We start from the raw sequence: 52,702 nt of genomic DNA, 5'->3' as shown, positions 1-52,702 counted from the left end.
CATCTGTCCACAACCAGCTAGCTCGACTTTGACCCACGCTGTGTGCATCCCACAGGAACGCGCCAAGGACTCCGACATGAACGGACATCACGAACCCCAGGCGCGCCGCCTCTTGCGTCGGCTCCTCGCACTCGGCCTCTGCGCCCTGGCAGGATCCGCCCTCGCCGGAACAACGCAACCGGCACGCACCTGGCTTGTCAGTGGAGCCGAACTCATCACCCTGCTGCAGGGCAAAGGCGCTGATGGCTTCTGCGACGGCGAGCAGTGCCGGAACCTGTCCAGCGCTCGCGCCAGCGCCTACATCCAGGGCGTTGCCGATGCCAGCCACGGCCAGTGGTGTGGCCAAGGCAGGATTCTTCCGCATGAGCTGGTCGACCGTGTGTCTTCCCATCTCCGGCAGTTGCCCGGCGAGCGATTGCAGCAGGATGCGTCTCCACTGGTTGCCGAAGCGCTGCGGACCGCATTTCCCTGTGGTGGTGGCGCGTCACGGGGTGGCAGTGCCGAGCCCGGCAAAGACGAATAGGACAGGCCGCGCCCAACGCGTGACGACGCGAACGCCCTACACCCTCGCGACACGGTGCATTCACGGCCACCAACACCCGCGCTGTCCACACTGCATGTTCCTTCCACAGCACGAGGTGCCCCATGGCCACCTGTGATGTCTGCGGCAACAACTACGACAAGAGCTTCACCCTCCAGCAGGGCGGGCGCAGCGGCACGTTCGATTCGTTCGAATGCGCGATCCACGCATTCGCACCGCGCTGCGCACACTGCGATTGCGCTGTTATCGGGCATGGTGTTGAAGGAAACGGCCAGATCTTCTGCTGCGCACACTGCGCCGGTCATTCAGGTGTAAAGGGTTTAGCCGACCGGGCCTGAGTCGCCGTCAGCGCCATCCCGCTCCTGCCCAGAGACAAGCGAAGAAACCCGCGCGACCCGCGCTGCGCCCGAACCAGCAAGCAGCGCCAGTGCCCGCCGCTTCTGCGCTGGCATTCCCGCCACGGCCTCCGACGCCAACACCACGTGGAATTCCCTGGCGTTGGCGTCCAACGCTGTAGCCAGGACACACGAGTCGGCCGTCATGCCACACAGCCAAAGGCGGCGCACTCCCAGCTTGGCCAGCAGAATCGGCAAAGGGCTGGCCAGAAAAGCCGAGTGCTTGGGCTTGAGCACGAAGTAGTGACCTGGCAGAGGCGAGAGAAGGCTGGCGATTCGCCCCGCCGGGCCACCGTCGCGCCGGCACTGTTCCACCTGCTGGCGGAAATCGCGCTTCCATTCCGAGAAATTGTCGTTGGCGTAGATGACCGGCCAACCGCGTTCGTCGAAGTGATCCCTCAGGCGCCGGATCTGCCGGGCCGCCCGCTCTGCCGCCGGCGCCAGGGTTTGAGCGCCAGGGAAGTCGAATCGACTGAACATGTCGATGATCAGCAGGGCCGTCGATGGATCATCTCGCATGGCTCAATCACCTGTCTGCGCGTGTGGGGCCTCAACCGGCTTGGATTGCGGCGAGTCTTTCTGGCGCAGGAAAATCGTCAGTACCACCAGGGACAGCACGGCCAGGAATTCGCTCTGCCAGTTCTGCATGGATTCGAACCAGAATGTGCTGCTGGCGAGGTGCTCCACAAAGCCTGGCGGCGGCAATCCCTTCAACTGCTGTTCGGCCTCCTCGGCACGCCAGCTTCCCACTGCATGCAGCGTAAAGCTGAACAGGAACAACAGCCCGAACGCGATCGCAAGCGAATGACCGTAGAGCGTCTTCCATGGACCACCGCGCCTTACCGGCCACGGCGCGGGCCCCGGCTCGACGCGATTCTGTTCCTGCGCAGGGTCCAGCGGCCGCGATTCGGCGGAGCCGCGCTGGCGCAGGCTGACCGTCAGGAGCACATACATCCCCATCTGCAGGAACTCGCTCTCCCAGTTCTCGAACGTGGCGCTGACGAAGTGCCCCGTCGCGAGGTAGTGCCAGAGATCGATCGGCGCGCGTCCGTACTCGACCAGTTCCTGGTTGTGCACGTGATGCCCGGCAACCGCCTGCCCGACGATGAACACAAGCGTGAGCACAAGCAGCACCAGCGAGAGACCGTTGCGTTTCCACATGCAACACCTCGTTCAGTCTGTTCCAGAGGCCGTGCGCGAAGCTTGCGCGGGTAGCAGGCCATGACCCGTGAATCCGGCGCATCCAGAATGTGAGGCGGACTCAACGCTTTCCGGTCGGGTCAGGATCAGGACGTTCGTAGTCTTCCGGTACGGCCTTGGGGCCATCGCCGTCGTCGGGCATGTCGTGCTCCTTCCACTTGGCTCGATCGTTGCGCCGCTTGTCCGGCGTGTGCGCCTTCGACTGATCGTCCACGTCTGTCGTCGGATTGAGGGGCAGCTTGTCGTTCATGGGCAGCTCCTGCGGCTAGAGACCGAAGACTGCACCGGGCCGGGTTAACACCATGACCCCGTAGAATGAACGCCGTGCACACCGGGATGTCACCGAAGCGGGATGGCGGCCTTGCGATGCTGGCGTCCCGAGCTCCTGGAGAAGCACGATGCAGGCATTGACCTATCACGGCCGCAAGGATGTGCGAGTCGAGACCGTACCGGACCCGGTACTGGCGGCCGAGGATGATCTGATCCTGAGGGTAACTGCCACCGCCATCTGTGGATCGGACCTGCACCTGTATCGCGGCAAGATTCCGGATCTGCACGATGGCGATGTGCTCGGCCACGAGTTCATGGGCGTGGTGGAAGAGGTCGGCAGCGGCGTGACCCAGGTGCAGCCGGGCGATCGTGTGGTGATCCCTTTCGTGATCGCCTGTGGAGAGTGCTTCCATTGCCGCCTGGCCGAGTATGCCGCTTGCGAAACCACCAATACCGGCAAGGGCGCCGCACTGAATCAGAAGGGCATGCTGCCTCCGGCCGCATTGTTCGGCTACAGCCATCTGTATGGCGGCGTGGCCGGGGGCCAGGCCGAATTCGTGCGTGTACCGAAGGCGAATGTAGGCCCGCTGCGCATTCCGGAAGGCATTGCGGATGAGCAGGTGCTGTTCCTGTCCGACATTCTCCCCACCGGCTACCAGGCTGCGCTGAACGCAGGGGTGAAGGCGGGCTCGACGGTGGCCATCTTCGGTGCGGGCCCGGTGGGGCTGATGAGCGCGGCCTGCTGCCGCCTGCTGGGCGCAGAGACCATCTTCATGGTCGACCATCTTCGTTACCGTCTGGATTACGCGCGCCGTACCTACGGTGTGACTCCCATCGACTTCAAGGAGATCGAAGACCCGGCGGACTACATCCTTGCCCAGACCAGTGGGCGGGGCGTGGACGCCTGCATCGAGGCGGTAGGCTTCGAGGCCGAGGGCAGCGCGCTGGAGTCAGCATTGACTGCCGTGAAACTGGAGGGCAGCAGCGGCGTGGCGATCCGGCAGTGCATCGCGGCAGCACGCCGCGGCGGCGTGGTCAGCATCCCGGGTGTCTACGCTGGCTTCATCCATGGTTTTCTGCTGGGTGATGCGTTCGACAAGGGGCTGACGTTCAAGATGGGGCAGACGCACGTGCAGGGACTGATGCCGGAACTGCTCGACGCAATCATGGAAGGAAAGCTGCACCCGGGTGACATCATCTCGCACCGGATGCGCCTGGCCGATGCAGCTCAAGGCTATGCAATGTTTGATGCCAAGGACGATGACTGCCGCAAGATCGTACTGACACCCTGAGCGTGCCGCCATGAGCGCGATTGTCATCGCCTGTGTCTACGCCCTGTGGCTGGCTGCCGGATCGCTGGATTTCCATTTTCACCGGCGCACCGATCTTCCGCACACTTCCGCGATGCGCGAAAGCCTGCTGCATGGGGTGCAGCTGCTGCTGATCGGCAGCGGCGTGCTTGCCTGGCTCCTGCTGGAGAACACGTTGTCGCTGGTCGCGCTTCTGGCAGGCCTGGTCATCGCACACGCGGTCGCCGGCTATCTCGATACCGTCAGCGCGGACGGCCGTCGACGCATCAAGCCCGGCGGAACAACATGTGCACAGCGTGCTGGATGCCGCGCCGTGGGTCCTGCTGGCCTGGGTGGGCTGGCAGGCCCACCCGCGGTGGTCGCTCGAAGTGAAGCCTGCAGCACCGGACGTCTGGTGGCTCACCCTGCTGCCGGCGCTGGGCCTGGTGGTGCTGCCATGGCTCTGGGAACTGCGGCAGTGCGTGCGTGCAAGACAGCGCACGCAGACGGGGCCGTGAGGATCATGGTACCGGGCATTCATGTGCCCGCCACGCCATCAAGACAGACATGTGACCGCCTGCCGCCTACGTTCATGGCGTATCTCCATTGCAGGTCTGCCACCCATGCAGGATGTGACGTCATCCTCTTCGCTGTTCAATCGCGCACGCCAGGTGCTGGTGCAGCAACCGGCATTGCCTTTGCCCGGTGGCGGCCAGACCCTGCAGCGTTGGCAGGCGCTGGCAGCCTGGGGGGCAGAGGATCTTTGCCTGGCCAAGGTACTGGAGGCCCACTATGACGCCCAGGCGATTGCTGCCGAGTTGAGGGCGCCCATCCCTGCTGAAGACACGTTGCTGGCGGTGTGGGCTGCAGAGGGTCCGGCCAACACCGTTCGCATCGATGCCGGCGGTGGGTTGTACGGTGACAAACCCTGGTGTTCCGGCAGCGCATGGGTGGATGCGGCACTGGTAACGGTTCGCAACCCGCAGGGCGTGTGGCTATGCCAGGTAGCGGCGGAACACTGGCACACACTTGCGGGCGAGCCATGGCCTGCCGTGGGCATGGCCGCAATCCCTTCCACCACGGTGCGCTTTGACGGCGCACCGATGGTGATCCTGGGGACGCGCGATGACTACCTGCAGCGCCCGGGCTTCTGGCACGGCGGGGCAGGCATCGCGGCGGTCTGGTTTGGTGCAGCGGCCGCTTTGGCCGAGCGCATGCGACCGGCCTGCACCGAGGGAAATCGCGCGCGGCTGCTGGGTGAAGTGGACCTCGCCCTGGGCCCGGCAGCCGCGCTGCTTCGCGAACTGGCGGCGCACATCGACGCCGCGCCCGAACTGGCCCATCGCGAAGATGTAGTGCGCGTGCGCTGTGTCGTTGAGCGCGCGGCAACGCGTGTGCTGGACCTGGCGGGTCGGGCGCTGGGCCCGGGCCCGATGTGCCTGGAGGACGCCCATGCCCGGCGCTGCGCGGACCTGACCGTGTTCCTTCGCCAGAGCCACGCCGACCGCGATTGGGAATGGCTGGGCGAGCAGCGTGCAGCACAGGAGGCAACATGGGCGCTGTAGCCAGGACACCCCTGCAAGGGGAAGGAACCCAGGAGCAGGCCTGGCTGCACTGCGATTGGCTCTGGCAGCAACCGACCACATCGGCAACCGCACTCTGCAGCGGGCATGACCGCATGGTGGTGGTCGCGCCGCATCCGGACGACGAAATCCTCGGCTGTGGCGGACTGCTGCATCACGCTGCGGGGCAGGGTATCGACGTCAGTGTCGTTGCCGTGACCGACGGCGAAGCATGCTACCCGGGCGAGCCGTGGTGGACGCCCGAACGCCTGCGATCAGCGCGCCGAGCGGAGCTTGCCGCGGCATTGGGCGAACTCGGCATTCCGGTTCGCTCCATCTTCCACCTGGGTATCGCCGACGGCGCGGTCAGCGCGCATGAGCAGGGGCTGGAAGGTTGGCTGCAGCAGTATCTGCAACCGCGCGACCTGGTCCTGGCGCCATGGCGGTTTGATGGTCACCCCGATCACGAAGCGGCAGGACGCGCTGCCTGCCGCGCCGCGCGGGCGGTTGGTTGCCACCGGCTGGAGTACCCGGTGTGGGGCTGGCACTGGCTTGACCCTGCCTGCGCACATATGGCGTGGGAGGTTCCGAAGCTGGTCGACATTTCAGCAGTGGCGTCCGCAAAGCGAAACGCAATCGCGCATTTCCGTACGCAGACCGGCGACGTGGCGGGCCTGAACAGCCCGCCGGTGCTGCCCGCACATGTACTCGCCCGATTCTTTCGAAACTACGAGGTATTCCTTGCATGAGCGCGCAACCGTACTTCGATGACCTGCATGAGCAGGAGGACCCGTTCGGCTACCGCAGCCGGTGGTATGAAGAGCGCAAGCGTGCGCTGCTGCTGGCAAGCCTCAGCCAGCGCCAGTTCGCTCGCGGCTGGGAACTGGGGTGTTCCAACGGCGTACTGACCGAGGCGCTGGCCGCACGTTGCGAACGCCTGCTGGCAACCGACATCAGCCCACGTGCGGCGTTCCAGGCGCGCCGCAACCTGGCCCATCTGCCGCACGTGCAGGTTCATTGCGCCAGCCATCCCGAGCAATGGCCGCCAGGACGCTTCGACCTGATCGTCTGCGGCGAAATGGGCTACTACCTGGGGGCAGGCGCACTGCGCGAGCTGCGCGGTGGCATTGATGAAGCACTTCGCGATGACGGCCTGCTGGTCGCCTGCCATTGGTTGCCCTCGTTCCACGGACGCGCGAGCCGGACCGAGGTGGTGCATCGATGCCTGGGGGAAGGCCTGCAGGAGGCCTTCCACTACCGCGATGCGGACTTCGTGCTTCAGGGATGGACACGGGGCCCCTTGTCATTGGCCCGGAACGAGGGCCTGCGGTGATAGGCGTCCTGATACCCGCCCACAACGAGGCGGACAGTATCGCGCGGTGCCTGCAATCCATCCGGGTGGCGGCCCTTCACCCGGGCCTCGGCGGCGAAGCAGTGGAGGTGATGGTCGCGCTGGATGCGTGTACGGATGCAACGGGCACCATCTGCCGCCAACACCAGGTCGGCAGCGTGCAGCTGGATGCACGCTGCGTCGGTGTCGCCCGGGCCGCAGCCGCTGCTGAACTGCTGGGGCGGGGCGCCAGGTGGCTGGCAAGCACGGACGCTGACAGCGAGGTGCCTCCCGAGTGGCTGGCCGCACAGGTTCAGGGCAGTTGTGACGCTTTCTGCGGACTGGTGGACATAGCGACGACCTGCCAGGGTGAACGGCGCCTGCGCAGGGCATTCCAGGCAAGACAGCAGTGGGGCGACCATCATGGGCGCATCCACGGTGCCAACCTCGGCGTCTCTGCCAGTTCCTATCGGGCCGTGGGCGGCTTTGCTCCCCTGCACTGCAGTGAAGACGTGGCGCTTGTCAGAGCGCTGCAACGCTGCGGTGCGGTGGTGCGATGGGCCGGCGCTCCCGTGGTGATGACAAGTGCGCGTCTGCAGGGGCGCGCTACAGGCGGATTCTCCGCTTATCTGGCGGCGCTGGGTGGCGAGCGCTCCGGCGCGGAAGCATCGGCCCTGATCACCTGAGGGTCAGCCACACCGTCACGCAAGCGCCCCGTGTTATCGGAGCGTGCGGTTGAGGAGAGCGTTGGGACAGCGCAGGCCACGAAGGCCCTCATCCCTGCCTACCTCCGCGAAGCGATGATGGACGAGCAGGAAATTTCCTGCGTCAGAAGGAACGAACGTGCCCCTCCGTGCAGTCGCCTACGCAAGTGAGGCGACATCGGGGCTTTCCATGGACCATGTGGATGACCTCGCCAGGGCCGCCGCCCGCTTCAACTTCGAAGCCGGCGTTACGGATGTGCTTCTTTACGACGGGCTCCGTTTCCTCCAGTACATCGAGGGACCGGAAGACAGCATCAACGTGGTGTACGGCCGCATCCTCAGTGCCCGCAGCCATTGCGAGCTGATCGAGCTGGGCCGGGGCAGGGTTTCCGGCCGATTCTTTCCCTACTGGTCAATGCGGCTGCTGTGGGTCGATGACTCCGAGATCCGCAGCGTGGCGCGCAGCAACTGGGATGGGCTCTCCCGTGGCGGCGCGCTGCGCCAGCTGAGCCTGGTGGTGGCCCCGCACCTGGGGTGACCACCCATGGCAATCAATGCGCCGGCGGTTGCACGCAGACATCCCCCATGACGCGCCGAACCGTCTCCTGCAACTCGCCGACGTGGAACGGTTTGGCCACGAAAGCGGCGCGACGGTGACGCTGCGGCACCAACTGGTCATAGACCGCGGATACGAACAGGAACGGAATACCGAGTTCCGTCAGGCGATCAGCCACCGGGAAGACCACGCCGTCGCGAAGCTCGACGTCGAGCACGGCGCCGTCGAATCGCTGGTTGTCCAGCAGCCCCAGCGCATCGAACACGCTGTAGGCATGCGTCACCTGATCGCCTGCGTCCTCCAGCGCCTGTTCCATCAGCGCAGCCAGGTCGAGCTGGTCTTCCACCAGCAGCAGGTTGCATCTGCGCTGGCTCATTCCGGATTGCATACGTGCACGCCTGTGTTGTCCTGGGAACTGCAGTCTGTGCTGTGCTGCATCAACGCTATGCGTGTGCATTGTCAGCCCGGCGCGAAGCCTCCCCCCGAGCGCGCCGCCAACCGGGTGGAGGAGGTGTGGAAGGTGCCCTGGATTTCGTTGACGGCGTCTTGGCACGCGCTGTGGATACTGCCGCCGTCCCCCCCATCGGAGATTCTGTCATGCCGCTGTCCGGAACCGATTCTGTCGCTCCAGGCGTACTGCGTGTCGAGTGCATGCCACTCGACTGCGGCGGTGCCGCCATCGTCGTGGAGCTGGACCGGGCGCCTGAACGGGCCTGGATGAAGTCGCTGAAGCGAGCACTGCTGGCCGACGACGCCATGGAAGGCGCACAGGCCAAGTTCGATGGGCGCTTCGTCTATGTCGTGGGCGTGGATGGTGGCGGGCATCGTGCTCAACATCGGGTAATGCAGGCCGTGATGGCGGCGGGCGGCGCGTGCGCCTCGAACGCCAGGCGCGAGCGACCTGCAGTCGGCGTGGGCGTATCCAGCGCAATGGCGACCTGAGAGCACCTCCTGGGTGAAACACAGGGCTGCGGATGTTATCGCCGCATCACCACTGCGTGCAGCGCCCACCTTCGTCGGCTCACACCGGCCGACAGGGCGGTGATTGCCGGCGCTCCACCATGGTCTCCGGAGGCATGTCGCCCCGCACCGGAGAACGAAATGGCAGACCAGAACAACGCCCGAAGCGAGCGCCTGTTGAAGTGGCTGCAGGACGCCTACGCCATGGAGCAGGAGGCGGAGACCATGATGAAGGCCATGGCTTCGCGGATCCAGAACTATCCCCACCTCGCTGCACGGATCGCCCAGCACGTCCAGGAGACGCAGGGGCAGGCCGCCTCGCTGCGCCAGTGCATTGAAGCGCTTGGAGGAAGCGTGCCGACCGCCAAGGGACTGTTCGCCAGCATGACTGCGGCTCTCCATGCGGCCGGCACAAGCCTGATGGAAGACGAGGTGGTCAAGAGCGTGGGGCTCTCGTTCGGCTTCGAAAACACCGAGATCGCCACCTACCGGGCGCTGGTGATTGCTGCCGAGCGTGCCGCAGCGCCGGACATCGCCGCAGTCTGTGGCCAGATCCTGCAGGAAGAGATCGCCATGGCGCGCTGGCTGGAAGACCACCAGGACGGCCTGGTCGGTGCGTTCCTCAATCGCGACGAAACGCCGGGCGCGCAAGCCAAGCGCTGACCCCGAAGCCAGCACAGCCAGCCATTGGAGAAACCCCATGTTCTTTCATCACAAGAAGCTGATGTACACCGTGCGCGTGCGCGAATCCAACCCGCAGCTCGCCAGCCTCATGCTTGAACAGTTCGGCGGCCCGCAGGGCGAGCTTGCTGCCGCCATGCGCTACTTCACCCAGGGACTCGGCGAATGCGATCCAGGCCGCAAGGACCTGCTGATGGATATCGCCACCGAAGAGATCAGCCATCTGGAGATCATCGGCACCATCATCGCCATGCTCAACCGCGGGCCGGAGGCCATTCAGTCCGAAGGGCTTGCCGAGGCCGAGGATATGCGGCTGCTGGGGCAGAACAGCACCAGCCATACCGAGCAGATCCTGTACGGTGGCGGGCCGGCGCTGGTCAATTCCAGCGGGGTGCCGTGGACAGCGGCCTACATCGACTCGATCGGGGAACCTACCGCCGATCTGCGCTCGAACATCGCTGCGGAAGCGCGCGCCAAGCTGGTGTATGAGCGCCTGATCAACGTCACCGACGACCCCGGTATCAAGGATGCGCTGCGTTTCCTGATGGCGCGCGAGATCGCGCACATGAAGTCATTCGAGAAGGCGCTGCACAGCATCCAGCCCAACTTCCCGCCGGGCAAGCTGCCGGGGGACCCTGCGTTCACCGATCTGTACATGGACATGTCGCAGGGCGACGGCGCCGACGACCTGCAGGGCAGCTGGAACAGCGGCGAGCTATGGGAGCGGGTCAGCGACCGCGAGGCACAGACCGCTGTGGATGGTGGCGACGGCGGCGGCACGGTGGACCTGGACGCGCGCGAACAAGCGGCGGTGCAGGCCATGACCCTGCGTACACTCTCCGACCCGGAAGCGCGGCCGACCACCGGGGCCGAGCTGGGGGCCGGCCCGGGCGCGGGAGCACTGGACCTGCCACCACGCGAGCCATGAAAGGGCTGGGGCGCCCATCTGCGGCGCCCCAGTGGCGAAGCCCTTGATCAGCGTCAAGGCGTACGAAAGTGGGCGGACATCACGTCCGCCCACGAAGTGGTACATCTGGCTTCAGGCGCGATCAGCGCTGCTGGCCACCGCGGTTGTTGCCGCCGCCGCGTTCCTGCTGTTGCTGCCCGCCGCCCTGGTTGCCGCCCTGGTTTCCACCCCCGCGGCTGTTCTGGCCGCCTTCGCGGCCGATGTCCGCCATGTGCTGGCGATCCTGGCTCACCGCTTCGCCACCCTTGCGGCCGGCTTCGCGTGCTTCTTCCGAGCTGAATTCATGGGCGTTGCCTGATTCGTGCGCGGCACGTCCACCCTTGGCGGCGATCTCGCGCTGCTTGTCCTCGTCCATCGAAGCGAAACCGCGGTTGCTGTTGCCCTGGTTCTGGTTCTGGTTGGCCATGGAAAGTCTCCCTGGGTTGAGCCGCCCGACTGGCGGCAGGGACCATCTTCCAGATCCGGCGCTAGACCGCGGTGGCATGACCGCCAACGTGGCGTCATCCGGAAGCCCACGATTCCTCATCCGGTCTCCACGAAACGTGGTGCACGCGCGGGTGCGCCGCAGGCGCGCCCGCCGCGCTCGATCACGTGTCAAAGCAATGCGGCGGGCCCGCGCCTCAACTCGACGCAGCCTCTACGCCGGCCTCACTGCACATACGACCCGCGTCGCTAAGGTAGAGCTGTCTGCGACAACCGGTGGTGCCATGCCTTTTCGTGCGATTGCCTATGTGAGTGAAGCGTCCCCAAGCCTGACCGAAGAGCGGCTGCAACGGCTTGTGGCCGAAGCGGTGCAGTTCAACGAATCCGTCGATGTCACCGGCACGTTGCTTTTCGACGGCTCGCGCTTCCTGCAGTATCTGGAGGGCCCGGAGGCCGGGATCAATGCGGCGTACACGCGCATTCTCGCGGCCGGCAGCCACAGTGGGATCGTCGAGCTGAACCGGGGCAGGGTGGGGCGGCGGCAGTTTCCGCACTGGCGAATGCGCAGCGTGCGGGTGGATGAGCTCGCGCTGGGAAAGATCGCCATCTCTGACTGGACCGGCTTCGTGCGCAGCGCCTTGGCGCTCGACTCCGGAAACAGCGCACTGGATCGTCTGCTGTCGGTCTCGCAGTTGCACACGGATGCAGGTGCGGGAGAGACCCTGGAACCGTACGGGCAGCTGGTACGATGACGGCGGCGGCCGCCCCGCGTGCATCCGCTCCACTGCGTGTCGGCTGTGCGGGCTGGTCGCTGCCGCGCGCGGATCAGGAAGCGTTCGGCGCGGGCGACACCGCGCTGCAGCGCTACGCCACACGCCTGCCGATGGTGGAGATCAACTCATCCTTCTATCGACCGCACCAGGCCAGGACCTATGCGCGATGGGCGGCGAGCGTGCCGGAGGGCTTCCGGTTCGCGGTGAAATTGCCGCGAGAGATCAGCCATGAGCGTCGGCTGCGCGACGCAATGCAACCGCTCGAGCGGTTCCTTGAAGGCGTGCTGGAGCTGGGTGAAAAGCTCGGGCCGTTACTGCTGCAGTTGCCGCCGAGCCTGGTGTACGACACGGCCACGGCCATAGCATTCCTGCGGGGCCTGCGCGCGCGCACCCAGGCCGATGTGGCGTGCGAGCCGCGCCACCCGAGTTGGTTCACGCCGGAAGTGGATGCGCTTCTGAGCGCGCATGGCGTGGCACGGGTTGCCGCGGATCCGGCACGTGTGCCGGCGGCAGCGACGCCCGGCGGTGACCGCGCGTGGAGCTACTGGCGCTGGCACGGCCAGCCGCAGATCTATCGCAGTGCCTACGGCGAACCCACCCTTGCCCACCTTGCGCGGCAACTGCTGGCCGAGGCCGAGGCGAAACGACCCGCCTGGTTCGTACTGGACAACACCGCACTGGGTCACGCCACCGGCAACGCCCTGCACCTGCAGGCGCTGCTGCAGGAGAAGGAACATGCCTGAAGGCCCTTCGATCGTCCTGCTGCGCGAAGCAGCCAGCCACTTCAAGGGGCACGTGGTCCGCGCCGTCTCCGGGAACAGCCGGGTCGACCTGTCGCCGCTGCAGGGCCGAAGGGTCAAGGCGGTCCGCAGCTGGGGCAAGCACTTCCTGCTGGAATTCAGCCGCCACACTCTGCGCATCCATCTGATGATGTTCGGCAGCTGGCGCATCGACGAACGTAAGCCAACCCCGCCGCGTGTATCCCTGCGGTTCGACAATGGCGAGCTGAACTTCTATGCGTGTTCCGTGCGGCTGATCGACGAGCCGTTGGACGAGGTCTACGATTGGCGCGCGGACGTGATGAACGATGCTTGGGATCCGAAGCTGGCCCGGCGCAAGCTGAAGGCAATGCCGGACGTCATGGTCTGTGATGCGCTTCTGGACCAGACGGTCTTTGCCGGCGTGGGCAACATCATCAAGAACGAGGTGCTGTTCCGTACAGGCGTGCACCCCGCCACGCGGCTGGGCGACCTGCCACCGCGCAAGCTCACCGCGCTGATCACGCAGGCCCGCGCCTACAGCTTTGATTTCCTGCAGTGGAAGCGCCGTTTCGAGTTGAAGAAGCACTGGCAGGTACACACGCGCAGGGTCTGCCCGGCATGCGGCGGCCCGATCAGCAAGCTGTACATGGGCACCACCCGGCGGCGCACGTTCTTCTGCCCGAACGACCAGGTGCTGTACGAACCCTGAGGCCGCCGTCCATGGCGGCCGGCTTCGGGGCGCGTCGATCAGGCGGCTTGTGCTGCCTTGGCATTGCCGCCGCCCTTGGCCAGCAGGGTGAGCTTCTCGTCGGTAGCCTTCTCTTCCTCAAGCGTCTCCAGCAGCAGCGGAAGGGCGTCCTTGTAGCCCAGCTGCTTGGCCAGCGCGGCGATGGTGCCGTAGGACGCGATCTCGTAATGCTCGACTTTCTGCGCGCCGCCGATCAGGGCGGCATCGCGCACAGGGCCCTTGTCGATGCTGTCGATCACTTCCTTGCCTTCCTCCACCAGACCTTCCATCGCCGCGCACTTGATGCGCTTCAGCCGGATGCCGAGAACCTCCACCACCTGGTCGATGCGCTCGATCTGGCCCTGGGTTTCTTCCAGGTGCGTTTCAAACGCTGTGGCCAGGTCAGGGTTCTCGGCCGCACGGGCCAGGCGCGGGAGGGCCTTGGTCAGCTGCTTTTCGGCGCTGTAGATATCCGAGAGTTCGTGGATGAACAGGTCTTCCGCTGTCTTGATAGCCATGCTGGGCTCCGCTGTGAGTGGAGCGCTCAGAGTAGGTCCCGCCCGGTTGCGATCAGGCGGGGGCCAGGTGAAGGCGGCATGTGAACGCCAAAGCGAACCCTGCGCGTTGTCTTCACGAGGTGGCGTCTGTCGCCCGCCTGCCGCAGTCCCGATCCCAGCAGGCCTTCGCCATCGCTTCACGGTGGCATCGCCTGGTGCCCATGGGCCGGCCGGTACGGTCACTTCACGCCCGATCACGCGTGGAGACTCCCATGAGCGATGACAAAAAGAACACCGGCAGCCCGGACCGGGATCGTATCAACGTCAACGAAGACTATGAACTGCAGTACTGGACCACCGCACTGGGTGTGTCAGCCGAGGAACTTCGGGCTGCGGTCGCCGAGGTCGGGCCCACCGCCGCTGCTGTACGCAAGCACCTGGGAAAGTAGCGCGGAGCTGCCCATGTCACTGGTCGAGTACCGCCGCAAGCGTCGTTTTGACCAGACCAGGGAGCCCGAACCGGGCAAGGCGCTGCCAAAAGGCCAACGCGCCATTTTCGTGGTGCAGTTGCATCATGCCAGCCGCAGGCACTACGACTTCCGTCTGCAGGTGGGTGACGCGCTGAAGAGCTGGGCCGTTCCCAAGGGCCCCAGCTACGACCCGAAGGTCAAGCGCATGGCGGTGGAGGTGGAGGATCATCCCGTCGACTACGCAGCATTTGAAGGCGAGATTCCCAAAGGCCAGTATGGCGGCGGACATGTCGCCCAGTTCGACCACGGTGTGTGGGCCACGCAGGGTGACCCGGAAGCCCAGCTCGCCAAGGGCCATCTACGCTTCGAGCTGTTCGGCGCCAAGCTCAAGGGTGGATGGCATCTGGTCCGTTCCGGCAAGCCTGCGCGCCAGCCACAGTGGCTGCTGTTCAAGGACGACGATGAATTTGCCAGCGATATCGAGGCAGACGATCTGCTGGCGGATGTCGCTGTAGCGCCCCCGGAGGACCTGAAGCGTGCCGGGGCAGGAAAGACCGCGAAGAAGAAACTCACGGTCGTACCGCCCAAACGCACCCGACGAAAGAACTGGGCGAAGAAGGCCCTGGCGCTCAGCAAGGCGAAAAAGGCGGCAGCGCCGTCCGGACCGTTTGAGCCGCAGTTGGCCAAGCTGGGCGACGCGCCGCCCCAGGGCGGGCAGTGGGTGCATGAGATCAAATGGGATGGGTACCGCATCCTTGCTACGGTGGCTGAGGGCAACGTGCAGCTGTGGTCGCGGAACGCACTGGAATGGACCGGCAAGCTGCCTGAAATACGTGACGCGATCGCGGCACTGGGCCTTACTTCGGCGGCACTGGACGGTGAGCTCATCGCCGGCGCCGGCACCAAGGAAGACTTCAACCTGCTGCAGGCCACGCTCTCCGGCGAGCGGCAGGGCGTCCTGACGTACGCATTGTTCGATCTGCTGCATCTTGATGGCGTGGACATCGCCGATGCGCCCTTGCTGGAACGCAAAGCCCTGCTGCACTCCGTGCTGGAGGGGCAGGGCAGGCCATTGGCGTTCAGTTCGCATGTGCAGGGGGATGGCGACGAGGCCTATCGCCTGGCCGGTGAGCAGCACTTCGAAGGCATCATTTCCAAGCGCGCCGATCGCAGCTACCACAGCGGCCGCAGTGAGGATTGGCGCAAGACCAAACAGCTGGCCAGCGACGAGTTCGCGGTGGTCGGATACACCGCGCCGAAGGGCAGCCGCACCGGGTTCGGCTCGCTGCTGCTGGCGCGGCCAGACCCGAAACATGGCTGGCTCTACGTCGGCCGCGTCGGGTCCGGGTTCTCGGACGAACTGATCGGCGAAGTCAGCAGGCGCATCGAAGGCGGCGGCGGCCGCAAGCCGACGGCGCACGTGCCCACCCAGGACACCGACCTTCGCGCCGCGACCTGGTTCGCACCGCGTTTCGTTGTGGAGGTCTTCTATCGCGGGATTGGCGGGCAGAAGCTGTTGCGCCAGGCATCGCTGAAGGCGGTACGGGCGGACAAGGACATCGCCGATCTCGAAGATTCCGATCGCGCCGGAAAGGCCCCGGCTGCGGGTGGCACGCATGCACCCTCGCGACCCGGGCGCAGGGCGAAAAAATCACCCGCTACCGGCCGCACACCGCCCGCGCTTTCGTCCCCCGGCAAGATCCTGTTTCCTGGCGATGGCTACACCAAGCAGGAGGTATGGGACTACTACGCAGCAGTGATGGAGCACCTCCTGCCCGAGGTGGCTGATCGCCCGCTGTCGATCATCCGATGCCCCAGTGGCACCGCAAAACCCTGCTTCTTCCAGAAACACCACACAGCCGGGCTGGAACTGGTCGATCCGGTAAGGCTGAAGGAAGAAAGCGGTATAAACGCCCATTACCTGGTGGTGCGTGACGCGGCCAGCCTGCTTGAACTGGTGCAGTTCAACGCGTTGGAGTTCCACCCCTGGGGCAGCCACGCCGAAGCGCCCGACAAGGCCGACCGCGTGGTGTTCGACCTGGATCCAGGACCGGACGTACCCTTTGCCGAGGTCAAGAAAGCGGCAACCGACATCCGGAAACTGCTGGCGCAGCTGGAGCTGGAATCGTTCCTGCGTGTATCCGGTGGCAAGGGCCTGCACGTGGTCGTGCCGCTCAATCCGGGATGCGACTGGGACCTGACCAGGCGCTTTGCGAAGGGTTTCGCCGATGCGCTGGCGCAATCCGAGCCCCAGCGATTCCTGGCAACGGCCACCAAAAGCCTCCGCAACAAGCGGATCTTCGTGGACTATCTGCGCAATGGGCGCGGTGCGACGGCGGTTGCGTCCTACTCGCTGCGGGCCAGGCCGGGGGCACCGGTAGCACTGCCGATCGCCTGGGGCGATCTGACGAAACTCAAGCGCGCAGACGCGTTCACGATCAAGGACGTGCCAGCAAAGCTGAAACGGCAGCGCAAAGACCCTTGGGCCGGTATCGGGAAAGTGAAACAGAATCTTGCGCGATGGGCGCAGGCAGACCCGTAGCCCGCGCCTACGCGTCGGATCCCTGGGCGCTGCCGGGCAGGACATGATCGCATTCGACCAGCCGCGCGTTGCTGACCGTCTGGCGCGAAGGACAAGCGCCGCACACCAGCGTCGTTCCACCGGGCACCGCCCCCAACGCGTCCCCCGACAACTGTGTAATCCCGCCGCAGGTGTTGCAGCGCACGCGAATGGACCTGACGCGCTCAATACCCTGCACGCCGGAAACAGCGTCCAGCTCCAGAACATGGAAAAGGCCGGTATTGGGCATGGGGCGCTCCCGAGTCATCTGGCCCAAGCGTAAACGATCCATGGCATGGGGGGTGTAGGCGTCCTGCATGCCGTTTGTCAGCTGGAACCCAACTGATTCACAAAATGCACATGATGGGAACAACTGCGGGGCGCAGGTGGCCTATCCTACGGCCACGGAATCTGGGGGGATTCGCTACAGGAGCAGTTAATGCCGATCAGGGCAGTCGCATACGTCAGCGAAGCGGGCCCAGCCGTTGCTGGTGATCCGTTCGGCCTGGGCAGCGGAAAGCTCGACGATCTGGTCGATGATGCCGCCCGCTTCAACCGCAGTGCCGGCGTCACCGGCGTCCTGCTGTTCGACGGCAGCCGCTTCCTGCAGTACATGGAGGGGCCCGAAGACGGCTTGAGGGTGGCGTATTCGCGGGTGGTGGGCGCCTCCAGCCATACCGGGCTCATCGAGCTGCAGCGCGGCAGGGTGGGCAACCGGCGGCTCCCGTTCTGGCCGATGCGCTGGCTGCCCACCCAACCCGAGCAGTTGAAGCTGCTTGCCCGCGCGGACTGGTCAGGGTTCGCCCAGCACAGCGGTGACGATGTGCCAACCGAGACGGCGATGGATATCCTGGCCAGGTTGGTCGAACCCTACGCGGTCGCGGCGTGATCCACCGGCCTAGCGGCCTCCATAGCGCGCCGCCCATGGAATCTCTCCGCTGCACACGTTGAGGTGCCCGGTGCGCATCACGCAATACAGCCGGGCCTCCGGGTCTGCACTGGCAGCAATGTAGTCCAGTGCCTCGGCAAGCATGCAGACGAACTGCTGCTCGGGGTAGAACGCTGCCCAGGCCGGCAGCAGTTCGTCCAGTTGCGCGATCATCAGATCGATTTCCAGGTGCGTGCTCACTGCCTGATCCTCCTTCCAGCACGTTAGCGACCACGCTGCAAGCAGAGAGTTGCGGTTCGCAGAGGCGACACAGGCATGTAGTCCACGCAACGCTCACCTGGTCTTGACCATGGCCTTGATCGTGGCAGCGCGTGAGCATCATCTGCACGGCCACGCCACCCTCGTTTCACCCGGCAAGGCGTATCAGAGAGGCCTCCCAGCTGAAGCTGCAAGGATCCCTTTCATGTCCGAACCGTTTCCGCGCGCCAGCTTATGGTCAGCTGACACCGAGTCGCATTGCTTCCGCCCCCTTGCCGGCACGACGCGCGCGGACGTGCTGGTGGTGGGCGCCGGCATGACCGGCCTGCTGACAGCGGCCCGCCTGGCGGATAGCGGCCTGGATGTGCTGGTGGTCGATGCAGGGCCCATCGGCGGGCGCAATACGGTGATGTCCACGGGCAATCTTTACGGGCCCGTCTCCCGGCTGGCAGAACTGGTCTCGCGCTGGGGCGGCGACACGGCCAGTCGTATCGTCCAGTGGCGGCAGCAGGCGCTGCGCGCCATCGAAACGCTGGTTCATCGCTACGATCTGCGTTGCGGCTTCGAACGCGTGGCCATGCAGTACGGCATGCAGGAGCGCACGCGCGAGGTGACGACGCGATTCGAGCGTGAACTTCAGGCCTATCAGCGCGTCGGCCTGCAGTGCGAACACCGGCAGTCCGGACTGCCGTTCGCATTGGGCCACGCCTTCCGCGTTCCCGATCAGGCGCAGTTGGATCCTGCGGCGTTCTGCAGGCAACTGGCACGTCATCTGGCAGGTCGCGTGCGCATCCACGACTGGACCCGGATCAACCGCATCGAGGCATCCGCCGGCGTTGCGACAGCCGATGGCGCCCGCATACAGGCCAGGCAGTTCGTGCTGGCTACGCATTCGCCCGCAGGCTTCAACCTGGTGCAGGCCGAGATGGAGGTGTACCGCGAGTACGGGGTGGCGGTGCCGGTTGCCAACCCACCTGCGGCAGGCATTCACTGGATCGCCGACCGGCACCGCTCATTGCGCGGGGTGCACGGCGCTGATGGCCGCGACTGGCTTGTGCTGGTTGGCGAAACACACCGCACCGGCGAAACGCCAGCGGTGGATCCGGCCCAGCATCTGCTAGCCGACGCGCGCCGCAACTTCAACGTGCAGCGCGAGCCGCTGTGCTGGTCGGCGCAGCAATTCCGGCCCGCCGACCAGCTGCCCTACATCGGCAGCAGCGCCCACGATAATGTGTGGGTCGCTACCGGCTATGGGCCGGACGGTTTGACCTGGGCGGGCGTGGCCGCGTGCGCGATCACCGAGGGAATCATGGGCACGACCAGCGAGATCGAGCAGTTGCTCAGCCCCATGCGCTTCACCCCGGTGCGCTCGGCGGCCGGCTGGGCCCGCACCAACGCCACGGTGGCGCGGCACATGGTGGGAGATCGCCTTGCCACGGCGCCGTCGCACTCACCCAGTGAGCTCGCCCGTGGTTGCGGCGCACTGCTGGACGTGGACGGAAAGCGCACTGCGGTCTACCGCGACGAGGGCGGGCGCCTGCACATGATGTCGGCGCTCTGCCCGCACCTGAAGTGCGTTGTCCAATGGAATGGCCATGAGCGCACCTGGGACTGCCCCTGCCACGGCAGCCGCTTTTCCGCCACCGGAGCGCTGCTGGAAGGCCCTGCCAGACAGGGCCTCACACCAGAACAGCTGTAGGCGCAGGCATCCACCTCAGGCTTCGGCGGCTGCATCCGCATCGCAGGGCATGCAGCGCTCCTTCTTGGACTTGATGTCTGCAGCGGTCTTCGCCAGTGCCTCGTAACGCTGGCGTATCTCTTCAAGATGGGCCGGCTCCATCGACTCCAGGTTCAACAACTCCTGGTTGGCGTCCTTGCTCACCCGGATCAGTTCATCCAGCTTGATGTGCAGCGCAGCGGTATCAGCGTTCTGCGTATGCTGGATCAGGAACACCATCAGGAAGGTCACGATGGTGGTTCCTGTATTCACCACCAGCTGCCACGTGTCATTGAAGTGGAAGGCCGGCCCGCTGGCAGCCCAGGTGATGATCACCCCCAGCGCTGCGACGAATGCCCCCAGGCTGCCAGACAATCGCGCCGTCGCCGCCGCGACACGGGCGAAACCGCGCCGGATCACTGGTCACCTCCCGCGGCCTCCTCATCCGTGTGGCGGTCCGGCAGTTTAACCCGCTCCCCGAGGCGCTTGGCCTGCTCGTCCGGCGTGGGCGCAGCGACGAAGGGGGAGATCGGGTCACTGGCGGGGAAGGTTTCCTGCAGCGCTTCGTCATGATTGCGGCGGTTGTGCAGCGTCGCCTGCAGCGGACTGACAGGATCGGGGCGCTGCGCCTCCGTGTCCGGATGGGGAAGGTCTTTCTGGTCGCGTTGCATGGTGCATCTCCAGGTTGATCACCACCTCGCAGGTGGCGGGCCCAGCATAGGAATGCACTGTGAGCGGCCTCATCAAGGGCGGGGCAACGTGGCGTCAATCCTTCAGGCAACGCGCGTTAACAATCAGCAGGGTGGGGGAGCCCGGCGTCGGCCACGGCGGCGCCAGGCCATCACCTGGCCGACCACCGCCGTCAACAGCAGCATCGCATTGGTCACCACGAAGACCGTGCTGCCCAGCATCGCGCTGTAGACAGTAAACAGCGCAGACGCGGTCATCTGGCCCGCGAACAGCCATTTGGATACGGCTTCCGGGTGGGACGACTGCCACTGCTTCACCATCTGCCGGATCAGGGTTGCCATCAGCACCGCCGTGGCGGCCCAGCCAAGTACGTCGGGGTGCATGAGGGCCTCCGATGTGTGGGCACCCCACGCTAGCCCCTGGCTGGGCAACGCCGTACGAAGGGAAGGTGAAGACGGCATCCCACCTCCGGCGCCCTCGCGCCATTCACTCCGCAGCAGCGACAATGCCCCCTCGGGCGCACCATGCGCGAGCCGCCCACCGATTGCAGGAATGCTGAGATGTCCAACACCCCCTTTGGCGAGTCGTCATGTGCTACCGCAGCCAGCGGCTGCATCGAAGTCCGTGGTGCGCGCGAGCACAACCTGAAGAATGTCGATGTCTCCATTCCGCGCAATGCACTGGTGGTGTTCTCCGGCGTGTCGGGATCCGGCAAGTCCTCGTTGGCCTTCGGCACGGTTTTCGCCGAGGCGCAGCGGCGCTACTTCGAATCCGTCGCACCCTATGCGCGCCGCCTGATCGACCAGGCGGGCGTGCCCGATGTGGATGCCATCGACGGGCTGCCCCCGGCGGTCGCCCTGCAGCAGCAGCGCGGCGCCAGCAATGCGCGCTCCTCGGTGGGCAGCGTGACCACGCTGTCCAGCCTGGTGCGCATGATGTTTTCGCGGGCGGGAGCCTACCCGGCCCACCAGCCCATGCTGTACGCCGAAGACTTCTCGCCCAACACCCCACAGGGCGCCTGCAGCACCTGCCATGGCCTGGGGTATGTCTACGAAGTGACTGAAGCACTGATGGTTCCGGACCCGTCGCTGAGCATCCGCGAGCGCGCCATCGCGTCCTGGCCACCGGCATGGCATGGCCAGAACCTGCGCGACATCCTGGTCACGCTGGGCTACGACATCGATGTGCCGTGGAAGAAGCTGCCGAAGAAGGACCGTGAGTGGATCCTGTTCACCGAGGAGACGCCCACCGTGCCGGTCTATGCCGGCTTCACGCCGGCCGAGACCCGTACCGCACTCAAGCGCAAGCAGGAGCCCAGCTACATGGGCACGTACACCGGCGCACGCCGCTACGTGCTGCACACCTTTGCCAACACCCAGAGCGCCCTGATGCGCAAGCGTGTGTCGCGCTACATGGAAGGCAAGCTGTGCCCGGCCTGCCACGGAAAGCGCCTGAAACCGGAGGCGCTTTCGGTCACCTTTGCCGGTGTGGATATCGGCGAGTTCATGCGGCTGCCGTTGGACCAGCTGGCGGCGTTGCTCGAGCCCATCGCGCGGGGCGACTTCAGTGCACACAGCCACGGCGCGCGTTCCAGCAGGCGTGCAACGCCCCGCGATCGCGCCAAGCGGGCAGCAAGTGGCCGCGCGACCCACGAAGGCGCACCCGACGTGCGCCTGACCTCAGCCTTGTCTGAGGAAAAGCGCCTGGCGGCACAACGTCTGGCGGGCGGGGTCATGGCGCGTGTACGGCAACTGCGCGAGCTCGGCCTGGGCTATCTATCACTTGATCGCGCCACGCCCACGCTGTCGGCCGGCGAACTGCAGCGCCTGCGGCTGGCCACGCAGCTCAGCTCGTTGCTGTTTGGCGTGCTGTACGTGCTCGACGAACCCTCGGCCGGCCTGCATCCGGCCGACAGCCAGGCGCTGTACGACGCACTGGAACGGCTGCGCGACGGCGGTAACTCGGTGTTCGTTGTTGAACATGATCTGGAGCTGATGCGCCGCGCGCAGTGGCTGGTCGATGTGGGCCCGCAGGCAGGGGAGCATGGCGGACGCGTTCTCTACAGTGGCGAGCCCGATGGCTTGCGCGACGTTCAGGATTCGCGCACGGCGCAGTACCTGTTCGACCAGGTGCCTGCGCCCGCCAGTCGGCAGCGCAGTGTCATCAGCTGGCTGGAGCTGAAGGGTATCCATCGCCATAACCTGCAGGGCGTGGACGCGCAGGTGCCGCTGGGGCTTCTGACCGCAGTGACCGGTATTTCCGGATCGGGCAAGTCCAGCCTGATGGCACAAGCGCTGCCCGAGCTGATACTGCTGCACCTGGGGCATGAGCCGGTGGACGACAGCGCCGACAGCACGCCCGCGGATGGGCCGACCGTGATCGAAGCCACGCGGGGCCAGCTGGCCGGCGACGTGGACGCCATCCAGCGCGTGGTGCAGGTAGACCAGAAGCCCATCGGCCGCACGCCACGATCCAATCTGGCCACCTACACCGGCCTGTTCGATCACGTGCGCAAGCTCTTCGCCGCGACACCCGACGCGCGCCGCCGCCGATTCGACGCGGGCCGCTTTTCGTTCAACGTGGCCAAGGGCCGATGCGAAACCTGCGAAGGCGAGGGCTTCGTCAGCGTCGAACTTCTGTTCATGCCGAGCGTCTATGCGCCGTGCCCCACCTGCCATGGCGCCCGCTACAACGAGGCCACCCTGAAGGTGCTGTGGAATGGTCGCACCATCGCCGAGGTCCTGCAGATGACGGTGGACCAGGCGCAGGCGTTCTTCGCCGAAGAAGACGCCATTGCCCGCCCGCTGCAGTTGCTGCAGGAAATCGGTCTGGGCTACCTGCGGCTGGGCCAGCCGGCCACCGAGCTTTCAGGCGGTGAGGCACAGCGCATCAAGCTGGCGACCGAGCTGCAGCGCAGCCAGCGCGGACGCACGCTGTATGTGCTGGATGAGCCCACCACCGGCCTTCATGCATCGGACGCGGACAGGTTGCTGGCGCAGCTGCAACGGCTGGTGGAGGCTGGCAACACCGTGGTGATGATCGAGCACGATATGCGTTCTGTCGCACAGGCGGACTGGGTGATTGATGTCGGGCCAGGTGCAGGCGGCGCGGGTGGCACCATCGTGGCGAAGGGCACGCCGCAACAGGTGGCCCGCGCCAAGGGAAGCAGGACTGCGCCGTTCCTTGCGCGCGAGCTGGGGCAGGCCAGCTGACGCCATCTCATCTGGGGCTGGACGCATTCTGTTGTACTGTGGGAGTACTCGCAGCGCCCATCAGCGAGAGGATGGTCAGGTGAACGCTTCCATGCTCCCAAGAATCGTCGGCTTCGATGTCCCGTTGTTGCATGAGCGTGTAGACGCATCCACCGACGAAGCCATCACCGCGCTGCTGGATCTGGCGCCGGGCGCTCGCTGGACAGAGATGTTCCTCATCAAGTGCAGGGCACTGGCGTCCCAGCTCCAGCTGGCGGATGTTCGCATTGAAGGCGCCAGGATCTACTTCTACGGATCCATCAGCGATTCTCGTGGACTTGCCGACGCGGTGATGTCCATTGTCCACGTACTGAATGATGAGTTGATGCGCGAGCGGAATCACGCAGCCAGCCGCGCCTAGGCGCAGCCAAGCAGGGACCAGCACCGATCGGCAATCTCCGCTGCGCCAGGATGGCCGCGCAGGCTCGATCGCTTCGCAAGCCTGCCCTGCAGATCGTCGATCCATGCCGACCGTGTGCCATGCGGATCTCTCACATAGATATCGCAGGCAAGCCGGATAACGGGCGCCACTTCATATCGGAAGCTCATCGCGGGCAGGGCGCCCAGGTTGAACGCGATTTTCCAGTGGGCCAGCTCGCGCTCGACGTCGACAACGTGCTTGCTTCTTCCATGGATCATGGCGTTACCCCTTTTCGAAACTCCACTGTACACGCTTGTTGCTGCGGGCCTGTTCATGACCCTTGTTCATATGGGACGCGTCCCCGTACGTTCCCGTAACGGCGACACGCCCACAGTCAATCGGCAGCAGACTTGCTGCGGCGGAGAATCGAAATGAACAGCGTCCCCGAACAGAACAGGAATGACCGCTCCAACGCGTCCGCTGAAGCAGAACAGCCTGCACAGCAGGGGCAGGGCGAGGGGGGCGAACCCGGCGGAGAGGAGCCCGGCAAGCAAGGACAGCAACAGCAGCAGGACAACAAGGATCGCGAGAGCCCGAAGCCAGCGGATGAAAAGAAGGGCGGTCTCGGCGGCGATACCCGCCGCTGAGGAACAGGAGGAGCCGCGCGCCGCGCGGCTGCTTCCGCAGCAGACAGGGAGCGTGCATGTCCGCACAAAGCCAGGCGATCAGCCTGATGACCAAGATCATGTACCAGTGTCGCCCGGAGAAAACCACAACAATGGCGCAATGCCGTTGCTGCCACGCGCCCAGCCCTGGCGGGATGGAGTGCGCACGGTGCCTGACCGGCAGGCTCGGCGATACGATTCACAATCGTGGTGCAGCGTTCGGCTGGCTGGAATCGTTCCGCAGGGTCCAGCAGGACGAAGCACACGTATTCGAATGCGCAAAGCGCGCCGATGTGGCATCTCCCTAGGCGTCGCATCCGGACCTGACATCGCGCAGGCGTATGCTCGAGTCATTCAGGAGCAACGCGATGACTTTTCCGATCTGCATCTACGATAGAACGGGCACAGGGCTCCGGCTGCCTGCGGGATGGTGGATCGACCTTCAGTCCGATCTGCCTGCACTGGTGAAGGGTGCCGCGCGCATTGACCTTCCGCGATCTTCAAAAGACGAGCATCCACGATTGGATCCTGAGGTTCTCACGGATCTCTTCCGGCGCATTGGAGGCTCTCAGTGGCTAGGTTGAATCCAGCCCATTCCCTGGGAGTGCGCTGGCTGTTCTTTCGCCTTCGCAACGGGCAGTCCATCAGTCCGGCCAGGCTGATGTCTGTCTGGTCCGAGGCGGCGGAATCCAACGACTGCGCCGTGCGCCGTGAAATCATCGACGGCGCCGGCTATGTCTACGCCTTGTATGCGCCCAACAGCCTGCTTTCACCCAGGCGCGTGGAGCTGCGCATGAGAGCGCTGCTGGAGGAGGCCGGCTACGCCTTCACGATGGGCAGCCTGGCGGGGCGGCACCCGGGCGACGGCTGAGGCGCGGCGCTGAGGCGCCGGCCGAAGAGTCCATGACAGCCGCTCTCATTCGGGGACACCAGGCTCCAGTGGTTCGTGAGGCGCGGGATCGAAGAGCGCCAGCATCCGCTCACGCCGGCACTGTTCGAGCCAGTGGTGCCATATCTCCACCTCGTCCATCAGCCCCGTGGCACCGCACGCTGGGCACGTGAGCGTCGTACCCGATGGACTCGTCTTGATGCCCTCGTCCTGAGTCATTGATGAGCGCAAGCCGCAGCTCTTGCAGGTGGATCGCAACTGATCGAGGCGAACGATGGCGCCATTGCGCGCAAGAAGGGGCTGGATCGCATGGATCCGGAAGGCATTGGGAGGGTGCATGGCCGTGTCGTCTTGGGCTGGACACGGGAGCAAAGGATTCTGCGCCGGAGAAGAGCCGTGAGGGCGCAGTGTCCTCCGTTGGAGGTTAACCCTTCATCAAAGTGCGGAACACGCTCCATCGTTGGCCTGAAATCCTACGCCCGCAATCGTGCACTGACGCGGCACCCGGCGCTTCTCCGGTGCCAGCCCTGCTTCTGGGAAGGAAGGGCTCTGCCATCACAACAGAGCCCCGGTCACTCACTTTTCCTGCAGGAACGCCAGCAGATCCTGGTTGACCTTGTCCTTGTGGGTGTCGGTCAGGCCGTGCGGCGCACCCGGGTAGACAATCAGCCTGGCGCCCTTGATGAGCCTTGCCGATTGGCGGCCTGAGATATCGATCGGCACGATCTGGTCGTCGTCGCCGTGGATGACCAGGGTGGGCACATCAAACTTCTTCAGGTCCGCGCGGAAATCGGTGGCGGAGAACGCAGCGATCGAATCGTAGGTGTTCTTGTGGCCGCCCTGCATGCCCTGCGCCCACCACGCATCGATCAGCCCCTGCGAGACCTTCGCGCCCGGACGGTTGAAGCCGTAGAACGGGCCCGACGGAATGTCCTTGTACAGCTGCGCGCGGTTATCCATCTGCGCCTTGCGGATGCCATCGAACACTTCAATCGGCAGGCCGTTCGGGTTGTCGGCGGTCTTCAGCATGAACGGCGGTACCGAGCTGATCAGCACGGCCTTCTTCACCCGCCCCGTGCCATGCCGGCCAATGTAGCGCGCCACTTCGCCGCCACCGGTGGAGAAGCCCACCAGGGTGACATCGTGCAGGTCCAGCGTATTGATCACCGTGGCCAGGTCATCGGCGTAATGATCCATGTCATTGCCGTCCCACGGCTGGCTGGAGCGACCGTGGCCACGACGGTCATGCGCGATGACACGGTAGCCATGATCGGCCAGGAAGATCATCTGGGATTCCCAGCTGTCCGAGTTCAACGGCCAGCCGTGGCTGAAGGTCACGACCGGGCCGTCCTTCGGGCCCCAGTCCTTGTAGTACAGCTGCACGCCATCGGCGGTGGTGATGTAGCTGGCGGTGCGCGCGATGCTGGTGACTGCCGCCGGCGTGGCCGGTTCGGCGGCCTGCGCGGACAGGCCGGCCTGGACCGAGAGAGCGAGGGCGGCAACGGCCAGGGCACGGGTGAAGGTGTTCATGCGGGGAACTCTCATGGGTGGGTGGTGAGACGTACTTTGCGCCCGCGATCAGGCGCCAGGGATATGACAAGTCCGAATTTCTTGATAGATCGTCCTGAGTGCACGGATCCACAGTGGGGTCGACTGGATGATCATCCGAAGCTGCCCGACCTGGGCCTGCGCGCTACCGAACGAGCCAGAGGTGCTTGCAATGGTGGCATTGCAGCCGGTTCCGCATTGCTTCCCGGAACGCAACATGACGTACCCCTTCACGGCGCTACCGCACCTGCGGCGTACTGCCTAGGCTGATCCCACACGGCACCTGCCGTGTTCCGGGCCCATTGCCCGCGCAGTGGCCCGTCTTCCCATGAACTCCGCAGCGCTGGCCTGCCAGGCAACCGTGCCCTGGCAATGTCACTGCCTGCGCCATGGGCAAGCGCCCGGATTCGTTCGCGCCAGCCTTGCATTGCTGCCCGCCAAATGGCTCTTCGTGGAGATCCCTCATGTTCAGTATGGAAAACACCGCCGCGCCCATTGCCCCCGCCCTCGATGAACTGGTGCCCTCGCGCTACGCCCTGAAAGTGGGCGACGTCGAAGTGCTGGTGATCAGCGATGGCGTCCTGCCGTTGCCCACCCAGATGCTCGGCCACAACGTACCGGCGGCCGCCCGTGCCGAATGGTTCGAAGAGATGTACCTGCCGCAGGATGCCTTCGACTGGGCATTGAACGTGATGGTGGTGCACAGCGGGGATCGCACCATTCTCATCGATGCCGGCCTGGGCATGGACCCGGACCTGCAGCTGCCGCGCGCCGGCCAGCTGATCCGTCGCCTTGGTGCTGCCGGTATCAACCTGGGCGAAATCACCGATGTGGTGATCACCCACATGCACATGGACCACGTCGGCGGGCTGCTGGTTGAAGGTGTGAAGGAACAGCTGCGCCCGGACCTGAAGATCCACGTGGCCGCAGCGGAGGTGGAGTTCTGGAAGTCGCCGGACTTCAGCCGCACCAACATGCCGCAGGGTTTCCCCGATGCGCTACGCGCCACGGCCAAGCACTTCTGGGCCGAGTACAGCAGCTATGTGCATACCTTCCAGGACGAACAGCAGATCGCGCCGGGCGTAACGGCCCGCCGTACCGGTGGGCATACCCCGGGCCACTGCGTAGTGCGCGTAGCGTCCGCGGGGCAGGCCCTGACCTTTGCCGGTGACGCGGTGTTTGCGGTCGGCTTCGACCAACCGAACTGGCACAACGGTTTTGAGCACGACCCGGAGGAATCCGCACGCGTACGCATCGCTCTGCTGAAGGAACTGGCCGGCACCGGCGAAATGCTGGTGGCCACGCATCTTCCGTTCCCGTCAGTGGGCCGGGTGTCGCTGGAGGGCGAGACGTTCCGCTGGGTGCCGGTGTTCTGGGACTTCTGATCGGATCCTGCGGATACAGCGCAAGCAGGGGTTTTCGACGGGGCGCATCGGCGCCCCGCTCGAATCCCGCAAGGACGAGGCCGACAACGGACGCCATCCACACCTGGCGTGAAACTACTGGATGGCGGTAGGGCGAGCCAACCGCTGCAGCTTGTGCGGGTTGCGCTGCACCAGGATCTGCGTGATCCGTTCGCCATCGGTCTCGAAGGCCATCGCCGCCTCCAGCACGCCATCGAAATAGCGCAGCAGTCCCAACCGTCCGTTGAGCATGGCCGGTACCATCCGCAATTGCGCGCTGCGCCGCAGGTGCGGGGCATACAGCAGCTGGGCAATGCGTGTGCCGCCGAGCAAAGGCCCGGGAAAGCTGGTGACGATACCGCCGCCGTCACCCACCAGCTCGGCCGATTCGGCCATCAACGCCTTCATCGTGCGGAAATCTCCACTGGATGCAGCCTCGGCGAAGCGGCGCAGCAGTTTCTGGTGCACGTCCTGCGGGACGTTGTAGCGCGGGCGCTCCTGCCTGAGCTGCTGGCGTGCGCGATGCACGATCTGCCGGCAAGCGGCTTCCGTCTTGTCCAGTGTGCGCGCGACCACCGCATAATCCTGATCGAACACATCGTGCAGCAGGAAAGCCGCACGCGCATCCGGGGCCAACCGTTCCAGCACACTGAGGAAGGCGACCGACAGATCGCTGGCGGTTTCCAGCACGTACTCGGGCGTGGCGGCGTCATCGGTCAGCAGCGGCTCGGGCAACCACATGCCCACATAGTGTTCGCGCGCATGCCGGGCCAGGCGCAGGCCATCAATGGCGCGACGGGTGGTGGCCGCCACCAGCCAGGCTTCCGGATTCTCGATCTGTGACTGGTCGGCGCCATGCCAGCGAAGCCAGACATCCTGCACCACGTCTTCGGCTTCGTGCGAAGACCCAAGCATGCGGTAGGCCACGCCGAACAGGCGTGGGCGGAGGCGTGAGAACAGCGCAGTGGAATCGTCCATGCCAGCGTAGACGGGACAGGTCCCCGGATTGTGACACCCGGGAACCTGTCGTTGGTGCCAGCGCCGGACGTGCGATCAGTGCGGCGGCAGCACCGCCGGTTTGCCGATGTCCTTGATCAGGAACACCACGAACTTCGCCGGCTCGGTAGCGCTGGCGTTGCGGCCTACGGTGTGCAGATCGGACGGGCCTTCATGGAAGGCCTCGCCCGGGCCAAGGGTGACCTCCTTGCCGCCGGCCACACCCATCACGATCCGTCCTTCCAGGACGTAGACGAAGCCATGGGCATCGTGGCGGTGGACAGGATCGGCGCCACCCGGCGGGTACTCCACGGTAAGGATCAGCGCTTCCTTGCCGGGCTGCTCCGGCAGGGCGCGGGTCATCACCTCGCGCACCAAGGGCTGGGGCGCAGGAGAGGGCGGGGTGGCGGCAGCGCCGCACAGTGGCAGCAGCGCAAACAGGACCAGAACAGAGCGACGCATGGCAGGTCTCCAAAGCGGTGGAGGAGGGCCGCTGCATGGGGCAGCGGCGGAAGGGTCAGGCCAGGCCGGCCTTGTCCAGGCCAAAGGCCGTATCCAGGGTGCCGGGCGTGGTACGGAAGGCGACATTGGCACGGTTCCAGGCGTTGATCGCCATCACCGCGTGGGTGAGGTCGACCATTTCCTGATCGGACAGCGGGCCGCGCACGCGCGCGTACAGCTCGTCGGGCACCCCCTGCGCCGGCAGCTGGGTCAGTACTTCGGTCCAGGCCAGGCAGGCGCGCTCGCGCGGGCTGAACAGCGTTGATTCACGCCATGCCGCCAGGTGATGCAGGCGCAGCGGGCGCTCACCACGCAGGGTGGCCTCCTTCACGTGCATGTCCAGGCAGAAGCCACAGCCGTTGAGCTGCGATGCACGGATGTTGACCAGATCGATGATGGCCCCTTCGATCGAGGCGGTGTGGGCGGCATGCGAGTACACGCCGAGCTTCTTGAACAGTTCGGGGGATTGCGCGGCGTAATCCAGGCGTGCGGTCATGGTGTGTTCCTGTAGCGTGTGAAGGGCACAGCGAGGCTAGGCCTGCATTCGCAACGCCGGTAGGCGGGGGCCGGGCCGCACGCTGTTGCATGAAAAACACCAATGTCCTGTCACAGCGGCCGATGCTCGGCCGTCTGCCGGGCATGGACACCTCATCGCACCTGCGCACCGCATCGCGCCCTGCCAGCGAACAGGTCTGGCAGGCCTTCCTCGCCGCATTGCGCGAACTGCCGCCCGACGCACGCGCGATCCTGCTGTTGCACGACGTGCTGGGCGCCGGATTCGAGGACATCGTGCCCCTGCTGGGGCTCGACCCTTCCACGTGCAGGCAACGGTTGGCGGCGGCGCGGAGCCACCTGCACGCACAACGTGCCCGCCTGGAGCCAGGCCACCCATGAATGCCGCAACGCCCCGCGCGGCCAGTGACGGCCACGATGCGCTCAATGCGTCCTTCTCCACCAGCTACGCCGGTGTGCTGGCCTTCATTGCAGTGGCGTCCGAGGGCAGTTTCGCGCGCGCGGCCGACCGCCTCGGCATCGGCCGCTCGGCCGTCAGCCGCAGCGTGCAGAAGCTGGAAAGCCAGCTGGGCGTGCGGTTGTTCCTGCGCACCACGCGCTCGACCACGCTCACCCGGGAAGGCGAGCTGTTCCTGGAGGGCTGCAACCCGGGCGTGACCTGCATCCTGCAGGCGCTGGAGGAAATGCGCGACCTGCGCGAGGGTCCGCCGCGCGGGCACCTGCGCATCAGTGCCAGCCACGGCTTCGGCCGGCGGGTGATCGCCCCCTTGCTGGCCGCATTCCGCGCCGAGTACCCGCAGGTCTCTGTAGAACTGCTGCTGGACGAGCAGGCCCCCGACCTGGCAGGTGACCGCATCGACGTGGCATTTCGCGACGGCCTGCTGGAAGACAGCCAGGTGATCGCCAAGCAGCTGGTGCCGATGCAGCTGGTCGTATGTGTTTCACCAGCGTACGTGCAGGCGTACGGTCTACCGGTATCGGTGGATGCGCTGTCCACACATGCCTGCATCGGGCGGCGCCTGCCGGGCGGACGCATGCAGCCCTGGGAATTCCGTGTCGACGGTGCCGAAGTGCACCTGCAGCCGCCGGCCGCACTGGTGTTCAATGATGCCGACCTGGTCCTGCAGGCCGTCATCGACGGGCTCGGAATCGCCCAGCTGCCCAGCTATCAGGTGCGTGAAGCGCTGTGGGCGGGCAGGGTGGTGACCTGCCTGGATCGGCATGCGCCGCTCGATCGCGGCCACTACCTGTGCTACCTCAGCCGCCGCCAGCTGCCCAAGCGCGTGCGGGCCTTCATCGACTTCAGCACGCAGCGGGTGCGCGCGCTCGAGCTGGATGTGATCTCGCACTGGGAAGCGCGCCAGCAGGCCACCCCTCTGAACCCAGGCGCACGGCCTGGCTGGGCCTGAGCGTATTGGTGCGTGCCGGGCAACAGTGCGCGGCCCGCCATGGACCTACTGCCTCGCGCCCGCGCTACCTACGATGCCTGCGCCCGGCCACATCCGGTAGCCCTTCTACATTCCAGGAGACATGCAATGAAGTTCCTCGTCATCGGTGGTACCGGCCGCATCGGCAGCAAGGTGGTGGAACGCCTGCGCGTAGCCGGGCATGAGATCGTGGTGGCAGCACCCTCGACCGGGGTGGATGTGCTGACCGGTGAAGGTCTGGATGCCGCCATGGACGGCGTCGACGTGGTGGTGGACCTGGCCAACTCGCCCTCGTTCGAAGATGCGGCAGTGCTTTCGTTCTTCGTGACCGCTGGCCACAACATACTTGCGGCCGCTATCCGTGCCGGCGTACATCACCACGTTGCGCTTTCCGTCGTAGGCACCGACATGCTGGCAGCCAGTGGCTATTTCCGCGGCAAGATCGCCCAGGAGCGCCTGATCCGCGACTCGGGCCTGCCGTACACCATCATCCATTCCACGCAGTTCTTCGAGTTCCTGCCGGGCATCATCCAGTCCGCCGGCGATGGGGAGACCCTGCGGCTGCCGGCCGCCGACGTGCAGCCGATTGCCGCCGAGGATGTTGCCGAAGCGGTGGCACGCATCGCGCAGCAGCCGCCGGCCAATGGCGTGCTGGAAATCGCCGGGCCGCAGCGTAGCGCGATGGCGGATCTGGCCAGGCAGTATCTGCAACTGACGGGTGATTCCCGGCAGGTCGTTGCGGATGCCCAGGCGCTGTACTTCGGCGCGCCGCTGCAGATCGACACGCTGGTGCCGGTCGGACACGCGTGGCTGGGGCAGGTCGATTTCGACGCCTGGCTGCAGCAGTCCGGCCTGTTGCAGCGGCAGCCTGCCTGAGCGGCGAATCGATCGCCTGCCGCAGCTGCGCTTGATGGAGCCGCGCAATGACCGAGCTGAAGCCTCCTTCGCCCGCCATGCTGGACCGTTACCAGGGCGACGACGTGAAGCCGCTGTATACCGGCCGCGTGCGGGTGAGCGGTGGCCAGGCCCAGCACGGGCGGGCGTCCGGCGTCGTGCGGTCGGACGACGGTGCACTGGCGGTGGACCTGCGCCTGCCGCCGGAACTCGGCGGGCCTGGCGGCGGCGCCAATCCCGAGCAGCTGCTGGCCGCAAGCTACGCTGGCTGCTTCCACGGTGCCATGGTGCTGGTGGCCGCGCGTGCCGGCCTGCTGCTGCACAACCCCAGCATCGAAGTGGCGGTCACCTTCGCCCGTGATCCGGCAGATGGGCTGTACCTGCTGTCGGCCGAGATCGTGGTACATCTTCCCGGCATGGATGAGAACCTGGCCTGCGAACTCGTTCGCAACACCGAACGCGTCTGCCCATACGCCAAGATGTTCCATCGCGGCGTCAGCCATGTGGTGCATGTTCGGGTCGGCCCGCAGGCTCCGCCTCTGTAGAATCGAGCCATGCTCGACTCCGGGAAGGTCCTGGCCCTGACGATTACACGGCTAGGCCGTATTCCGCCACGACCCAGCTCGGCTACGATGGTGACGCCGGCAACCTGACCGGTGGGGCAGGGGATGCAATGGACATGCAGGCAGGGGGCGGATTCGATCCGCCGGCAAAGACCGATTCGCAGGAACTGACATTCCACTGGCTCTACCAGCGGGTGCAGGGACTGGTTGAGCACAGCATCTACCCCAAGGCGGGCAGGGTGGAGACGTGGGCGTTTCGCATCGGCGTGGGTGCGGCGATCATCGGCATTCTCATGGGGCAGCTTCCGGATCGATGGCTGCCTCTTGGTGTAGTGCTCCAGGTGGTTGTTGCCTGCCTGGCAATCGAAATCGGAGGGTTCATTGTCGGTGGCGTACTGGCCGCCCGCAGGGGCATTCGCCAGTTCAGCCAGCCGCGGCTCTCGCACGCCCGGGAGATGGATGAAGACTTCGCTCACTGGCAAGCGGTGGTGACCGAGCTTCGCGGATTCCCGCGCGTCCAGCGCGAGCGGCGACTCAAGTTCGTCAGCACCTTGCGCACAAACATGATTGAGCGCATGGGCATGATGTATGGCGGCCTGCAGCGGCTGGGACCATTCCCGCTGTTGATTGCCCTCTACCTGCAGTTCCGCGGATGGAAATGGGGCGACTGGGCGGGCGCTTTCGATGTTGGCCCGCTGGGTGCACTACTGATCTTCGCCATGGTGCTGCTGTACCTGCTGGGCTGGATGCTGATCGGCCTTCGCACCAGGCTTGATACCTACGTTGCCTTGTTGGAGGGCTCCATCCACGAACCCGAGCCCTCCCAGCGAACGCCTTTGTAGCGTCGGGCCATCATGTTCCTCATGCTGAGGGACAAACAGGACTGTGAGTCATCCAGTGAGGCATACGCATGGCTCAAGAGTGCCGCGCTGTGGCTGGATGCAGCCGATTTCTTCGGGCTTGCTGCATCATGTTCGCACATTTCGCCGACTTCACAGGTCTGTACCCCGCAGAGGGGCATAGTAGCCCTTCGGTAGTGTGAGCGCGTCCATCCAGCCACGGGGTTTCCCCGAACGCCAGGAGGTCACTGTGCCAAGTTGTGATGAAGGAATGAAGTTGACGCGTCGCCAGGTGATCGCCGGCGGCGTCACGACCGTGGCGATGTCCGCCGCACCGGGGGCGTCATCGCTCGCCGCCGAACTGGCGGCGCCCCCGCCGCCCAGGCCGCCGGTCATCAGCACGGTGGCATTGACCGTCAACGGCAAGCGGCGGGAACTTGAACTGGACACCCGGACCACGCTGCTCGATGCCCTGCGCGAACATCTGAAGCTGACCGGAACGAAAAAAGGCTGCGACCACGGTCAATGCGGTGCCTGTACCGTGCTGGTCAACGGTGAGCGCCTCAATGCCTGCCTCAGCCTGGCGGTGCAGCACCAGGGCGACGCCATCACCACCATCGAAGGCCTCGGAACCCCCGATGACCTGCATCCGATGCAGGCCGCCTTCATCAAGCATGATGGCTACCAGTGCGGGTATTGCACGCCGGGGCAGATCTGTTCGGCGGTGGCGGTCCTGGACGAAATCAAGCGGGGTGTCCCCAGCCATGTGCAGGCGGATGTCAGCGCACGGCCCCGGGCCACCAACATGGAAATGCGCGAACGCATGAGCGGCAACCTCTGCCGCTGCGGCGCGTATTCCAATATTGCCGAGGCGATGGCAGAGGTCGCTGGCGTAACCTCCGCAGGGAGGCGCTCATGAGGGCCTTCAGTTACGAACGCGCCAAATCCCCGGCCGAGGCCGCCAGGGCCGTCGCCGGTACCGAGGGCGCGAAGTTCCTGGCCGGAGGGACCAACCTGCTCGACCTGATGAAGCTGGAGGTCGAGACGCCAGCGCACCTGGTCGATGTGCAGGACATCGGCCTGGACAGGATCGAACCCACCGACGAGGGCGGCCTGCGCATCGGCACGCTGGTCACCAATACCGCACTGGCCTCGCATGAGCGCGTGCGCCGCGACTACGCGGTGCTGACCCGCGCGATCGTGGCAGGTGCCTCCGGGCAGTTGCGCAACAAAGCCACCACCGGCGGCAACCTGCTGCAGCGCACGCGCTGCCCGTATTTCTACGACCCCAATCTGCCCTGCAACAAGCGCCTGCCCGGATCCGGCTGCGGCGCACTCGAGGGGTTCTCCCGGCAGATGGGCGTGATCGGCACCTCGGACAGCTGCATCGCGACCTATCCGGGCGACATGGCGGTGGCCCTGCGGGTGCTGGACGCCTCGATCCAGACCGTCAGGGGCGACGGCAGTACGCGCAGCATCCCGATTGCCGATTTCCATCGTTCCCCCGGCGACAGGCCGCAGCAGGACAACGTGCTGCAGCGCGGTGAGCTGATCACCCACGTCACGCTGCCGGAACCCCTGGGCGGTCGGCACGTGTACCACAAGGTACGGGACCGCGCCTCCTATGCGTTCGCACTGGTGTCGGTCGCCGCGGTCGTGCAGCGTGACGGCTCGGCGCGGTTCGCCTTCGGTGGGGTCGCGCCGAAGCCGTGGCGCGTCGAGGCAGCCGAACCCCTGCTGCGCGACGGCGTGAAGGCCGCGACCCGGCAGGTGTTCGCCGGTGCCCGTCCGACGCCGGAGAACGCGTTCAAGATCGCGCTCGCCGAGCGCACCCTCGCAGCGGTGTTGGTGGAAGGAGAGCGCTGATGCCCCTTGAATTCAACGCCCCCGCCGGCGACAACCTGTTCGACAAGGCCAAGGTCGTCGGCAAGTCGACGCCGCGCATCGACGGTCCACGCAAGACCACCGGTACCGCCCCCTATGCCTACGAGCGCCATGACGTGGCGCCGAACCAGGCCTACGGCTACATCGTCGGTGCGGGCATCGGCAAGGGGCGCATCATTTCGATGGATGCCTCCCGCGCACGTGCCGCGCCTGGCGTACTGGCGGTCATCACCGCACCGGAAACCAAGCCGGTCGGCACATCGAACTGGAACAATGCACCGTTGTTCGGCGGAGCCGAGGTGGCCCACTACCACCAGGCCATCGCCTGCGTGGTGGCAGAGACCTTCGAGCAGGCCCGCGCCGCCGCGGCGCTGATCCGCACCCGCTACGAGCGCGGCAAGGGCCGCTTCGATTTCCCGGCCCTGGCACCGTCCGCGCCGCTGGCAAAGGGGCGCGGCGGCAAGCCCGACCGGCAGACGCTCGGCGATTTCGACACCGCTTACGCGAGCGCGGCGGTCAAGCTCGACGAGACTTACCACACCTCCGACGAAAGTCATTCGATGATGGAGCCGCACGCCACCATCGCCGCCTGGGAGGGTGACACGCTCACGTTGTGGACGGCGAACCAGATGATCGACTGGGCCAAGCAGGGCATGGCGGCGATCCTCGGCATCGATCCTGCCAAGGTGCGTGTGGACTCGCCCTATATCGGCGGCGGCTTCGGCGGCAAGCTGTTCATCCGTGCCGACGCGGTGCTGGCCGCGTTGGCGGCCAAGCAGGTCGGGCGACCGGTGAAGATCGCGCTGCAGCGCCCGTTGATGCCCAACAACACCACGCACCGGCACGCCACCCTCCAGCGCGTGCGGATCGGCTGCGGAAAGGATGGCCGGATCTCCGCCATCGCCCATGAGAACTGGTCGGGCAACATCAACGGCGAGGACGGCGAAAACGGCACCCTGCAGACGCCCAAGCTCTATGCGGGCGCCAACCGCCTGGTGGCCAACTACATCGCCACGCTCGACATGCCCGAAGGCAATGCGATGCGCGCACCGGGCGAAGCACCGGGCCACATGGCGCTGGAGGTGGCGATGGATGAAATGGCCGAGAAGCTGGGCCTCGACCCGATCGCGTTCCGCATCCTCAACGAGCCCGAGGTGGTACCCGGCGATCCGTCCAAGAAGTTCTCCGACCGCAACCTGGTGCGCTGCCTGCGCGAAGGCGCGGAGCGCTTCAACTGGAACAAGCGCAACCCCAGGCCGGCGCAGGTCAGGGAAGGGGACTGGCTGGTCGGCATGGGCGTGTCCGCGGGCTATCGCGGCGCACCGACGATGAAGTCGGCGGCGCGGGTCCGGCTTGACGGCCAGGGCGGGGTGATTGTCGAGACCGACATGACCGACATCGGCACCGGCTCCTACACGATCATCGCGCAGACGGCAGCCGAGACCATGGGCGTGCCGCTGGACCGGGTCCAGGTGACCCTCGGCGACTCCCGTCATCCCGCCTCCGCCGGTTCCGGCGGCCAGTGGGGCGCGGCAAGCTCCACCGCAGGCGTGTACGCGGCGTGCGTCAGCCTGCGCCGCAAGGTGGGCGAGAAACTGGGCTTCGACGGCGACACCGCAGACTTCGCCAATGGCCGCATCCAGGCGGGCGGGCGGACGATCAAGCTGGCGGAGGCGGGCACACTGTCGGCGGAGGACGGCATTGCCTTCGGCGACTTCAAGCAAGGCTACGACGTCGGCACCTATGCAGGGCATTTCTGCGAGGTTGCCGTGCATGCCTACACGGGAGAGACGCGCATCCGCCGCATGCTTGCCGTATGCGATGGCGGCCGGATCCTCAATCCGCTCTCCGCACGCAGCCAGGTCATCGGCGGAATGGTGATGGGTGCGGGCGCGACCCTCATGGAGGAGCTGGTGGTCGACAAACGGCTTGGCTTGTTCATCAACCACGACCTGGCCGGCTACGAGGTTCCCGTGCATGCCGACATCCCGTACCAGGAAGTGGTCTTCCTCGACACGCTGGATCCGGTGATCTCGCCGATGAAGGCCAAGGGTGTGGGTGAACTGGGCATCTGCGGGGTCGGCGCCGCGATCGCCAATGCGGTCTACAACGCAACCGGCGTGCGCGTGCGCAACTATCCCATTACCCTGGACAAGCTGCTGCCCGGCTTGCCCGACGTAGGCTGACGTTGCGCATGGACCGACCCGTAGCCTCACCCGCGCTGGAAGCTTCAGCGGCAGGCGGAGGGGAGCCCGGCGATCTTGCCGAGGACATGTCTGCAGCGCCGGGCTTCCTCGCCGAAGGCAGCCCGCGCGGCGTCCTCGAGACGGCCTTGACGCGCGTGCGCGCAGGTGAGTACGCCGTGCTCGCGCTGGTGCTGGAAACCGATGGCTCCACGTACGCCGGTGCCGGCGACATGGTGCTGTTCTGCAACGGCGGCCAAGTCGGCTGGCTCAGCGGCGGATGCCTGGAGCCCGAGCTCGCGCGACGCGCGGAGCAGGTGAGCGCGGCAGGGCGGGTCGACTGGATCGAGATCGACACCCGCAGTGACGACGACCTGTTGAGTGGGTCCGCGCTCGGGTGCCGCGGCCGGCTGCGAATTGCGCTTCTGCCGTTGCGTGCCATGTCCGGCATCGACGACGTCATCGAGGCCTGGTTGCGCGAGGGTGTGTCACTCCAGCGCGACCTTCGCACGTCGGGGCAGGTCGTTTTCCGCGCCGGCCATCTCGAGCAGGCATGGCAGCTGCATCCGATGGACGGGGCGCAGTCCTTTGGCGAGGGCGCATGGCATTTGCCGTTGCTCCGGCTTCCGCGGGTCCTGGTGTTGGGGGGCGGTCCCGAAACGCCCTTCCTGGTTCCGTTGCTGCGGGGCCTGGGGTGGCGGGTCAGCGTGGCCGAACGGCGAGCGCGCTGGGCCTCTGCCGGGCAGTGCGCGGATGCGCATCTTCAGGCCAGCCCGGCCGAGGCCCTTCATGGCGAACCGTGCGACGCGGCACTGGTGATGCATCACGACTTCGAACTGGACCGGGAGGCGCTGGTGGCCCTGGCTGATACCAAAGTCGCGTTCATTGGACTGCTGGGTCCGCGTCGAAGGCGCGAGGACCTGTTCAAGCTGCTGACACCGGATCAGCGCCACTGCCTTTCCCCGAGACTTCGATCACCGGTCGGCCTGGACATCGGCGGCCGAGGGCCCGAGGCAATTTCGCTCAGCATCGCCGCGCAGCTGCAGCAATGGCGAAGCGCGCACGGCAGGTGACTGACGCGCATGCGGTCGTCGTGCTGGCTGCCGGCGGGAGCACCCGACTTGGCCAGCCCAAGCAGCTTCTGACCCGGCAGGGCGAAACCCTGGTACATCGCGTGGCGCGGTTGGCGCGGGAGCTCGCGCCAGCGCAGGTCCTAGTCGTAGTGGGCGCGAAGGCACAGGCCGTGACATCCAGCATTGCCGGGCTGGAGGCCACCCCGGTAACCAACCACCACTGGGAACGCGGCCTGGCGAGCAGCCTGCAGGTTGCCGGCGCGCACCTGCTGCCCACGGTGACTGCGGTGATGGTCGTGGCATGCGACCAGCCCGCAATCGAGCGCTCCCATCTGCAGGCGCTGCTTTCGGGTGCCCGCGCCTCGGCGTCAGGGTGCGCTGGCACCCGTCATGGAGACGCGCTTGGCATTCCTGCAGTAGTGCCGCGTGCATGGTTTGCCCACGTCGGTGCAGCCGGTGACCGCGGCTTCGGAACGCGCTTGAGGCAGCTTCCCAGCAATGCCGTGCATGCCTTTCAAGCGCCGGAGCTGGGCCTGGATATCGATACCCCAGAAGATCTTGCGCGTGCGCGCGATGCGGGCTGGATCGATGCCGGGAGGTGACTCGCATGATCACTGAGCGCAGGTGACGAGCGGCAGGGCTGGAGCCCGAACCCTCGCTGCCCCCAGCCCTGTAGAGTCGGGCCATGCTCGGCTACGGCACGCCACATCGCGCCCCATCAGGCGCATCACCAGCAAGAATCTGCAGCACCCGATCGAACAGAACAGGCTCCGGCACGCCAGCCAGTACCTGCTCCAGGTAGTCCAACGGCTCCAACTGCCATTGGAGGAGCGCCCGCAACTGCACAACGGCGGGCGCCCGCTGCTTCGCGTCCAATGAGACCTGCAACAGCAGATGGTGGGAGCGCCTCTCCAGCAAGAGCACCGGAACGCCGTTGCAGCGAATCTGGAAAGCGACATCCCGTTGCCGTTCAACGAACTGGAAGCCCTGCCGAGGCCGAGCCTCCACGAACTGCACCGCTTGGCGGCGCAGCTGTGAAAAGCGATTGTCGGTGATGCTGTGGAAAGCGAGCTGCTCGGGCACCGGCGGTGCCGGCCACTGCGTCTGTGCCGCAACCACCACCGCAAGACAGAGCGCGGTGGCCGCCCAGCGCCACCAGGCCACTCAGCCCTCCGGATGCAGTCGGGTACTGGCGTGTGCGGCAAGGCCGATTCCGGCCATGATCAGCCCCTCCATCACGCGCGGGCCAACGTACTGCTCCAGCTCGCCGTTCTCGCGGGCACGCTGTGCGGCCAGCAGGATCTCCAGCACCACCCGAAGACCCGCCAGCGAGCAGTCGGTGTCCGCCAGGGCGATGCGTCGGCCTGGCATCTGATGGCGCTCTGGCCACGGCTGACCATCGGAGGCGGCGCCGGAGCCGATGCTGTGCAGCAGGGCGATGAGGGTGTTCGGGTCCAGCGCAGGGCTATTGGCAGGCGCGTCGTGGATGGGGTGCGGGGCAGGGGAGTGGGGCTGGGTCATGGCGGAGCTCCTTGCGTGCATGCAGAAGCCGCCACCGATAAAGGTGGCGGACGATGCGTGGTTCGAAACCCCGTGTGTGGATGACCGGGCAGGCGCAAGGCCTCCACGCACCGCCCGCCATAGCCGACTGACGGATTGCCAGCCGGCACCGCGCGAAGCAGTGCCGGCTGGCAAGTGCGAGCAACATCCACACAACCGGGGTTTCGAATCCCGACCACCGATGCACGGTGGCAGGGCAAGGAATACGCGGACCTATGCGTGATGCCAATGCAGTAGGGCTGATGACGTCACTACTTTCAACATTTTCAGAATCGTTGCATACGACGCAACCAAGCTGGAGCCTTGCGCTGCAATGCTATCGGCGATGTCGGTGGTGCAAGTCTGCCGACTGTCGGCATCCGCCCGGCGAGGCTGTGAGCGAGGCGGATGCGACATGTTTGCCAAGGGCCGTCGGGCGTCAGTAGCCCTTCAACGCGGCCTTAGTCCGCTCCAGCCATGTGGCATTGTGGCTCCGTGCGTGGCGCGACCAATGCTGGGCATCGTCGATGATGCTGGCGAACAGGCTGCGGGCTTGCTCGCGATCGCCGGGTTGCGGCTGCGCCATCAGCCATTCGGCGTACAGGCAGCGGGCGGCCGCATCGTTTCCGCATTCGACGGCGCGCTCGAATGCAGCGCGGGCTCCGGGCGCTTGGGCGGCAGCCAATGCCTGCGCGTAAAGCAGGGTCTGTTCCGGCTTGCGGCGCACGTCCGGATGGCGGGCGAACAGGCCGTCCAGCGTCTCCACCGCAAGCGCAGCGTGCCCGGACTCGAGGCGGGCACGGGCGAGGCCGGTCAGGATGTAGGGATCGTCGCCCAGCGGCGAGCTGGCTGCCTGCTCGAGCAGGGCCCTGGCTTCCTCGGCCTGGCCGGCATCCAGCAGCGTCATGCCCAGGCGAACCCGGTTCTGCACGGTGGGCGTGCGCGCCAGTTCGGCACGGGCGTTGCGCAGGTCCTCGTCTGGGTCCATCAACTGCTTGGCGGAGCGGATGGCCTGACGGGCGCCCCGCGAAGTACGGGCTTCCGGGAAGTAGATCGCCAGGAAGTAGACGACACTGCCGAGCAGCGGGAATGAAAAGAGCAGGATGAGCCAGTAAAGGCTCTGGCCAGAGCGGATGGCGTGCACCGCGAAGTAGATGGCCGCCAGTACATGGAGTCCGATTCCGATATAGGGCATGTGTGCCGTCTCGTCCTTGTGAGGGGTGGAACTATAGTGGGGGTGGGGTGGGGCGCCAATGGGGTGGGGCGATAGGGTGTGACGCGTCACGTTAATAGGGTGAGTTCTGCAGGACGGAGCGCTGCATGCCACTATGTGGCGGGACTGCACTGATGAAAGGTGATGCATGGGGCGTCCCTAACTTCCGCCCATTGGGGTCAGAAAAATCAAGTAGATCATGGTGATTTGTGGGAACGATCAAGATTGAGCGCTCAGAAGAGACCTATGTGGCTGAGTATTTTGTAGATCAAGGCCTCATCACTGTTTACGGAGAACGCGGCCAAGAATCCACTCAAATCGGAGGGCTTAGCGAGCGGCAAGTAGCAATATTGCTGCTCAATAGCCTTATTCGTAAGGGTCAAATCGACCCTGTGAATCCGAGTACGGACCAACAATAGATTCAAGCGAAGGCAATCGGTGACGGTCTCCGCTGTGGTCACCCACTGAAGATTCGATCGATATTCAAGTCTCGTCAACGGCAGGGGGACGGGCACAGCCCTGACGCAGTGGCTGAGAGGCGAAAGCCCTAGTCTCACTAGCGAAATCACTCTCTCGAGTGGGGCAAGATGAGTCTTCAGATCACCTTGACCAGGCCGGATACTCGGTTCGCACCTGGAATTAACCCTAGATGACAATTCTAAAAGAACAACACGAAACCTTTGCCCGGTTCTTTACAGCGCCAACCCGTGAGGCGCTGCGTGACCTGCTTCGTCGCAACATCGGCGAAACTGATTATCTGGACTTCAAGGCTGATTGGCCTGCGCTGCCAAAGCTCGCCCGCCACATTTTAGCCTTGGCGAATTCTGGCGGTGGTGCGCTCGTCGTGGGCGTATCGCAACAAGCCGACGGCAATCTGATCCCGAGCGGCTTGCCGATCCTCAAGGACAAGGCGCAGCTGATCCCGCCGCTCAGCAGCTATCTACCCAAGTCGCTTGAGTATGAGATTCTTGATTTTTCCTTCGGCGCGGCAGAGTACGAAACCTTGGTGGGTAAGTCGTTCCAAGTGCTGCTGGTGGAAGAAGAGCCCAAACTCCTGCCGTTCCTAGCCTTGAGGGACGGGGAGGGCCTACGGACTAGCGCGGTATACGTGCGCAATGGCACGACGTCCACAGAAGCCGGCCACTTTCAGCTGCAGACTGTGCTCAACCGACGCATAGAGTCGGGTTATTCCAGCCAGCCTAGCCTAGACCTCGACAAGCACTTGGCTCAGCTGCGCGTCCTGGATGAGCATCGGGAAACGAACGATAGCTGGGTGAGGCAACTCAATCGCGATGAGCTAAGCCGCTTCGACGATACAGAGTCGGACGACTACAAAGAGTTCATCGAAGACGCATACCAAGCGAAGAAGCAGGCGATTTGGCGATTGCTGGGTCTATGAGGCGCGGTCAACAAAGATAAATAGGAGCTTAGCTAAGCACTGGTGCGATGGCTAGGCTAGTGCCAAGACGTCGATTCGCATCTCTATCGCCTAGACGACGCCAGCACGGGCGCGGTCCTTCCGACCGCAGGGAGAGTGAGACCGGCGCCGGCGCCGGCGTCCGCGTCAGTGGCGAGCAGGGCACGTCTAACGCGAACGGAAGCGCGCTGGTGCATGTCGGTGATCGCCCGATGGGACGTTCCCAGAATCCAAACATTGCCCGCCAAGTTTCTCGCTCTAACGCCAGTAGATGGCGGAAGTCCTAGCGAGAGGGGTAAAATCCGGCGACCTTGGGGGGACCGTGCGGGGGATCATGCCAATTGCCATTGATCCGCGCCTAACGGCGCGACTTGTTGATCGCTTGACTACGGAGCTGGACCAAGCAACGGTCTTTGGTAACGTCGCCGTCATGACTTCATCAATGCCAGGCCTCGGCAGCATTGACCGAAGCCTGCCAAGCAAAGGTGCTTTGGCGGAAGAGTTGCGCCTATACATCGGCGACCAGCCATTTTCCACATTCATTTCTGGCGAAATCCAACGGCTTTTCAGAGGGACCACCTTTGACGTCAATGCACGTGAGATGCCGCTTTCTGCCTTTGAGGGAACCGAAGACACGAGGCAAGTAGCAACGGAGCTTGTTAGGCAGTTTTGCTCACTGCCTTGGAGCTATGAGGTTTGCCTTCGCCTGCCCGATGGCCTTTACCAAATCTTAGTGGCCCATCGCGGGGGGCTCGCGCTTTCCGATCGCCATCGACTGGTCCTTGGGGCGGATCTCGAAGATCCGTACCCCAAACCAACCAACCAACTTTCCCTCTCAGCGCTGACAAGCTCAACACTGTTAGGCGCGTTCTCCGGGACACGTCAAACATCGCTCTGGGATAAAGACGCCGCATACCTTGTCGTTAAGGTCGAAGGCTATTTCAGGATATCCGCGACTGAGCCCATTCTTTCCGCACGCGATGACATGTTCGCTTTTCTTGGCCTAGGCATTGCCCTTGGGCTCTTCTCGGCCGGTGCCGGGGGCACCCTTGGTGAGGCGCCCCAATCTACTCAGTTGATCGTGTATCGACAGTCTCGCGAAGATGTACCAGGATCAGGCTTCTTCGCTCTGGAAGATCATCAACAGAAGGGCATCCAATGCCTCGGCCTAGCATGGGATCTTGGTCGAGAGTCCAGCGCCGTCCTTGAAAAATTGGATCGCGTCAGCCTGATTCTTCGATCAAAGGAGAGCAAGAACATCAAGCTTTCTGCGCGCTGGCTTTTCGACAGCTACTGCGGCCGTGACAAGCTGCTCAGCTACGTGCAGGCGACGGTGGCCTTGGAAATTCTGCTCGGAGATGAGGATGCTGATGCAAATGTCAGCTTGGGCACCCTTATCGCCAATCGATGTGCCTACCTTATCGCGACCTCGCCAGAGGGACGATCAAACATAGTTAGTGCTTTTCGCGACATATATCGTATCCGGTCAAAGATTGTTCATCGCGGAAAGAGTCGCCTGAACTCAGACGAGAGTGGTCTTTTCCGCTACCTTCAGGAATTGGTGAAACTTGTAATTGATAAGGAGCAGCGACTCATGGAGCGGGGCGGCAAGAAGGAATGAAGATGTGGATCTCAGCAGGCATTCTGGTGCTGGCATACAGCGCGTCTTGACAGACTCAACAACTGAGCAAATGCGACACTAAGACTGGCGTTAGGTATCGATCCGGCCCAGCCCCTACGGAAGCGCTTCACGCGCGCTGGCGAGGCCTCGGCCCACGGATCATGTAGACCACATGGAGGTTTAGATCACCGACGCCCAATCGCCGTTCTCGGCGAATTCTGAGGACTTCGGCAAGGTAGATCACGCCGGATTTCGCCGAGGCGGATCCCGTAGAGGCCGGAGCCGATCGTGCCGCCAAGCCTGTGCGAGCCTCGGCCATCATCAGCCGCCATTCCCGCGCAATGTTGCAGGTCAGAGACCACCAGGCCATATCGCAGGGCTCCAGCTGGTGACCTTAAGGGGTGAACATGTGCCCAGCTTGGAAGACGAGACCGGCCAAGGGTCGGTTAGGTCAGTTCGGTGATGCGGATCGATCTCGATCATGCTGCAAGCTCATCCTTGTCGGGGGAGCCAGGAGGGAGGCAAGTGCCAAGCGGAGCCCATAAAGGCCCACATTCGGGTAATTCATAATTTCGCATAATGTATATTATGTTCAAAGCCTCTCCGAGGACGCTCGCGTACCGCTCGCCTCAATCACCGGCCTTGCTATGCCAAGCCAAGAAGCCAGCCTCCCCAGCCTGCCCCTCGCGGCCTGGCAGCTACGGCTTCCTCCATCGTCCGAAATGATCTCTTCCTCTTCAAAGGCGGCTCCATTCAGTCCTTGATAGGCAACGAAAGCCAACGCTCTCAATGACAGCAAGGCAGACAAATCTGTAGGCGCCCAAAGCAGGACCTTCATCGTTCTCCCGCCTCCAATTGCATCGGCCGGTCACTTGCCATGACGGGAACGTGATTTCCGTCCGGCGTGACGCGTCACGTTAATGGTCTATGGCAGTCCGCTGCCGCAGGCCCTCCATCTCAACCTGGCGCCCCTTTCTGCACTAGCTCGAAAGCAGCCCCTTCGCCAGAAGCGTGATCCGGGTTGCCGCATTGAGGTCGTACGCACCCAGATCCTTCGGTTCCACCCAGGCATGGGCATCAAACTCTTCGTTGATCGTAACGTCACGGTTCCGTGCCTCGCAGTCGAAGATCAGGTAGATCATGTGAATCTGCTCGCTGGAACCGTCCGGATAGAGCTTGGTGCGGATGTCGTCGCGGAAGGTCCATGGTTGAACGGCACCGATCTGCAGCGCGTGCCCCAGCTCTTCGCGGATCTCCCGGCGCAGGCCTTCCTCGATGCGTTCGTCGGGCTCCAGCCCACCGCCGGACAGTGCCCATTGGCCCGGGAATGCACCACGGTAACGGCATGCGGCACAGCAGATAGGCGCCCTGGTTCTGGATCAGCGGGCATACGATGACACGTTGTCTCACAGGGTCTTCCTTGATGCTGGACAGGTGCTGGAAGGATTGTATGAAACCCGGCGGCATCCCGATGGGTTGCAATTGATTTAGTGTGGCAGGCCACAACGAATCTGAGCGGCGCGCCGGCTTCACATGCTGCCGCCGGTCACTTCGCAATAGTGCGGGGGTCCTCGTTGTTCGAGTGGTTCATGTCCCCTCCTCCTGCGCCCGTACATCACCTGCCCCGGCGACGGCGCATTGCCATCTACATCCTGCTGGGCTTGTATGTTGCCTACCTCCTGGCCGGCAACATCTTCCTCAACACGCCACTGTTCGACCAGGTCACCAACCGCAAGCCGCACAAGTTCGTGATGACCACGGGCCCGGCCATCACCCTGCTGCCCGGCCACGTGATCGCCTGGAACGTGCACATGCGCGGCCACGTGAACCACACCGTCTACGTGTTGCATGCAGACCGCGCCAGCGCCCGATTGGCGGTGCTGCCCCTGTTCCAGCGCGAGGTGCGGGTGCCAAGGCTGCAGGCCACCGGAGTTTCCGCCGAGATCAGCCGCGTCGAAGAAGCCATCCCTTCACCGCCGCGCAGCGACCAGGGCTGGACCTTGCGTTTCGACGCCATCCACAGCGACAGCATCCGCAGCGCACGCTTCGGCAAGCTGCTGATCATCGGCAAGGGCCAAGGTACTGTGGGGTTCCTGAAGCAGCTGCGTGGCGGCCCATCCGAACTGTTCGATTCCGAAGTCTCGTTCAGCAAGGCAGACACCAGCTATGACGGCGTGCAGCTGTTGGGCGACATGGATCTCACCGCGCGCTTCAGCTATCCGCGCCATTATCGGGACCAGGCGCCCGGCCTGGCCAAGTTGAAGCTGCTGCATGCCCAGCTCGAGGTGGAGGCCCGCAGCCAGGGCCTGCGCATGGACACCGATGCCACAACGCCGAAGATCTCCAGCGCGCCCGTGCCCGGGCGCCTGCAGCTGGCGCTCCACCTGATCGATAGCCAGCTGCAGCCCGGCGACCACGCGCTGTGGCAGGTGCCGCTCCATCTGGGCGATGGCGCCCCCGATCGCGGCATGCTGGCACTGCAGCTCAATGTGGCCAAGGACCTGCGCCTGCAGGCGCGCCTGCCGCCAAAGCCCGGTTCTGGCAGCGAGGTGGATGCCGATCTGCATATCAGTGGCCGGCACATTCCCTTCCAGCAGCCCGCACAGCTGCTGGAACGCAGCTCTGGCACTGTGCGCGGCGAATGGACGTTCACCTCGCTCAACTGGATCCCTGCCCTGTTCGTCCGCAAGCCGTGGCTGCAACTGGACGGCGGCGGCACGCTGAAAGCCGATCTGCGCCTGCGCAATGGCGAACTGATCGAAGGCAGCACCGTGGACATCCCGGCTGCCGAGGCCGTGGCCGAAGTCGCCGGCGTACGCCTGGCGGGCACGGCCAGCGCCCATGGCGAGTTGAAGGCCGGCAGCCCCAGCCAGGCCCAGCTGGCCGTCCGGCTGCCGCGATTCACTGCGCGGCCAACCGATGCCAGGGACGTGCGCCTGTTCGACGGCCGGGATCTGGCCCTGGACCTGACCGGCGATGGCCGCCTGCAGGAACTGCGCAAAGGCGTTCGCGCGCAACTGCGCTTCAGTGAAGCCACCATTCCTGATCTGACCGCCTACAACCGCTACCTCGGCTCACCGCAGGTGCGGCTGCTGCGTGGCACCGGCACCGTGAGCGGTGATGCGACCCTCGACACCGACGGGCGCGTCGGCCATGGCACGGCCCGGCTGTTGGGGCGCAACGCCAGCGCAAAGGTGGCAGGGTTGGACATGGGCGGCGATATCGACGTGAACGCAACGCTGCGCCGCGGTGACTTCAACCAGCGTCATTTCGATCTGTCCGGTACCACGGTCGAGCTGCGCAACGTGCAGGTGGCGGACACGCAGGGCTCGACGGCATGGAAAGGCCGCGTCGCCTTCAAGCGTGGCCGTATCGATGCGCAGTCTCCGTTCCAGGTGGATGCCACCACGGACCTGGATCTCAGCGATGCGCGACCGTTGCTGGCGCTGTTCGCAGAGCGCACCGACTACCCGCGCTGGACCTTGTCGCTGCTGGATTCCGGACAGGTACAGGCACAGGCGACGCTGCGCTGGCGCCCTGGCCATCTGGTCATCGATCGCCTGCAGGCCGAGAACGATCGGCTGTCGGTACGCGCGCGGCTGGATCTGCTGGAACAGCGCAAACGCGGTGATCTCTATCTCCGGTGGGGGCTGCTGGGTGCGGGCATCGAGCTGGACGGCGATCAGCGCCAATGGCATCTGGCCAAGGCGCGCGAGTGGTTTGATCAACGGCCTTCGCTGCTGCCAGCAAGCCAGGGATCGTCTGCCGCCGGATCTTCAGACTGAAGGCCCGCGACCTGCATCCATTCGCGGCCTCTGCGCGTATACCGGATCATGCGCATCATGGAGCTGTACGGTATGAAGCGGAGTTCGCAGGTTTTCGGGCTGCTGGGATGGGTGGCGATCACCTTCGTCGCGGCCGCCTTGGGCGCGTGGGCGTCCACATCCGCGGCCAGCTTCTACGCCACCCTCGATCTTCCCCCGTGGGCACCACCGGCCAGTGTCTTTGGTCCGGTGTGGACCCTGCTCTACGCCATGATGGCGATTGCCGCGTGGCTGGTGTGGCGCGAACGCGGCTGGCGCGGGGCACGACCGGCGCTGATGCTCTACCTGGTGCAGCTTGCCGTCAATGCGCTGTGGAGTTGGCTGTTCTTCGGCTCGAAGCTGGGCGCCCTGGCCTTCGTTGACATTCTTGTATTGATTGCGCTGGTTTGCGCAGCGATCGTCGCGTTTGCGCGCATCCGTCCGACTGCGGCGGCGCTGCTGCTTCCCTATCTGGCCTGGATCTCGTTCGCCTCGGCGCTCAACTTCGCGGTATGGCGAGCCAATCCCGGGCTGCTGTGATCTCCGCCGCTTACGCCTGGGCAACGGCCTGCGGGCGCCAGGTCCGCAGCAGGGCCGGCTTGAACGCCTGCTGCCCGCAGCCGGTAGGGCATCGCACCACCCGCGCCGCAGTATGGCTGACCAGGCCCTGCCCTTCTTCGGCCTTGAAGATCGTCTCGCAGGACAGGCAGCGGGCAACCAGCGAATACAGGTGCAGCAGCCGGCCACTGGCCGGGTCCTGCAGTGCGTCCACATCCAGCAGTTCAAACTGGCAGCTGTCAGCCAGCATGCGGTACGGGGACAGGGGCGCGGGCTGCAGGTTCACGGGGCGGTCGCTCAGGGAAGTGGATCCACTCTAGGCAATGATCTGTCGAGCTGATGTGCAGCGTAGATGTATTCTTCGCGAAAACCTCAAGTGCTCGACCTCGTCCCTACATGAAGAATTCAGCTTGGACAGAAGCACGCTTCATACGCATACACTGGTAGGCGAATGTACGATTTTGCTTCACCATTGATGGGTACCGGATGTACCACTGGGCCTTCCAGCCATCCACGAATGATGAGTCCCGCCCTTGATGCCTTCTGCTGAGTCCGCGCACGACACTGCCTTGTCCAGTTGCGCGCGCGAACCGATCCACACCCCCGGCGCGATCCAGCCCTATGGTGTGCTTCTGGTCGTTGAACCGCAGTCCCTGCAGGTGCGCGAACGCGCCATCAGCCAGCCCGGGCTGCTGCAGCAGTTCGGCGAACCGTTGATGCGGCACGTCAGTGAGGTGTTCGGCGGCGTGCTGGCGCCGTTCCAGGGCTTGTTCCAGCAGGCCGTGATCGGCAGCAGTGCCCATGTCGGTGCCGTGCATCTGGACGGCCACGGCCGGCATCAGCTGCTGGTGCACCGTTCCGCCACCGATCTGCTGGTCGAGCTGGAAGCACCGGTTCCGGGCCAGCCCGGCTCGCTGGAAGAGCTGTATCCGGCCATCCGCGAGCTGATGGCCGGCATCGAGTCGGCCAGCACCGTGGAAGACCTCTGCCAGCTGGCTGCCGCGCACATGCGCCGGCTCACCGGCTTCGACCGCACCCTGGTCTACCAGTTCGATGCTGGCTGGAACGGCATCGTGGTGGCCGAGGATGGCAACGGCCTGTTGCCGTCCTACCTGGACCTGCGCTTCCCCGAATCGGACATTCCAGCACAGGCCCGCGAACTCTACCGCCGCAACCGGGTACGCCTGATCGCGGACAACAGCTACACCCCGGCCCCGCTGATGCGGGCCGAGGATCAACGCGACGCGCCGCCCACCGACCTGAGCATGGCGGTGCTGCGCAGCGTCTCGCCGGTGCACCTGCACTACATGCGCAACATGGGTACCGGCGCGTCGATGTCGGTATCGCTGGTGCATGAAGGCCGCTTGTGGGGCCTGGTGTCCTGCCACACCGTGCAGCCACGCCGCCTGCCCTACCACGTGCGCACTGCCTGCGAGTTCATGGGCCAGATCCTGTCGCTGCAGATTGCGTTGAAGGAGCGTGCGCGTGCGATCGAAGAGCGCGTTGCCCGTCGTTCCATACTGGTCAAGCTACTGGGTCGCATGGCCGGCGACGAGGACTTCATGGCGGCCCTGCGCCAGGACGAGGCCAGCCTGCTGTCGCTGACAGGCGCGGCCGGCGCGGCGATCGTGCACAAGGGCGATTGCCTGCGTGTTGGCCAGTGCCCTTCTTCCAGCGACGTGCTGGCCCTGGCGAACTGGCTGGCCACGCAGCAGGCCGGCCAGGAAACCTACTGCACCGATCACCTGGCAGCCGACTGGTCGCCTGCCGCGCACCTGGCCGACGTCGCCAGCGGCCTGCTGGCGGTGTCCATTTCGCAGCTGCATGACAGTTACCTGATGTGGTTCCGCCCGGAAGTGGTGCGCACCGTGCGCTGGGGCGGCGATCCCCGCAAGGAAGCAGCACCGGGCGTGGCGCTGTCCCCGCGCAACTCGTTCGAGGCCTGGAAGGAGACCGTGCAGCAGCGCAGCCTGCCGTGGAGCGACGCTGACTGCGACGCGGCACACGAGATGCGCACGGCCATCGTCGATATCGTGTTGCGCAAGGCCGAGGAAATGGCCGAACTGAACGAGCAGCTGCTCCGCAGCAACAAGGAACTGGAAGCCTTCTCCTATTCGGTCAGCCACGACCTGCGCGCTCCGTTCCGTCACATTGTCGGCTATTCCGAGCTGCTGGGCAGCTCGGCGGGCGAGCGCCTGAACGATACCGAGCGCCGATTCCTGGACACGATCGTGGAATCGGCCAAGTCCGCCGGAACACTGGTGGATGACCTGCTCAGCTTCTCGCAGATGGGGCGCTCCACGCTTGGGCGTGTGCGGCTGGACATGAGCGCGCTGGCCGAAGATGTGCGCCGGAGCCTGGCCCTGGACTACACCGGCCGCGACGTGCAGTGGACGCTCGCACCGCTGCCGGAGGTCGAGGCCGATCCCACAATGCTGCGCCTGGTATGGCAGAACCTGCTGGCCAACGCGATCAAGTTCACCCGCGAGCGCGAACACGCGGTGATCGAGGTTGGTCACGAGCGAAACGACGACGAAGACCACTTCTTCGTGCGCGACAACGGCTGCGGCTTCGACATGCGCTACGTGGACAAGCTGTTCGGCGTGTTCCAGCGCCTGCACCACGTCGAAGAGTTCGAAGGCACCGGCATCGGCCTGGCCAATGTCCGCCGCATCATCGGCCGCCATGGCGGCCGTACCTGGGCCGAGGGCGAGCCCGGCAAGGGCGCCACGATCCATTTCACCCTACCCCGCTTCACAGGAGAACACCCATGAGGGACCTGCGGCCGATCCTCCTGGTAGAGGACAGCCCCAAGGATGCAGAGCTGACGATGGCCGCGCTTGCGCGCTGCCAGCTGTTGAACGATGTCATCCATGTACGTGACGGCGCCGAAGCGCTGGATTACCTGCGCTGCGAAGGCAAGTTCGCCGGCGCCATGCACGGCGGCCCGGTGGTGGTGCTGCTGGACCTGAAGCTGCCCAAGGTCAATGGCCTGGAGGTGCTGGAACAGGTGCGTGGCGACCCGCAGCTGAGCAGCACGCCGGTGGTGATGTTGACCTCCTCGCGCGAAGAACAGGATCTCGTGCGCAGTTACGAACTGGGCGTGAATGCCTTCGTGGTCAAGCCGGTCGACTTCAAGGAATTCTTCGACGCCATCCAGGGGCTGGGCATGTTCTGGGGCATCACCAACCAGCCACCACCGCATCGGCCCAATGGCTCGGGGCAGCACAACAATGCGTGATGGATCGCGCCGCAGCGAGCGCCTGCGCATCCTCATGCTGGAGGACAGCGCGCTTGATGCGGAGCTGATCACCGCACAGCTGCGGCGTGCCGGCCTGGAA

62 protein-coding genes and 1 pseudogene (1 of these 63 cut by a window edge) are annotated in these 52,702 nt (G+C 65.1%); 42 read left to right on the top strand and 21 right to left on the bottom strand.

Annotated features, from left to right (window positions below):
• The first annotated feature begins 76 nt into the window (after nt 1-76).
• Entirely contained in the window at nt 77-523 is a 447-nt protein-coding gene (locus tag Q9Q79_RS10590) for a Rap1a/Tai family immunity protein (protein WP_076740004.1), read from the top strand.
• Between the two features lie 122 nt (nt 524-645).
• Nucleotides 646-879 carry a hypothetical protein gene (locus tag Q9Q79_RS10585; RefSeq protein ID WP_076738418.1) on the top strand — a complete coding sequence of 78 codons (234 nt, stop codon included), beginning with the start codon at nt 646-648 and terminating at the stop codon, nt 877-879.
• On the opposite strand, the gene Q9Q79_RS10580 is transcribed toward Q9Q79_RS10585, so the two are convergent.
• The 3 genes from Q9Q79_RS10580 to Q9Q79_RS10570 all read right to left on the bottom strand — a co-directional run bounded on the left by Q9Q79_RS10580 (nt 862) and on the right by Q9Q79_RS10570 (nt 2,386).
• Nucleotides 862-1,455, bottom strand: a complete 594-nt coding sequence (locus Q9Q79_RS10580) for a cysteine hydrolase (protein ID WP_076740003.1) — start codon at nt 1,453-1,455, stop codon at nt 862-864. The two genes, Q9Q79_RS10585 and Q9Q79_RS10580, sit on opposite strands and share 18 nt — an antisense overlap.
• A gap of 3 nt (nt 1,456-1,458) precedes the next feature.
• Nucleotides 1,459-2,097, bottom strand: a complete 639-nt coding sequence (locus Q9Q79_RS10575) for a DUF6766 family protein (protein ID WP_076740002.1) — start codon at nt 2,095-2,097, stop codon at nt 1,459-1,461.
• 100 nt (nt 2,098-2,197) lie between these two features.
• Nucleotides 2,198-2,386: a hypothetical protein gene (locus Q9Q79_RS10570; RefSeq protein ID WP_076740001.1), complete on the bottom strand. Its 189-nt coding sequence runs from the start codon at nt 2,384-2,386 to the stop codon at nt 2,198-2,200.
• Nucleotides 2,387-2,534: 148 nt separating this feature from the next.
• Between Q9Q79_RS10570 and Q9Q79_RS10565 the strand changes: the two genes are divergently transcribed.
• From Q9Q79_RS10565 to Q9Q79_RS10535, 7 genes and pseudogenes are all read left to right on the top strand, one after another.
• The gene (locus Q9Q79_RS10565; RefSeq protein ID WP_005409706.1) at nt 2,535-3,698 is read left to right on the top strand and encodes a zinc-dependent alcohol dehydrogenase; all 1,164 of its coding nucleotides are present in this window, start codon (nt 2,535-2,537) and stop codon (nt 3,696-3,698) included.
• Nucleotides 3,699-3,708: 10 nt separating this feature from the next.
• Nucleotides 3,709-4,213, top strand: a pseudogene (locus Q9Q79_RS10560) (hypothetical protein).
• A gap of 105 nt (nt 4,214-4,318) precedes the next feature.
• Nucleotides 4,319-5,260, top strand: a complete 942-nt coding sequence (locus Q9Q79_RS10555) for a hypothetical protein (RefSeq protein ID WP_005413479.1) — start codon at nt 4,319-4,321, stop codon at nt 5,258-5,260.
• On the top strand, nt 5,248-6,006 hold the full coding sequence (locus Q9Q79_RS10550; RefSeq protein WP_032966809.1) for a PIG-L family deacetylase: 759 nt from the start codon (nt 5,248-5,250) through the stop codon (nt 6,004-6,006). The genes Q9Q79_RS10555 and Q9Q79_RS10550 overlap by 13 nt, the downstream gene beginning before the upstream one ends.
• Nucleotides 6,003-6,590: an SAM-dependent methyltransferase gene (locus tag Q9Q79_RS10545; protein WP_049459500.1), complete on the top strand. Its 588-nt coding sequence runs from the start codon at nt 6,003-6,005 to the stop codon at nt 6,588-6,590. The genes Q9Q79_RS10550 and Q9Q79_RS10545 overlap by 4 nt, the downstream gene beginning before the upstream one ends.
• On the top strand, nt 6,587-7,273 hold the full coding sequence (locus Q9Q79_RS10540; RefSeq protein ID WP_201862030.1) for a glycosyltransferase: 687 nt from the start codon (nt 6,587-6,589) through the stop codon (nt 7,271-7,273). The genes Q9Q79_RS10545 and Q9Q79_RS10540 overlap by 4 nt, the downstream gene beginning before the upstream one ends.
• Nucleotides 7,274-7,430: 157 nt before the next feature.
• The gene (locus tag Q9Q79_RS10535; protein ID WP_201862032.1) at nt 7,431-7,829 is read left to right on the top strand and encodes a BLUF domain-containing protein; all 399 of its coding nucleotides are present in this window, start codon (nt 7,431-7,433) and stop codon (nt 7,827-7,829) included.
• Between the two features lie 13 nt (nt 7,830-7,842).
• On the opposite strand, the gene Q9Q79_RS10530 is transcribed toward Q9Q79_RS10535, so the two are convergent.
• Complete coding sequence (locus Q9Q79_RS10530; protein ID WP_005409699.1) at nt 7,843-8,235, bottom strand: response regulator; 393 nt, start codon at nt 8,233-8,235, stop codon at nt 7,843-7,845.
• A gap of 209 nt (nt 8,236-8,444) precedes the next feature.
• Here Q9Q79_RS10530 and Q9Q79_RS10525 point away from each other — a divergent pair, with 209 nt between their 5' ends.
• From Q9Q79_RS10525 to Q9Q79_RS10515, 3 genes are all read left to right on the top strand, one after another.
• Nucleotides 8,445-8,789, top strand: a complete 345-nt coding sequence (locus Q9Q79_RS10525; protein WP_099561584.1) for a hypothetical protein — start codon at nt 8,445-8,447, stop codon at nt 8,787-8,789.
• Between the two features lie 159 nt (nt 8,790-8,948).
• A complete protein-coding gene (locus Q9Q79_RS10520; RefSeq protein WP_005409697.1) occupies nt 8,949-9,470 on the top strand; it encodes a ferritin-like domain-containing protein in 522 nt (173 codons plus the stop codon).
• Nucleotides 9,471-9,507: 37 nt separating this feature from the next.
• Nucleotides 9,508-10,416: a manganese catalase family protein gene (locus tag Q9Q79_RS10515; RefSeq protein WP_201862034.1), complete on the top strand. Its 909-nt coding sequence runs from the start codon at nt 9,508-9,510 to the stop codon at nt 10,414-10,416.
• A gap of 121 nt (nt 10,417-10,537) precedes the next feature.
• On the opposite strand, the gene Q9Q79_RS10510 is transcribed toward Q9Q79_RS10515, so the two are convergent.
• Entirely contained in the window at nt 10,538-10,861 is a 324-nt protein-coding gene (locus tag Q9Q79_RS10510) for a KGG domain-containing protein (protein ID WP_005409695.1), read from the bottom strand.
• Nucleotides 10,862-11,162: 301 nt separating this feature from the next.
• Between Q9Q79_RS10510 and Q9Q79_RS10505 the strand changes: the two genes are divergently transcribed.
• The 3 genes from Q9Q79_RS10505 to Q9Q79_RS10495 are packed head-to-tail and all read left to right on the top strand — an operon-like array spanning nt 11,163 to nt 13,121.
• Nucleotides 11,163-11,630: a BLUF domain-containing protein gene (locus tag Q9Q79_RS10505; protein ID WP_005409694.1), complete on the top strand. Its 468-nt coding sequence runs from the start codon at nt 11,163-11,165 to the stop codon at nt 11,628-11,630.
• Entirely contained in the window at nt 11,627-12,394 is a 768-nt protein-coding gene (locus Q9Q79_RS10500) for a DUF72 domain-containing protein (protein ID WP_005409693.1), read from the top strand. The genes Q9Q79_RS10505 and Q9Q79_RS10500 overlap by 4 nt, the downstream gene beginning before the upstream one ends.
• A complete protein-coding gene (locus tag Q9Q79_RS10495) occupies nt 12,387-13,121 on the top strand; it encodes a DNA-formamidopyrimidine glycosylase family protein (protein ID WP_005409692.1) in 735 nt (244 codons plus the stop codon). Before Q9Q79_RS10500 ends, Q9Q79_RS10495 begins: the two co-directional genes overlap by 8 nt.
• Nucleotides 13,122-13,159: 38 nt before the next feature.
• Here the strand turns inward: Q9Q79_RS10495 and Q9Q79_RS10490 are convergent, their stop codons facing one another.
• The gene (locus Q9Q79_RS10490) at nt 13,160-13,657 is read right to left on the bottom strand and encodes a DUF892 family protein (RefSeq protein ID WP_005409691.1); all 498 of its coding nucleotides are present in this window, start codon (nt 13,655-13,657) and stop codon (nt 13,160-13,162) included.
• 251 nt (nt 13,658-13,908) lie between these two features.
• Here Q9Q79_RS10490 and Q9Q79_RS10485 point away from each other — a divergent pair, with 251 nt between their 5' ends.
• On the top strand, nt 13,909-14,085 hold the full coding sequence (locus tag Q9Q79_RS10485) for a DUF3606 domain-containing protein (RefSeq protein ID WP_076739996.1): 177 nt from the start codon (nt 13,909-13,911) through the stop codon (nt 14,083-14,085).
• A gap of 13 nt (nt 14,086-14,098) precedes the next feature.
• Nucleotides 14,099-16,648 carry a DNA ligase D gene (gene ligD, locus Q9Q79_RS10480; RefSeq protein WP_076739995.1) on the top strand — a complete coding sequence of 850 codons (2,550 nt, stop codon included), beginning with the start codon at nt 14,099-14,101 and terminating at the stop codon, nt 16,646-16,648.
• 7 nt (nt 16,649-16,655) lie between these two features.
• Here ligD and Q9Q79_RS10475 read toward each other — a convergent pair whose 3' ends face one another.
• The gene (locus Q9Q79_RS10475; protein WP_224482002.1) at nt 16,656-16,916 is read right to left on the bottom strand and encodes a hypothetical protein; all 261 of its coding nucleotides are present in this window, start codon (nt 16,914-16,916) and stop codon (nt 16,656-16,658) included.
• 189 nt (nt 16,917-17,105) lie between these two features.
• On the opposite strand from Q9Q79_RS10475, the gene Q9Q79_RS10470 reads away from it, so the two are divergent.
• A complete protein-coding gene (locus Q9Q79_RS10470) occupies nt 17,106-17,555 on the top strand; it encodes a BLUF domain-containing protein (RefSeq protein ID WP_049396014.1) in 450 nt (149 codons plus the stop codon).
• Between the two features lie 9 nt (nt 17,556-17,564).
• Here the strand turns inward: Q9Q79_RS10470 and Q9Q79_RS10465 are convergent, their stop codons facing one another.
• Nucleotides 17,565-17,795: a hypothetical protein gene (locus Q9Q79_RS10465; protein ID WP_049396015.1), complete on the bottom strand. Its 231-nt coding sequence runs from the start codon at nt 17,793-17,795 to the stop codon at nt 17,565-17,567.
• A gap of 223 nt (nt 17,796-18,018) precedes the next feature.
• Here Q9Q79_RS10465 and Q9Q79_RS10460 point away from each other — a divergent pair, with 223 nt between their 5' ends.
• Nucleotides 18,019-19,512 carry an FAD-dependent oxidoreductase gene (locus tag Q9Q79_RS10460; RefSeq protein WP_065183584.1) on the top strand — a complete coding sequence of 498 codons (1,494 nt, stop codon included), beginning with the start codon at nt 18,019-18,021 and terminating at the stop codon, nt 19,510-19,512.
• Nucleotides 19,513-19,527: 15 nt separating this feature from the next.
• Here Q9Q79_RS10460 and Q9Q79_RS10455 read toward each other — a convergent pair whose 3' ends face one another.
• The 3 genes from Q9Q79_RS10455 to Q9Q79_RS10445 form a co-directional block, all read right to left on the bottom strand.
• Complete coding sequence (locus Q9Q79_RS10455; protein WP_019336571.1) at nt 19,528-19,950, bottom strand: low affinity iron permease family protein; 423 nt, start codon at nt 19,948-19,950, stop codon at nt 19,528-19,530.
• Complete coding sequence (locus Q9Q79_RS10450; protein WP_043395782.1) at nt 19,947-20,201, bottom strand: hypothetical protein; 255 nt, start codon at nt 20,199-20,201, stop codon at nt 19,947-19,949. The genes Q9Q79_RS10455 and Q9Q79_RS10450 overlap by 4 nt, the downstream gene beginning before the upstream one ends.
• 123 nt (nt 20,202-20,324) lie before the next feature.
• Nucleotides 20,325-20,603: a hypothetical protein gene (locus Q9Q79_RS10445; protein ID WP_049396017.1), complete on the bottom strand. Its 279-nt coding sequence runs from the start codon at nt 20,601-20,603 to the stop codon at nt 20,325-20,327.
• Between the two features lie 177 nt (nt 20,604-20,780).
• Here Q9Q79_RS10445 and Q9Q79_RS10440 point away from each other — a divergent pair, with 177 nt between their 5' ends.
• Nucleotides 20,781-23,432 (top strand): excinuclease ABC subunit UvrA, encoded by a 2,652-nt coding sequence (locus tag Q9Q79_RS10440; protein ID WP_076739993.1) that lies wholly within the window; start codon nt 20,781-20,783, stop codon nt 23,430-23,432.
• A 79-nt stretch (nt 23,433-23,511) separates the two neighbouring features.
• Nucleotides 23,512-23,832, top strand: a complete 321-nt coding sequence (locus Q9Q79_RS10435) for a hypothetical protein (protein WP_019336574.1) — start codon at nt 23,512-23,514, stop codon at nt 23,830-23,832.
• Here Q9Q79_RS10435 and Q9Q79_RS10430 read toward each other — a convergent pair.
• Nucleotides 23,829-24,167: a hypothetical protein gene (locus Q9Q79_RS10430; protein WP_236672534.1), complete on the bottom strand. Its 339-nt coding sequence runs from the start codon at nt 24,165-24,167 to the stop codon at nt 23,829-23,831. The two genes, Q9Q79_RS10435 and Q9Q79_RS10430, sit on opposite strands and share 4 nt — an antisense overlap.
• A gap of 96 nt (nt 24,168-24,263) precedes the next feature.
• On the opposite strand from Q9Q79_RS10430, the gene Q9Q79_RS10425 reads away from it, so the two are divergent.
• The 3 genes from Q9Q79_RS10425 (at nt 24,264) to Q9Q79_RS10415 (ending at nt 25,368) form a co-directional block, all read left to right on the top strand.
• Entirely contained in the window at nt 24,264-24,479 is a 216-nt protein-coding gene (locus Q9Q79_RS10425) for a hypothetical protein (protein ID WP_044570206.1), read from the top strand.
• A gap of 56 nt (nt 24,480-24,535) precedes the next feature.
• Nucleotides 24,536-24,805: a hypothetical protein gene (locus Q9Q79_RS10420; protein ID WP_012480276.1), complete on the top strand. Its 270-nt coding sequence runs from the start codon at nt 24,536-24,538 to the stop codon at nt 24,803-24,805.
• A 263-nt stretch (nt 24,806-25,068) separates the two neighbouring features.
• On the top strand, nt 25,069-25,368 hold the full coding sequence (locus Q9Q79_RS10415; protein ID WP_012480275.1) for a hypothetical protein: 300 nt from the start codon (nt 25,069-25,071) through the stop codon (nt 25,366-25,368).
• Between the two features lie 594 nt (nt 25,369-25,962).
• Here Q9Q79_RS10415 and Q9Q79_RS10410 read toward each other — a convergent pair.
• A complete protein-coding gene (locus Q9Q79_RS10410) occupies nt 25,963-26,916 on the bottom strand; it encodes an alpha/beta hydrolase (RefSeq protein ID WP_012480274.1) in 954 nt (317 codons plus the stop codon).
• A gap of 482 nt (nt 26,917-27,398) precedes the next feature.
• On the opposite strand from Q9Q79_RS10410, the gene Q9Q79_RS10405 reads away from it, so the two are divergent.
• Nucleotides 27,399-28,319, top strand: coding sequence for an MBL fold metallo-hydrolase (locus tag Q9Q79_RS10405; RefSeq protein ID WP_012480273.1), 921 nt, complete (start codon nt 27,399-27,401; stop codon nt 28,317-28,319).
• A gap of 114 nt (nt 28,320-28,433) precedes the next feature.
• On the opposite strand, the gene Q9Q79_RS10400 is transcribed toward Q9Q79_RS10405, so the two are convergent.
• The 3 genes from Q9Q79_RS10400 to Q9Q79_RS10390 all read right to left on the bottom strand — a co-directional run bounded on the left by Q9Q79_RS10400 (nt 28,434) and on the right by Q9Q79_RS10390 (nt 30,330).
• The gene (locus Q9Q79_RS10400; RefSeq protein ID WP_012480272.1) at nt 28,434-29,315 is read right to left on the bottom strand and encodes an RNA polymerase sigma-70 factor; all 882 of its coding nucleotides are present in this window, start codon (nt 29,313-29,315) and stop codon (nt 28,434-28,436) included.
• A 75-nt stretch (nt 29,316-29,390) separates the two neighbouring features.
• Nucleotides 29,391-29,795, bottom strand: coding sequence for a cupin domain-containing protein (locus Q9Q79_RS10395; RefSeq protein WP_012480271.1), 405 nt, complete (start codon nt 29,793-29,795; stop codon nt 29,391-29,393).
• A 55-nt stretch (nt 29,796-29,850) separates the two neighbouring features.
• Nucleotides 29,851-30,330 carry a carboxymuconolactone decarboxylase family protein gene (locus Q9Q79_RS10390; RefSeq protein WP_012480270.1) on the bottom strand — a complete coding sequence of 160 codons (480 nt, stop codon included), beginning with the start codon at nt 30,328-30,330 and terminating at the stop codon, nt 29,851-29,853.
• An 89-nt stretch (nt 30,331-30,419) separates the two neighbouring features.
• On the opposite strand from Q9Q79_RS10390, the gene Q9Q79_RS10385 reads away from it, so the two are divergent.
• From Q9Q79_RS10385 to Q9Q79_RS10340, 10 genes are all read left to right on the top strand, one after another.
• Nucleotides 30,420-30,728: a sigma factor-like helix-turn-helix DNA-binding protein gene (locus Q9Q79_RS10385; RefSeq protein WP_012480269.1), complete on the top strand. Its 309-nt coding sequence runs from the start codon at nt 30,420-30,422 to the stop codon at nt 30,726-30,728.
• Nucleotides 30,725-31,756, top strand: coding sequence for a LysR family transcriptional regulator (locus tag Q9Q79_RS10380; protein ID WP_012480268.1), 1,032 nt, complete (start codon nt 30,725-30,727; stop codon nt 31,754-31,756). The genes Q9Q79_RS10385 and Q9Q79_RS10380 overlap by 4 nt, the downstream gene beginning before the upstream one ends.
• A 126-nt stretch (nt 31,757-31,882) precedes the next feature.
• A complete protein-coding gene (locus Q9Q79_RS10375) occupies nt 31,883-32,650 on the top strand; it encodes an SDR family oxidoreductase (protein ID WP_012480267.1) in 768 nt (255 codons plus the stop codon).
• 47 nt (nt 32,651-32,697) lie between these two features.
• Nucleotides 32,698-33,213, top strand: coding sequence for an Ohr family peroxiredoxin (locus tag Q9Q79_RS10370; protein WP_012480266.1), 516 nt, complete (start codon nt 32,698-32,700; stop codon nt 33,211-33,213).
• A gap of 128 nt (nt 33,214-33,341) precedes the next feature.
• Nucleotides 33,342-34,073 (top strand): hypothetical protein, encoded by a 732-nt coding sequence (locus Q9Q79_RS10365; RefSeq protein ID WP_201862036.1) that lies wholly within the window; start codon nt 33,342-33,344, stop codon nt 34,071-34,073.
• 268 nt (nt 34,074-34,341) lie between these two features.
• Nucleotides 34,342-34,989 (top strand): aldehyde dehydrogenase iron-sulfur subunit PaoA, encoded by a 648-nt coding sequence (gene paoA / locus Q9Q79_RS10360; protein ID WP_201862066.1) that lies wholly within the window; start codon nt 34,342-34,344, stop codon nt 34,987-34,989.
• Complete coding sequence (locus Q9Q79_RS10355) at nt 34,986-35,936, top strand: xanthine dehydrogenase family protein subunit M (RefSeq protein ID WP_021202434.1); 951 nt, start codon at nt 34,986-34,988, stop codon at nt 35,934-35,936. The genes paoA and Q9Q79_RS10355 overlap by 4 nt, the downstream gene beginning before the upstream one ends.
• The gene (gene paoC / locus Q9Q79_RS10350; protein WP_201862038.1) at nt 35,936-38,140 is read left to right on the top strand and encodes an aldehyde oxidoreductase molybdenum-binding subunit PaoC; all 2,205 of its coding nucleotides are present in this window, start codon (nt 35,936-35,938) and stop codon (nt 38,138-38,140) included. Before Q9Q79_RS10355 ends, paoC begins: the two co-directional genes overlap by 1 nt.
• An 8-nt stretch (nt 38,141-38,148) precedes the next feature.
• Nucleotides 38,149-39,210 carry an XdhC/CoxI family protein gene (locus Q9Q79_RS10345; RefSeq protein WP_197613609.1) on the top strand — a complete coding sequence of 354 codons (1,062 nt, stop codon included), beginning with the start codon at nt 38,149-38,151 and terminating at the stop codon, nt 39,208-39,210.
• Entirely contained in the window at nt 39,186-39,812 is a 627-nt protein-coding gene (locus tag Q9Q79_RS10340; RefSeq protein WP_201862040.1) for a nucleotidyltransferase family protein, read from the top strand. Before Q9Q79_RS10345 ends, Q9Q79_RS10340 begins: the two co-directional genes overlap by 25 nt.
• A 91-nt stretch (nt 39,813-39,903) precedes the next feature.
• Here Q9Q79_RS10340 and Q9Q79_RS10335 read toward each other — a convergent pair whose 3' ends face one another.
• The 3 genes from Q9Q79_RS10335 to Q9Q79_RS10325 form a co-directional block, all read right to left on the bottom strand.
• Nucleotides 39,904-40,374, bottom strand: a complete 471-nt coding sequence (locus tag Q9Q79_RS10335) for a hypothetical protein (RefSeq protein WP_201862042.1) — start codon at nt 40,372-40,374, stop codon at nt 39,904-39,906.
• Nucleotides 40,375-40,731 (bottom strand): hypothetical protein, encoded by a 357-nt coding sequence (locus Q9Q79_RS10330; protein WP_053505975.1) that lies wholly within the window; start codon nt 40,729-40,731, stop codon nt 40,375-40,377. It lies immediately after the preceding gene.
• A 457-nt stretch (nt 40,732-41,188) separates the two neighbouring features.
• The gene (locus Q9Q79_RS10325; protein WP_201862067.1) at nt 41,189-41,944 is read right to left on the bottom strand and encodes a tetratricopeptide repeat protein; all 756 of its coding nucleotides are present in this window, start codon (nt 41,942-41,944) and stop codon (nt 41,189-41,191) included.
• A gap of 667 nt (nt 41,945-42,611) precedes the next feature.
• Here Q9Q79_RS10325 and Q9Q79_RS10320 point away from each other — a divergent pair.
• Together Q9Q79_RS10320 and Q9Q79_RS10315 are read left to right on the top strand one after the other, a co-directional pair.
• Nucleotides 42,612-43,361 (top strand): ATP-binding protein, encoded by a 750-nt coding sequence (locus Q9Q79_RS10320; RefSeq protein WP_201862043.1) that lies wholly within the window; start codon nt 42,612-42,614, stop codon nt 43,359-43,361.
• 352 nt (nt 43,362-43,713) lie between these two features.
• The gene (locus Q9Q79_RS10315; protein WP_159054962.1) at nt 43,714-45,000 is read left to right on the top strand and encodes a HEPN domain-containing protein; all 1,287 of its coding nucleotides are present in this window, start codon (nt 43,714-43,716) and stop codon (nt 44,998-45,000) included.
• A 980-nt stretch (nt 45,001-45,980) separates the two neighbouring features.
• Here Q9Q79_RS10315 and nudI read toward each other — a convergent pair.
• Nucleotides 45,981-46,310, bottom strand: a complete 330-nt coding sequence (nudI, locus tag Q9Q79_RS10310) for a nucleoside triphosphatase NudI (RefSeq protein WP_236672539.1) — start codon at nt 46,308-46,310, stop codon at nt 45,981-45,983.
• A gap of 279 nt (nt 46,311-46,589) precedes the next feature.
• On the opposite strand from nudI, the gene Q9Q79_RS10305 reads away from it, so the two are divergent.
• Both Q9Q79_RS10305 and Q9Q79_RS10300 read left to right on the top strand, forming a co-directional pair.
• The gene (locus Q9Q79_RS10305; protein ID WP_201862044.1) at nt 46,590-48,785 is read left to right on the top strand and encodes a hypothetical protein; all 2,196 of its coding nucleotides are present in this window, start codon (nt 46,590-46,592) and stop codon (nt 48,783-48,785) included.
• 72 nt (nt 48,786-48,857) lie between these two features.
• A complete protein-coding gene (locus Q9Q79_RS10300; protein WP_201862070.1) occupies nt 48,858-49,343 on the top strand; it encodes a TspO/MBR family protein in 486 nt (161 codons plus the stop codon).
• A gap of 10 nt (nt 49,344-49,353) precedes the next feature.
• Here Q9Q79_RS10300 and Q9Q79_RS10295 read toward each other — a convergent pair whose 3' ends face one another.
• Nucleotides 49,354-49,647 carry a hypothetical protein gene (locus Q9Q79_RS10295; protein ID WP_033835164.1) on the bottom strand — a complete coding sequence of 98 codons (294 nt, stop codon included), beginning with the start codon at nt 49,645-49,647 and terminating at the stop codon, nt 49,354-49,356.
• Between the two features lie 250 nt (nt 49,648-49,897).
• On the opposite strand from Q9Q79_RS10295, the gene Q9Q79_RS10290 reads away from it, so the two are divergent.
• The 3 genes in view from Q9Q79_RS10290 to Q9Q79_RS10280 are tightly spaced (each overlapping or abutting the next) and all read left to right on the top strand, a layout consistent with a single transcriptional unit that may run on beyond the window.
• Nucleotides 49,898-52,135 (top strand): ATP-binding protein, encoded by a 2,238-nt coding sequence (locus Q9Q79_RS10290; protein ID WP_201862046.1) that lies wholly within the window; start codon nt 49,898-49,900, stop codon nt 52,133-52,135.
• Complete coding sequence (locus tag Q9Q79_RS10285) at nt 52,132-52,602, top strand: response regulator (protein WP_005409633.1); 471 nt, start codon at nt 52,132-52,134, stop codon at nt 52,600-52,602. The genes Q9Q79_RS10290 and Q9Q79_RS10285 overlap by 4 nt, the downstream gene beginning before the upstream one ends.
• Nucleotides 52,595-52,702: the beginning of a hybrid sensor histidine kinase/response regulator gene (locus Q9Q79_RS10280; protein ID WP_049397284.1), read on the top strand. It continues 2,292 nt past the right edge of the window; 108 of the gene's 2,400 nt are visible here — the first part of the coding sequence; the start codon lies at nt 52,595-52,597; its stop codon lies beyond the right edge, outside the window. The genes Q9Q79_RS10285 and Q9Q79_RS10280 overlap by 8 nt, the downstream gene beginning before the upstream one ends.

The organism is Stenotrophomonas sp. a6 (assembly GCF_030913325.1).
Lineage (GTDB): Bacteria > Pseudomonadota > Gammaproteobacteria > Xanthomonadales > Xanthomonadaceae > Stenotrophomonas > Stenotrophomonas maltophilia.
Note: the sequence above shows the minus strand (reverse complement) of the source record. Positions and strands in the feature narration are given on the sequence as shown.

What these genes read in the sequence shown, in the direction of transcription:
- Q9Q79_RS10545 (WP_049459500.1), top strand. Translation starts at nt 6,003, where the DNA reads ATGAGCGCGCAACCGTACTTCGATGACCTGCATGAGCAGGAGGACCCG.
- Q9Q79_RS10575 (WP_076740002.1), bottom strand. Translation starts at nt 2,097, where the DNA reads ATGTGGAAACGCAACGGTCTCTCGCTGGTGCTGCTTGTGCTCACGCTT.
- Q9Q79_RS10390 (WP_012480270.1), bottom strand. Translation starts at nt 30,330, where the DNA reads ATGACCGCACGCCTGGATTACGCCGCGCAATCCCCCGAACTGTTCAAG.
- Q9Q79_RS10340 (WP_201862040.1), top strand. Translation starts at nt 39,186, where the DNA reads ATGGCGAAGCGCGCACGGCAGGTGACTGACGCGCATGCGGTCGTCGTG.
- Q9Q79_RS10490 (WP_005409691.1), bottom strand. Translation starts at nt 13,657, where the DNA reads ATGGCTATCAAGACAGCGGAAGACCTGTTCATCCACGAACTCTCGGAT.
- Q9Q79_RS10395 (WP_012480271.1), bottom strand. Translation starts at nt 29,795, where the DNA reads ATGCGTCGCTCTGTTCTGGTCCTGTTTGCGCTGCTGCCACTGTGCGGC.
- Q9Q79_RS10570 (WP_076740001.1), bottom strand. Translation starts at nt 2,386, where the DNA reads ATGAACGACAAGCTGCCCCTCAATCCGACGACAGACGTGGACGATCAG.
- Q9Q79_RS10440 (WP_076739993.1), top strand. Translation starts at nt 20,781, where the DNA reads ATGTCCAACACCCCCTTTGGCGAGTCGTCATGTGCTACCGCAGCCAGC.
- Q9Q79_RS10410 (WP_012480274.1), bottom strand. Translation starts at nt 26,916, where the DNA reads ATGAACACCTTCACCCGTGCCCTGGCCGTTGCCGCCCTCGCTCTCTCG.
- Q9Q79_RS10555 (WP_005413479.1), top strand. Translation starts at nt 4,319, where the DNA reads ATGCAGGATGTGACGTCATCCTCTTCGCTGTTCAATCGCGCACGCCAG.
- Q9Q79_RS10330 (WP_053505975.1), bottom strand. Translation starts at nt 40,731, where the DNA reads ATGACCCAGCCCCACTCCCCTGCCCCGCACCCCATCCACGACGCGCCT.
- Q9Q79_RS10445 (WP_049396017.1), bottom strand. Translation starts at nt 20,603, where the DNA reads ATGCACCCCGACGTACTTGGCTGGGCCGCCACGGCGGTGCTGATGGCA.
- ligD (WP_076739995.1), top strand. Translation starts at nt 14,099, where the DNA reads ATGTCACTGGTCGAGTACCGCCGCAAGCGTCGTTTTGACCAGACCAGG.
- Q9Q79_RS10520 (WP_005409697.1), top strand. Translation starts at nt 8,949, where the DNA reads ATGGCAGACCAGAACAACGCCCGAAGCGAGCGCCTGTTGAAGTGGCTG.
- Q9Q79_RS10430 (WP_236672534.1), bottom strand. Translation starts at nt 24,167, where the DNA reads ATGAACAGGCCCGCAGCAACAAGCGTGTACAGTGGAGTTTCGAAAAGG.
- Q9Q79_RS10565 (WP_005409706.1), top strand. Translation starts at nt 2,535, where the DNA reads ATGCAGGCATTGACCTATCACGGCCGCAAGGATGTGCGAGTCGAGACC.
- Q9Q79_RS10485 (WP_076739996.1), top strand. Translation starts at nt 13,909, where the DNA reads ATGAGCGATGACAAAAAGAACACCGGCAGCCCGGACCGGGATCGTATC.
- Q9Q79_RS10420 (WP_012480276.1), top strand. Translation starts at nt 24,536, where the DNA reads ATGTCCGCACAAAGCCAGGCGATCAGCCTGATGACCAAGATCATGTAC.
- Q9Q79_RS10400 (WP_012480272.1), bottom strand. Translation starts at nt 29,315, where the DNA reads ATGGACGATTCCACTGCGCTGTTCTCACGCCTCCGCCCACGCCTGTTC.
- Q9Q79_RS10590 (WP_076740004.1), top strand. Translation starts at nt 77, where the DNA reads ATGAACGGACATCACGAACCCCAGGCGCGCCGCCTCTTGCGTCGGCTC.
- Q9Q79_RS10580 (WP_076740003.1), bottom strand. Translation starts at nt 1,455, where the DNA reads ATGCGAGATGATCCATCGACGGCCCTGCTGATCATCGACATGTTCAGT.
- Q9Q79_RS10450 (WP_043395782.1), bottom strand. Translation starts at nt 20,201, where the DNA reads ATGCAACGCGACCAGAAAGACCTTCCCCATCCGGACACGGAGGCGCAG.
- Q9Q79_RS10325 (WP_201862067.1), bottom strand. Translation starts at nt 41,944, where the DNA reads ATGCCCTATATCGGAATCGGACTCCATGTACTGGCGGCCATCTACTTC.
- Q9Q79_RS10505 (WP_005409694.1), top strand. Translation starts at nt 11,163, where the DNA reads ATGCCTTTTCGTGCGATTGCCTATGTGAGTGAAGCGTCCCCAAGCCTG.
- Q9Q79_RS10425 (WP_044570206.1), top strand. Translation starts at nt 24,264, where the DNA reads ATGAACAGCGTCCCCGAACAGAACAGGAATGACCGCTCCAACGCGTCC.
- Q9Q79_RS10460 (WP_065183584.1), top strand. Translation starts at nt 18,019, where the DNA reads ATGTCCGAACCGTTTCCGCGCGCCAGCTTATGGTCAGCTGACACCGAG.
- Q9Q79_RS10285 (WP_005409633.1), top strand. Translation starts at nt 52,132, where the DNA reads ATGAGGGACCTGCGGCCGATCCTCCTGGTAGAGGACAGCCCCAAGGAT.
- Q9Q79_RS10345 (WP_197613609.1), top strand. Translation starts at nt 38,149, where the DNA reads ATGGACCGACCCGTAGCCTCACCCGCGCTGGAAGCTTCAGCGGCAGGC.
- paoC (WP_201862038.1), top strand. Translation starts at nt 35,936, where the DNA reads ATGCCCCTTGAATTCAACGCCCCCGCCGGCGACAACCTGTTCGACAAG.
- Q9Q79_RS10375 (WP_012480267.1), top strand. Translation starts at nt 31,883, where the DNA reads ATGAAGTTCCTCGTCATCGGTGGTACCGGCCGCATCGGCAGCAAGGTG.
- Q9Q79_RS10525 (WP_099561584.1), top strand. Translation starts at nt 8,445, where the DNA reads ATGCCGCTGTCCGGAACCGATTCTGTCGCTCCAGGCGTACTGCGTGTC.
- Q9Q79_RS10500 (WP_005409693.1), top strand. Translation starts at nt 11,627, where the DNA reads ATGACGGCGGCGGCCGCCCCGCGTGCATCCGCTCCACTGCGTGTCGGC.
- Q9Q79_RS10315 (WP_159054962.1), top strand. Translation starts at nt 43,714, where the DNA reads ATGCCAATTGCCATTGATCCGCGCCTAACGGCGCGACTTGTTGATCGC.
- Q9Q79_RS10365 (WP_201862036.1), top strand. Translation starts at nt 33,342, where the DNA reads ATGGACATGCAGGCAGGGGGCGGATTCGATCCGCCGGCAAAGACCGAT.
- Q9Q79_RS10550 (WP_032966809.1), top strand. Translation starts at nt 5,248, where the DNA reads ATGGGCGCTGTAGCCAGGACACCCCTGCAAGGGGAAGGAACCCAGGAG.
- Q9Q79_RS10300 (WP_201862070.1), top strand. Translation starts at nt 48,858, where the DNA reads ATGAAGCGGAGTTCGCAGGTTTTCGGGCTGCTGGGATGGGTGGCGATC.
- paoA (WP_201862066.1), top strand. Translation starts at nt 34,342, where the DNA reads ATGAAGTTGACGCGTCGCCAGGTGATCGCCGGCGGCGTCACGACCGTG.
- Q9Q79_RS10510 (WP_005409695.1), bottom strand. Translation starts at nt 10,861, where the DNA reads ATGGCCAACCAGAACCAGAACCAGGGCAACAGCAACCGCGGTTTCGCT.
- Q9Q79_RS10355 (WP_021202434.1), top strand. Translation starts at nt 34,986, where the DNA reads ATGAGGGCCTTCAGTTACGAACGCGCCAAATCCCCGGCCGAGGCCGCC.
- Q9Q79_RS10530 (WP_005409699.1), bottom strand. Translation starts at nt 8,235, where the DNA reads ATGCAATCCGGAATGAGCCAGCGCAGATGCAACCTGCTGCTGGTGGAA.
- Q9Q79_RS10380 (WP_012480268.1), top strand. Translation starts at nt 30,725, where the DNA reads ATGAATGCCGCAACGCCCCGCGCGGCCAGTGACGGCCACGATGCGCTC.
- Q9Q79_RS10305 (WP_201862044.1), top strand. Translation starts at nt 46,590, where the DNA reads ATGTCCCCTCCTCCTGCGCCCGTACATCACCTGCCCCGGCGACGGCGC.
- Q9Q79_RS10385 (WP_012480269.1), top strand. Translation starts at nt 30,420, where the DNA reads ATGAAAAACACCAATGTCCTGTCACAGCGGCCGATGCTCGGCCGTCTG.
- Q9Q79_RS10405 (WP_012480273.1), top strand. Translation starts at nt 27,399, where the DNA reads ATGTTCAGTATGGAAAACACCGCCGCGCCCATTGCCCCCGCCCTCGAT.
- Q9Q79_RS10515 (WP_201862034.1), top strand. Translation starts at nt 9,508, where the DNA reads ATGTTCTTTCATCACAAGAAGCTGATGTACACCGTGCGCGTGCGCGAA.
- Q9Q79_RS10475 (WP_224482002.1), bottom strand. Translation starts at nt 16,916, where the DNA reads ATGCCCAATACCGGCCTTTTCCATGTTCTGGAGCTGGACGCTGTTTCC.
- Q9Q79_RS10320 (WP_201862043.1), top strand. Translation starts at nt 42,612, where the DNA reads ATGACAATTCTAAAAGAACAACACGAAACCTTTGCCCGGTTCTTTACA.
- Q9Q79_RS10470 (WP_049396014.1), top strand. Translation starts at nt 17,106, where the DNA reads ATGCCGATCAGGGCAGTCGCATACGTCAGCGAAGCGGGCCCAGCCGTT.
- Q9Q79_RS10370 (WP_012480266.1), top strand. Translation starts at nt 32,698, where the DNA reads ATGACCGAGCTGAAGCCTCCTTCGCCCGCCATGCTGGACCGTTACCAG.
- Q9Q79_RS10495 (WP_005409692.1), top strand. Translation starts at nt 12,387, where the DNA reads ATGCCTGAAGGCCCTTCGATCGTCCTGCTGCGCGAAGCAGCCAGCCAC.
- Q9Q79_RS10290 (WP_201862046.1), top strand. Translation starts at nt 49,898, where the DNA reads ATGCCTTCTGCTGAGTCCGCGCACGACACTGCCTTGTCCAGTTGCGCG.
- Q9Q79_RS10585 (WP_076738418.1), top strand. Translation starts at nt 646, where the DNA reads ATGGCCACCTGTGATGTCTGCGGCAACAACTACGACAAGAGCTTCACC.